The 47,213-nt window shown below is 64.2% G+C and carries 33 protein-coding genes and 7 pseudogenes; 24 read left to right on the top strand and 16 right to left on the bottom strand.

The window, feature by feature from the left end; translation table 11 throughout:
* Positions 1–112: 112 nt before the first annotated feature.
* Entirely contained in the window at positions 113–265 is a 153-nt protein-coding gene (locus HV744_RS38455) for a DUF1330 domain-containing protein (RefSeq protein WP_425497705.1), read from the top strand.
* Positions 266–766: 501 nt separating this feature from the next.
* Positions 767–2,032: a polyhydroxyalkanoate depolymerase gene (gene phaZ, locus HV744_RS13250; RefSeq protein WP_175149948.1), complete on the top strand. Its 1,266-nt coding sequence runs from the start codon at positions 767–769 to the stop codon at positions 2,030–2,032.
* A 116-nt stretch (positions 2,033–2,148) separates the two neighbouring features.
* Here the strand turns inward: phaZ and HV744_RS13245 are convergent, their stop codons facing one another.
* The 3 genes and pseudogenes from HV744_RS13245 to HV744_RS13235 form a co-directional block, all read right to left on the bottom strand.
* Positions 2,149–2,604 (bottom strand): YeeE/YedE family protein, encoded by a 456-nt coding sequence (locus tag HV744_RS13245; RefSeq protein ID WP_175149947.1) that lies wholly within the window; start codon positions 2,602–2,604, stop codon positions 2,149–2,151.
* A gap of 1 nt (position 2,605) precedes the next feature.
* Entirely contained in the window at positions 2,606–3,040 is a 435-nt protein-coding gene (locus tag HV744_RS13240; RefSeq protein ID WP_175149946.1) for a YeeE/YedE family protein, read from the bottom strand.
* A 351-nt stretch (positions 3,041–3,391) separates the two neighbouring features.
* A pseudogene (locus tag HV744_RS13235) lies at positions 3,392–3,829 on the bottom strand (LysR substrate-binding domain-containing protein); the annotation flags it as partial.
* 2 nt (positions 3,830–3,831) lie between these two features.
* On the opposite strand from HV744_RS13235, the gene HV744_RS13230 reads away from it, so the two are divergent.
* The 5 genes from HV744_RS13230 to HV744_RS13210 all read left to right on the top strand — a co-directional run bounded on the left by HV744_RS13230 (position 3,832) and on the right by HV744_RS13210 (position 13,327).
* Entirely contained in the window at positions 3,832–4,476 is a 645-nt protein-coding gene (locus tag HV744_RS13230) for an amino acid ABC transporter permease (RefSeq protein ID WP_175149945.1), read from the top strand.
* A 101-nt stretch (positions 4,477–4,577) separates the two neighbouring features.
* Entirely contained in the window at positions 4,578–7,073 is a 2,496-nt protein-coding gene (locus HV744_RS13225) for a penicillin acylase family protein (protein WP_484555893.1), read from the top strand.
* 444 nt (positions 7,074–7,517) lie between these two features.
* The gene (locus tag HV744_RS13220; protein ID WP_246279024.1) at positions 7,518–8,678 is read left to right on the top strand and encodes an efflux RND transporter periplasmic adaptor subunit; all 1,161 of its coding nucleotides are present in this window, start codon (positions 7,518–7,520) and stop codon (positions 8,676–8,678) included.
* Positions 8,679–8,688: 10 nt separating this feature from the next.
* Positions 8,689–11,886, top strand: a complete 3,198-nt coding sequence (locus HV744_RS13215) for a multidrug efflux RND transporter permease subunit (protein ID WP_175149942.1) — start codon at positions 8,689–8,691, stop codon at positions 11,884–11,886.
* Positions 11,879–13,327: an efflux transporter outer membrane subunit gene (locus HV744_RS13210; RefSeq protein ID WP_175149941.1), complete on the top strand. Its 1,449-nt coding sequence runs from the start codon at positions 11,879–11,881 to the stop codon at positions 13,325–13,327. The genes HV744_RS13215 and HV744_RS13210 overlap by 8 nt, the downstream gene beginning before the upstream one ends.
* 58 nt (positions 13,328–13,385) lie before the next feature.
* On the opposite strand, the gene HV744_RS13205 is transcribed toward HV744_RS13210, so the two are convergent.
* Complete coding sequence (locus HV744_RS13205; RefSeq protein WP_175149940.1) at positions 13,386–14,810, bottom strand: trypsin-like peptidase domain-containing protein; 1,425 nt, start codon at positions 14,808–14,810, stop codon at positions 13,386–13,388.
* A gap of 103 nt (positions 14,811–14,913) precedes the next feature.
* On the opposite strand from HV744_RS13205, the pseudogene HV744_RS13200 reads away from it, so the two are divergent.
* A pseudogene (locus tag HV744_RS13200) lies at positions 14,914–15,261 on the top strand (IclR family transcriptional regulator); the annotation flags it as partial.
* A gap of 301 nt (positions 15,262–15,562) precedes the next feature.
* On the opposite strand, the gene HV744_RS13195 reads toward HV744_RS13200, so the two are convergent.
* Positions 15,563–15,850, bottom strand: coding sequence for a DUF4148 domain-containing protein (locus HV744_RS13195; protein ID WP_175149939.1), 288 nt, complete (start codon positions 15,848–15,850; stop codon positions 15,563–15,565).
* Between the two features lie 343 nt (positions 15,851–16,193).
* On the opposite strand from HV744_RS13195, the gene HV744_RS13190 reads away from it, so the two are divergent.
* Genes HV744_RS13190 through HV744_RS13180 form a run of 3 tightly spaced genes read left to right on the top strand, consistent with a single transcriptional unit; the run spans position 16,194 to position 22,294 of the window.
* On the top strand, positions 16,194–19,445 hold the full coding sequence (locus HV744_RS13190; RefSeq protein ID WP_175149938.1) for an efflux RND transporter permease subunit: 3,252 nt from the start codon (positions 16,194–16,196) through the stop codon (positions 19,443–19,445).
* Between the two features lie 19 nt (positions 19,446–19,464).
* Entirely contained in the window at positions 19,465–20,790 is a 1,326-nt protein-coding gene (locus HV744_RS13185; RefSeq protein ID WP_175149937.1) for an efflux RND transporter periplasmic adaptor subunit, read from the top strand.
* A 25-nt stretch (positions 20,791–20,815) separates the two neighbouring features.
* Complete coding sequence (locus tag HV744_RS13180) at positions 20,816–22,294, top strand: efflux transporter outer membrane subunit (RefSeq protein ID WP_175149936.1); 1,479 nt, start codon at positions 20,816–20,818, stop codon at positions 22,292–22,294.
* Between the two features lie 39 nt (positions 22,295–22,333).
* Here the strand turns inward: HV744_RS13180 and HV744_RS13175 are convergent, their stop codons facing one another.
* Positions 22,334–23,806 carry a heavy metal sensor histidine kinase gene (locus HV744_RS13175; RefSeq protein WP_175149935.1) on the bottom strand — a complete coding sequence of 491 codons (1,473 nt, stop codon included), beginning with the start codon at positions 23,804–23,806 and terminating at the stop codon, positions 22,334–22,336.
* Complete coding sequence (locus tag HV744_RS13170; protein WP_175149934.1) at positions 23,806–24,483, bottom strand: heavy metal response regulator transcription factor; 678 nt, start codon at positions 24,481–24,483, stop codon at positions 23,806–23,808. Before HV744_RS13170 ends, HV744_RS13175 begins: the two co-directional genes overlap by 1 nt.
* A gap of 267 nt (positions 24,484–24,750) precedes the next feature.
* On the opposite strand from HV744_RS13170, the gene HV744_RS13165 reads away from it, so the two are divergent.
* The 4 genes and pseudogenes from HV744_RS13165 to HV744_RS13150 all read left to right on the top strand — a co-directional run bounded on the left by HV744_RS13165 (position 24,751) and on the right by HV744_RS13150 (position 28,424).
* Entirely contained in the window at positions 24,751–25,794 is a 1,044-nt protein-coding gene (locus tag HV744_RS13165; RefSeq protein ID WP_175149933.1) for a rod shape-determining protein, read from the top strand.
* 130 nt (positions 25,795–25,924) lie between these two features.
* Positions 25,925–26,146, top strand: a pseudogene (locus tag HV744_RS13160) (acyl-CoA dehydrogenase family protein); the annotation flags it as partial.
* Between the two features lie 81 nt (positions 26,147–26,227).
* Complete coding sequence (locus tag HV744_RS13155; protein WP_175149958.1) at positions 26,228–26,746, top strand: SLATT domain-containing protein; 519 nt, start codon at positions 26,228–26,230, stop codon at positions 26,744–26,746.
* 445 nt (positions 26,747–27,191) lie between these two features.
* Entirely contained in the window at positions 27,192–28,424 is a 1,233-nt protein-coding gene (locus tag HV744_RS13150) for an ABC transporter substrate-binding protein (protein ID WP_175149932.1), read from the top strand.
* 259 nt (positions 28,425–28,683) lie between these two features.
* Here the strand turns inward: HV744_RS13150 and HV744_RS13145 are convergent, their stop codons facing one another.
* Together HV744_RS13145 and HV744_RS13140 are read right to left on the bottom strand one after the other, a co-directional pair.
* A complete protein-coding gene (locus HV744_RS13145) occupies positions 28,684–31,929 on the bottom strand; it encodes an adenylate/guanylate cyclase domain-containing protein (protein WP_175149931.1) in 3,246 nt (1,081 codons plus the stop codon).
* A gap of 90 nt (positions 31,930–32,019) precedes the next feature.
* Positions 32,020–32,529, bottom strand: coding sequence for a DUF1269 domain-containing protein (locus HV744_RS13140; RefSeq protein ID WP_175149930.1), 510 nt, complete (start codon positions 32,527–32,529; stop codon positions 32,020–32,022).
* Between the two features lie 367 nt (positions 32,530–32,896).
* On the opposite strand from HV744_RS13140, the gene HV744_RS13135 reads away from it, so the two are divergent.
* Genes HV744_RS13135 through HV744_RS13115 form a run of 5 tightly spaced genes read left to right on the top strand, consistent with a single transcriptional unit; the run spans position 32,897 to position 37,481 of the window.
* Positions 32,897–34,045, top strand: a complete 1,149-nt coding sequence (locus tag HV744_RS13135; RefSeq protein ID WP_175149929.1) for a c-type cytochrome — start codon at positions 32,897–32,899, stop codon at positions 34,043–34,045.
* A 13-nt stretch (positions 34,046–34,058) separates the two neighbouring features.
* Positions 34,059–35,819: a cytochrome c oxidase subunit I gene (gene ctaD, locus HV744_RS13130; RefSeq protein ID WP_175149928.1), complete on the top strand. Its 1,761-nt coding sequence runs from the start codon at positions 34,059–34,061 to the stop codon at positions 35,817–35,819.
* A complete protein-coding gene (locus HV744_RS13125) occupies positions 35,816–36,427 on the top strand; it encodes a cytochrome c oxidase subunit 3 (protein ID WP_175149927.1) in 612 nt (203 codons plus the stop codon). The genes ctaD and HV744_RS13125 overlap by 4 nt, the downstream gene beginning before the upstream one ends.
* On the top strand, positions 36,424–37,131 hold the full coding sequence (locus HV744_RS13120; protein ID WP_175149926.1) for a heme-copper oxidase subunit III family protein: 708 nt from the start codon (positions 36,424–36,426) through the stop codon (positions 37,129–37,131). The genes HV744_RS13125 and HV744_RS13120 overlap by 4 nt, the downstream gene beginning before the upstream one ends.
* An 8-nt stretch (positions 37,132–37,139) precedes the next feature.
* Positions 37,140–37,481 carry a cytochrome C oxidase subunit IV family protein gene (locus HV744_RS13115; RefSeq protein ID WP_175149925.1) on the top strand — a complete coding sequence of 114 codons (342 nt, stop codon included), beginning with the start codon at positions 37,140–37,142 and terminating at the stop codon, positions 37,479–37,481.
* A gap of 186 nt (positions 37,482–37,667) precedes the next feature.
* On the opposite strand, the gene HV744_RS13110 is transcribed toward HV744_RS13115, so the two are convergent.
* The 3 genes and pseudogenes from HV744_RS13110 to HV744_RS37250 all read right to left on the bottom strand — a co-directional run.
* Positions 37,668–38,225 (bottom strand): hypothetical protein, encoded by a 558-nt coding sequence (locus tag HV744_RS13110; RefSeq protein WP_175149924.1) that lies wholly within the window; start codon positions 38,223–38,225, stop codon positions 37,668–37,670.
* A gap of 95 nt (positions 38,226–38,320) precedes the next feature.
* Positions 38,321–38,665 (bottom strand): annotated as a pseudogene (locus tag HV744_RS13105) (DUF1488 family protein).
* A pseudogene (locus HV744_RS37250) lies at positions 38,662–38,763 on the bottom strand (DUF4142 domain-containing protein); the annotation flags it as partial. The pseudogenes HV744_RS37250 and HV744_RS13105, both read right to left, overlap by 4 nt.
* Positions 38,764–39,257: 494 nt before the next feature.
* Between HV744_RS37250 and HV744_RS13100 the strand changes: the two are divergent.
* Positions 39,258–39,779 (top strand): hypothetical protein, encoded by a 522-nt coding sequence (locus HV744_RS13100; protein ID WP_217469112.1) that lies wholly within the window; start codon positions 39,258–39,260, stop codon positions 39,777–39,779.
* A gap of 79 nt (positions 39,780–39,858) precedes the next feature.
* Here the strand turns inward: HV744_RS13100 and HV744_RS38450 are convergent.
* Both HV744_RS38450 and HV744_RS13090 read right to left on the bottom strand, forming a co-directional pair.
* Positions 39,859–40,448 (bottom strand): annotated as a pseudogene (locus HV744_RS38450) (acyltransferase family protein); the annotation flags it as partial.
* A gap of 80 nt (positions 40,449–40,528) precedes the next feature.
* A pseudogene (locus tag HV744_RS13090) lies at positions 40,529–40,639 on the bottom strand (transposase); the annotation flags it as partial.
* Positions 40,640–41,158: 519 nt separating this feature from the next.
* Here HV744_RS13090 and HV744_RS13085 point away from each other — a divergent pair.
* A complete protein-coding gene (locus HV744_RS13085) occupies positions 41,159–42,484 on the top strand; it encodes a ferredoxin reductase family protein (RefSeq protein ID WP_175149922.1) in 1,326 nt (441 codons plus the stop codon).
* Between the two features lie 715 nt (positions 42,485–43,199).
* Here HV744_RS13085 and HV744_RS13080 read toward each other — a convergent pair.
* Positions 43,200–43,892: a YceH family protein gene (locus HV744_RS13080; RefSeq protein WP_175149921.1), complete on the bottom strand. Its 693-nt coding sequence runs from the start codon at positions 43,890–43,892 to the stop codon at positions 43,200–43,202.
* A gap of 438 nt (positions 43,893–44,330) precedes the next feature.
* Entirely contained in the window at positions 44,331–45,542 is a 1,212-nt protein-coding gene (gene hmpA, locus HV744_RS13075) for an NO-inducible flavohemoprotein (RefSeq protein WP_175149920.1), read from the bottom strand.
* A gap of 199 nt (positions 45,543–45,741) precedes the next feature.
* Between hmpA and HV744_RS13070 the strand changes: the two genes are divergently transcribed.
* The gene (locus tag HV744_RS13070; RefSeq protein ID WP_175149919.1) at positions 45,742–46,011 is read left to right on the top strand and encodes a MoaD/ThiS family protein; all 270 of its coding nucleotides are present in this window, start codon (positions 45,742–45,744) and stop codon (positions 46,009–46,011) included.
* Between the two features lie 34 nt (positions 46,012–46,045).
* Complete coding sequence (locus HV744_RS13065) at positions 46,046–47,191, top strand: WD40/YVTN/BNR-like repeat-containing protein (protein ID WP_175149918.1); 1,146 nt, start codon at positions 46,046–46,048, stop codon at positions 47,189–47,191.
* Positions 47,192–47,213 lie beyond the last annotated feature (22 nt).

The raw sequence follows: 47,213 nt of genomic DNA, 5'->3' as shown, positions 1-47,213 counted from the left end.
AGTGGGCCGCAGCGTATCAGGCTGCAACAAGCCCGGATATAGAGCTGCAACCCATCCTGTCGTCGTCTGAACACACGAAAAACCGTCGCAAACGGGAGGCGTTCATATAGACATGATGATGCTCGAATTTCCTTCGTTCGATGACGCGAAGACCTGGTATACCAATCCTTCGTATCAGGCTGCATGCGAACATCGCTTCAAAGGGGGGATTATCGCGCTTTCATTATTGAGGGTGTGGCACCTGCCATGTCGACTTGAAAATTGAGCGTCCCAATTCCCGTGTGCTAACTCGCAAAACAGCGGGTCTGCTCCGCGCACGTGTCTACTGCCGCTGAATCGCAGGATTATTCCGTTCGAGCATCGGCGATGTTGTGATACCGTTCGACCCGACCGCCTCCCCGCGCCGCTTCCTGGCGTGCGCCGCATTGGGAAATTCAGTCGGATGGTCTACGCTCACACTAAGGTTCGCCGTTCGCCCCCGCTCATACACGGGGACAGGAGGGGCGAAGTGCCCGCCGCCGCCACGCCGCCCAAGCCTGATCTGCCCGCAGGCGGCACGGGCAGCGACACTGAATTCGCTCCGGGACTGAAGCGGCGCGGTGGACGGCGCAGCGATTACCGGCTTGTCAGCCCTGCCCGCGCGTCGGACCGGTGACCACCGGAAGCGGCGGCCCGGCAGCCTGAGCTTCGTGCGCCGCACGTGCCGTGCCATCATCCGGCGACCGCGCGGCATCATTGGCAGCATGTCTGCTCCGAAGAGGCGCCCATGTGGTACGACCTACTCGATACGCAGCGGCGTCTCGCCAAGGCGTTCGCTGATACCGCGCTCATCGTCAGCGGATGGCATGGCGCGCAGTGGGCCGCCGCCGGCGCGCCCCGTGCCGCGCGCGACTGGCTGATCCGGTCCACGTGCGCCTTCGAGACCGCTCCGCCGTTTGCGATAGGCGCGGTGCAGAGCGGCGGCGAATGGATTCCCGTCGAAGAATGCATTGCCGATGAAATGCCGATCGGCACGCTGCGCAAATTCACACGGGCCAGCAGCATTGCCGCCCCACCTGGGAACCGGCCCGTTATTCTCTGTGCGCCACTCGCGGGGCATCACGCAGTCATGCTGCGGGAAACGGTCGAAACGCTGCTCGAAACCTGCGACGTCGTCTATATCACCGACTGGGCCGATGCCCGCGACGTGCCACTCGCGGCCGGCCCGCTCGCGCTGGCGGATTACGTCCGCGCGCTCGAACGCTACATCCGGAAGGTTCGCGCACAGGGGGCGCCGGCGCACCTCGTCGCCGTCTGCCAGGCGTGTGTGCCTGCCCTCGCCGCCGCCAGTCTGCTGGCAAGCAACGGCACACCGCCCTTCGCCAGTGTCGCGCTGCTGGGCGGACCGATCGATACGCGCCTGGATCCGACTTCCGTGGATCGCTTCGCCAGTTCCCGGTCGCTGCGCTGGTTTCGCGACAACCTGATCGACGAAGTGCCGCCGCCATACCTTGGGGCGGGACGCCGCGTCTATCCGGGCTTCATCCAGCAGGCTGCGATCGTGACCGCGCATCCCGCGCGTCAACTCGACCTGGAGGCGCGCTACTGGTCGAATTGGCTCAGCGGCAATCTGCACGATGCTCAAACGGCGCTCCGTTCATTGAATGAGTATGCCGCCGTCGTGGATATGAGCGAGTGTTACTTCCTGGATATGCTTGGCGTGGTTTTCCACGAGCAGCTGCTCGCGCGGGGAGCGTGGTCGATCGATGGGCGGTGCGTGGATACCGGCGCGCTTGCGCAAGTGCCACTTTGCACGATCGAAGGCGACTGCGACGACATCACGGGCGCGGGCCAGACGCATTGCGCGCACGCGCTATGCCATGCGCCGGACGCGCCGCGGCAGCGCCGCGTGACCGTCGGCCAGTGCGATCACTACGATCTTTTCACGGGCCCACGCTGGCACGACGAGGTTCATCCTCAGTTATGCGGATTCTGGCGCGCGATCGAATGCAGTTATGACGCGAAAGTCGAACCGGCCGCGCGCATCCGATGATCCATGTCAAAGGTGCGCCAGGCCGATGCGGTGCGACTGGATGGATCACCGCGCCCGGCGGGTTCCGTATTGACTGGCGTTCGATCACAACACTTCGATTCACGCCATCGCGCGACTTATGCTCCGCGTTGCCTCTGCTCGTTGACTTGCTTGCGGCGCAACTTGACGCCCTCAAGCAACTCGAACGCCGCCATGCCGGCAAGCATTGCCGCCACAAATCCCCATGCTTTGGGAAAGCCGCCGCCCAGTGCAACCAGCGCGGGCCCCGGACAGAACCCGGCGAGGCCCCAGCCCACGCCGAACAGCGCGCTTCCCAGCACCAGTCTCGACGTGACGGCGCTGGCGGGCGGAATCAGCATCGGTAAGCCCAGCAGGGAGCGGTTGCGGCGTTTTGCAAGCAGGAACGCGATCAGGCCGACGGCGATCGCGCCAGCCATGACGAATGCAAGCGACGGATCCCAATGTCCGGCGAGGTCGAGAAACCCCTGCACCTTCGCCGGGTTTGCCATGCCGGAGACCATCAGGCCGATGCCAAACAGAAGTCCCGAAACTAACGCTGTGAGCAATCCCATCTCAGCCTCCCAGCAGATGTCGGGTCACGAACACGGTCAGAAAACCGCTTGCCATGAATGTCGCCGTGGCCACGAGCGAACGGACCGACCCACGCGAGATCCCGCAGACGCCGTGGCCGCTGGTACAGCCGCTTGCATAGCGCGTGCCGGCGCCGACCAGCAAACCGGCGATGAGTATTTCGCCCCATCCGGCCTGAATGTCCGGCGCAATCGATTGTCCCAGCAGACTTGCCAGCACGGGGGCGCCGACCAGCCCCGCAAGAAAGGCGATCCGCCATCCCGCATCGTTGCGGGGCTTGCCCAGCAGGCCGCCGAGAATACCGCTGATGCCGGCGATCCGGCCGTTGAACAAGACGAGCACCGCGGCCGCGGCACCGATCACCAGACCGCCGGTCAGGGACCAGCCCGGCGTGAAACTCGCCATATCGATTGACATGCTTTCTCCTCTTTTTCATTGGGCGCGCAATGGGTCATTGGCGCGCCTGTCGCGTGCCGCGCGTTTGCGCGGCACCCGCAGACTCCCCATGTGTTGCCGGCGCTGCGCGAGTTTGCGCCGATGACACTGTTGGCGCGGCTCGCGCGCAGTATGCCTGGGCCCAGCCAGAATGTCATGTAGTTCGCCTCGAATCATTCGAGGCTGCGCTTTCCGGAGCAGTAGTGAGAGCGAGGGCATGGGGTTCGGCGGGTATTTGATTGCCCCTGCCCTTCGCCCGATCGCGCGTGCGCAAGTTGCTTGTGCGATGGAGATGCCTCGACGGCCCGCAGCGCAATCTGACCAGCCTTGCCGTCAGCGCCGCACTGAAGCGGGATCGCCCGCCGCTAAAGACGGCAGCAGTGTCCGGTCGGGCAACTCGCCGATGCCCTTCAGCCGCTCCGCCATGAACTCGCGCAGCACGCGCACCTTGGTCGAAAAGCGCCGGTTCGGCAGATAGGCCATATAAATCTGCCGGCCGGTCAGTGCGTTTTCGAGCCGGTAGCGCGGCAGCGCGACTTCCACTTCGCCGCTCACCAGCAGATCGCGGATCAGCCAGATTTCGAACCCGGCGATTCCGAGCCCCGCGCGCGTCGCCTCCAGCAACAGCTCCGAATGATCCGACTGCAGATTGCCCGATGGCATCACCCACTGCACGCTCGTCCCATCCGACAGATGCCAGCGCGGATCGCCCTCCGGATGCAGATAGCGCAGGCAGTTGTGCTGCGCGAGATCGGCGGGCGTGCGCGGCCGCGATGGCGTTTCCGCTCGCCCTCTGGCGGCTGTCGCAGCGGCCGTGGATCCGCCGGCTGGCCGGCGCGTATATCGGGTTTTTCCGCGCGATCCCGTTGCTGCTGCTGATCCTGTTCATGGTGATCGAGTTGCCCGCGCTCGGCTTCGACTGGCCGGCGCTCGGCTTCCTCGTATTCGCGATGGCGTTGCAGCACTCGGCGCTGACGGCCGAAGTCGGGCGCGCGGGCATTCTGTCCTTGCCGCGCGGACAGCGCGAGGCCGCGCTCGCGCTCGGCATGCGGCCGTCTCAGGCGATGTCGTATGTCGTGCTGCCGCAGGCGCTGCGCAGCATGTTGCCGGCGCTGATCAGTTCGGTCCTCGCGATTGTGCAGGATACGTCGCTGGGCTATGTGATCCCTTATGACGAGCTGCTGCACCGCTCGCAGGACGTGTCGAGCTATGCGCCGCAATCGCTGTTGCAGGCGGCGTTCATCGTCACGATGATGTATGGTGTGGTGAGCGCGGTGCTGCTGTATCTGAAGCGCCGGGTGACGCGCCGCCAGGGGCGAGCGGTCGCGAGAAGCGCGGGCGTGAGCGGGATATTGGCGTCAGCGGCTGTTCCGGGCGATGTCGAAGCTTCGATCGCTGGTGTGAGTCCGGGGGAGTAAGGCGCCGGTTGCCACCGGCACGTCGTGATCCGGTGCGATTGCGTTAAGTCCGTCACCGCCAACAGGACACTCGTCAATACGCTATGCCCGTGAATGCCTCCCTGCGCCGTTGCGGCCCCGTCGTCCGTCTGCTCGCCGCCCTGCCCTGCGCATTCGGCTTGCAAAGCTGCGCCGTCCCGAGTACCGACGTCGGCGCGCACGCGGGACCGTATGAGGTCGAGATCCGCCGCACCACCCTCGGCATTGCGCATGTGAAGGCCGGCGACTGGGGCAGCCTCGGCTACGGCTATGGCTACGTGCAGGCGCAGGACAATCTGTGCACGCTGGCCGACGGCTTCGTCACCTATCGCGGCGAACGTTCGCGCTACTTCGGTGCAGACGCGCGCCCTGCTGCCGAAGCGACCTTCGGACAGCCCGACAATCTCGATGCCGACTTCTTCTTCCGTTTCGTCGTCGACGATGCGGCCGTCTCGCGCTATCGGCACAGTCAGACCGCCGAGATGCGCGCGTTGATCGACGGCTTCGTGGCGGGCTACAACCGCTATGTCGGCGAGCTTGCGCACGGGGATTTTCCCGGCGAGCACGCTGCATGCCGCGCGGCGCCGTGGGCCGGCAAGATCGGCAGCGCCGACATTTACCGGCGGCTTTATGCGGCGAACCTGGCCGGCGGCGCAATGCGCTTCGTCAATGCGATCGCGAAAGCGAAGCCGCCGCTTGCGCTCGGGCAGTCGCCGGACGCGTCGCGCGAGCAGGAACGTGAAGATGCGCACGGGACCGGCAAGACCGAACGCGCCGCCAGCGCGCCGCTCGCCTACCTCGGCGGCGAGGCCGGGATCGGCAGCAACGGACTTGCGTTCGGCGCGGATGTAACGCACACCGGCAGCGCGTTGCTGCTCGGCAATCCGCACTGGTTCTGGACCGGCCCGGATCGCTTCTACCAGGCGCAACTGACGATCCCCGGCAAGCTCAATGTCAGCGGCGTGTCTTTCCTCGGTGTACCTTTGATCGTGATGGGCTTCAACGAGAACGTCGCGTGGGCGCATACGGTCTCCACCGCGAAGCGCTTCGGCCTGTTCAAGCTGACGCTCGTGCCGGGCTCGCCGACCCGCTACCAGATCGACGGCAAGACCGAGACGATGACGCCGACGCAGTTGAACGTCGACGCACGCGCGGCCGATGGTTCGATCCATACCGTTGCGCGCACGCTGTATCGTTCGCGCTTCGGCCCGCTCGTCAATCTCGGCGCGCTGTCGCCCGCGCTGGCCTGGAATGCGCAGCAGGCTTTCGCGCTGCGCGATATCAATGCCGACAACTTCCGCGTGTTCGAAAACTTCCTCGAATGGAACCAGGCGAACTCGCTCGACGACTTCATCCGCATCCAGAAGAAGAATGCGGCGCTGCCGTGGGTGAATACGCTGGCGATCGGCCGGGGCGATCCACGCGTGTGGTACGCGGACATCGGCGCGGTGCCGGACGTACCCGACGAGTTGGTCCTGCGCTGCACGCCGCCGGTCGGCAAGGCGCTCGGGCAGTCGATGCCGGGCGTGCCGGTCCTCGACGGTTCGCGCAGCGATTGCGACTGGCGCGATCAGCCCGGCTCGGTGCAGCATCGCGCGTTGCCGGTCGCGCAGATGCCGGGCCTGCTGCGGCGCGACTATGTCGGCAATTTCAACGGCAGCTACTGGCTCAGCAATCCGGCTGCGCCGCTGACCGGCTACGCGCAGATCATCGGCGCGACGAATGCGCCGCAATCGCTGCGCACGCGCCTCGGTCACAGCATCGCTACGCAATTGCAAAGCGATCCGGCAGGCGTGTCCGCCGACGCGCTCGGCCGTGCCGCGCTCGACAGCCGTTCGATGTCGGCGCTTCTGTTCAAGCGGCCGGTGCTCGATCGTCTGTGCGGCAGCGGCGCAACGGCGGGTGCGAACGCCGCTGCGTATACCGCTGCAAATATCGCCGCAAGCGCCAATGAGCTGCATCAAGCCTGCAAGGTGCTCGCGGCATGGGACGACACGGCCGCCGCCGGCGCCGTCGGCGCGACGCTTTGGGACGAGTTGTGGCGACGCCTGCTGACGATCCCGCCGGCGCAACTGTACGCGGTGCCGTTCGATCCCGCCCAACCGCTGACGACGCCCGCGGGCATCGCCGCCGATCCCGCCAAACTCGCCGCCGCGCTGCACGATGCGATCGCGGCGCTCGAGAAAGCCGGCATCGCAATCGATGCGCCGCGCAGCGCCGCGCTCTACGTGCAGCGCAACGCCGAGCGCATCCCGCTGTTCGGCGGTTGCGACGCGGGCGGCTACTTCACCGCCGCGTGCGCGGCCCATCCGTTCGATGCGCGCGGCGCTTCGATGAACGTCAACCCGGCCGGCGACAGCTACTTGCAGATCGTGTCGTTCGCCGGCGACGAAGTGCTCGCGCGGACCTTGCTCGCGTCGTCCGAATCCGACGACCCGGCGTCGCCTCATTACGCCGATGCGACGCGCGACTATGCGGCGCAGCGCTGGCTGCGCATGCCGTTTTCCGAAGCGTCGATCGCGCACGATCCGGCGTTGAGCGTGCGCACTTTGAGCTCCCCGGACGCGCCAGTGCGCTAGACATCGAACTGGTGTCGAGGATCTGGGCGCATGTCCATTCGACTAGCCGAACAGTCCGATGCGTCGATGCACGGCTCCCCGGTTTTACCGGGTAGTCATATATCCAACGGTCATTTATATCGATTGCGTCCGATTCAAGTCGCTCTCGCCATAAACCCGGTTTGAAAAGACTTAATTGACGAGCGGTTAACATGCCACGTTCTTTCGGATAACAACCACTTCCGACGCGCCGCACAGTGGCCACATGGATTAGACTTTATTCGCCCGCAGCCCGCATCGTATTGGCTTCAATCGCGGTGGCGCGCGGGAATTTGACAGGCGAAAAACTGCCGCGATAAAACAGCAAGACCGTAAGACTGCAACCGATCTGAAGCGCAAACGAAGAGTGCCTTCACTGAGGAGTTTCTCTTGCCCTGCTCCGCGTCCAGCCTGCGTAGTCGTGTCGTGTCCATTCTGATCGCCGGTCTGCCGCTGGTGCTTGCCGCATGCGGCGACAGGCAGGATGCGCCTGCGGTGATGCCGCCGGTTCCCGTGCTGGTCGAAACAGTCTCCTCGTCGTTGGTGCCGGAGGTTGTCGAATTGCCCGGCCGGATCGAGGCGGTCCGCACCGCGGAGATCCGCGCACGGGTCGACGGCATCGTCGAACGCACGCTCTATCAGGAAGGCAGGGACCTGCCGGCGAACGCGCCGCTATTCCAGATCGACGCGCGCGACTATCGCGCGCAGTTGCAGCAGGCGCAGGCCGCGCTGACGCGCGCCACCGCCGTGCGTGACAATGCGGCGTCGGTGGTGGAGCGCTTCAAGCCATTGGTCGCCCGTCACGCGGTCAGCGCACAGGAATATGACGACGCACTCGCCACGATGCAGCAGGGCCAGGCGAGCGTCGCCGATGCGCAGGCCGCCGTGACGCTCGCCAACTTGCGGCTCGAACGCTGCATCGTCCGCACGCCGATTGCCGGGCGCGTGGGCCGCGCGCTCGTCACCGAAGGCGCGCTCGTCAGCGCCGGCGCGGCAACGCTGCTCGCGCAGGTCAATCAGCTCACGCCGATCAATGCGGTGTTCGCGCAATCGAATGCCGCGCTGCTCGATGTCGAGCAGCAGATTCAGTCAGGCACACGTAAGGCGATCGATATGAAGCATGTCGAGGTCGAACTGCTGCTCGCCAACGGCCAGATCTATGGCGAGCGTGGCTTTCTGGACTTCACCGATCTGGTCGTCGAGCCATCCACGGGCACGCAAACGGTGCGCGCTCAATTCGCCAATCCGTCACGCACGCTGTTGCCCGGGCAGTTCGTACGCGGCCGCATCATCACGGCGGGCAACCAGCAAGGCATCCGGATTCCGGAACGGGCCGTGCAACTGGACAACGGCGTGGCCAGCGTGGCGCTCGTCGCGGACGACGGCACCGTGGTCCGCCGCAACATTGGTCTCGGCGAGCAAGGCGAAGGTCGCTGGACCGTCCGCGATGGCCTGAAGCCCGGCGAGCGCGTGATCGTCGACGGCTGGCAGAAGGTCCAGCCTGGCCAGCGTGTCGACGCCCGGCCTGCGCCGGGAACGGCAGCGTCAGCGGCAACGGCAGCGGCGCCCGCTTCGGCCACGCGCTGACGGGCGCCCGATGAATCGTTTCTTCGTCTCCCGCCCGGTATTCGCCTGGGTCATCGCACTCTTTGCGGTGCTGTTCGGCGCGTTGGCGGTGGCGCTTCTGCCGGTCGAACAGTATCCCGACGTCGCGCCGCCCTCGCTGAGCATTTCAGCCATCTTCAGCGGCGCCGACGCGCGCACGCTCGACCGGACCGTGACCTCGATCATCGAAGACGAGATGAACGGCATCGAGAATTTTCTCTACATGTCGTCGGTCAGCCGCTCCAACGGCACCGCGCAGATCACGGTGGTGCTCAAGCCGGGCACCAATCTCGACATTGCGCGCACGCAGGTGCAGGACCGCCTGAGCCGGGTCGAGCCGCGCCTGCCGCTCGAGGTCCGGCAGCGCGGCATCAGCGTGACCAAGGCGTCGTCGGGCTTTTTGATGCTGCTCGCGCTGCAGGCCACCGACGGCACCACCAACGCGACGGCGATGGGCAACTTCGCGTCCAACAATATCGTCAACGAGTTGCGCCGCATCGAAGGGGTCGGCGACGTGCAGCTGTTCGGCTCGTCGTACGCGATGCGGATCTGGCTGGACCCGACCAGGCTGGCGGGCTTCGGCCTGTCGGCGAGCGAGGTTTTCTCGGCCGTGCAGGAGCAGAACAGTCAGACGGCCGGCGGCGGACTCGGCGACCAGCCCAACGCTGGCGGCTCCGAGTTCACCGCGCAGATCGTCACGCAAAGCCGCTTCTCGACGCCGGAGCAGTTTCGCGAAATCATCGTCCATGCCAATCCGGACGGCTCGACCGTGCGGCTCGGCGACGTCGCCCGGGTCGAGCTCGGCAACGACAGCTATGGCAACCGCCTCACCGTCAACGGCAAGGAATCGGCCGGCATCGCGATCCAGCTCGCGAGCGGCGCGAATGCACTCGGGGTCGCCAACAACGTGCGCAAGCGCATGGCCGAATTACAGCCGACCTTCCCGCGCGGCGTGAGCTGGGCTGTGCCGTTCGATACCACGCCGTTCATCACCACGTCGGTCAATGGCGTGTTGCGCACGATGATCGAGGCGCTGCTGCTCGTCACCGTGGTGGTGTTCCTGTTTCTGCAGAACTGGCGGGCCACCCTCATTCCGACGCTGGTCGTGCCAGTCGCGCTGATCGGCACCTGCGCGGGACTGTACCTGTTCGGCCTGTCGATCAACATCCTGTCGCTGTTCGGGATGGTGGTGGCGATCGGTATCCTCAACGACGATGCGATCGTCGTCGTCGAGAACGTCGCGCGCATCATGCGCGAAGAGGGTCTCAGCGCGCCACGCGCGACTGTGAAGGCCGTAGGCCAGATTTCCGGCGCGGTGATCGCGAGTACTCTCGTGCTGGTCGCGGTGTTCATTCCGATGGCGTTCTTCCCCGGCTCGACCGGCGGCATCTACCGGCAATTCTCGGTCACGCTGGCGGTGTCGATCACGCTCTCCACGCTGCTTGCGCTCACGCTCGGCGCGGCGTTGTGCGCCGCGCTGCTGCGCAACGAAACCTATGCCGGAGTTGCGCCGAAAGGCGCGGCCGGCAAGCTGTTGCAGCGCGTGTTCGACGGCTTCAACCGCGGACTCGGCACGGGCACCGACCGGTATATTCGCGGCGTCGACGCGATGCTGCGCTCGCCATTGCGCTGGCTGCTGGTGTTCGTGGTCGCCTGCGCGATCACCGCTTATCTTTTCGTGCGCCTGCCTGGCGGCTTTCTGCCGACCGAAGACCAGGGGCATCTCTTCATCACCTATACCGGTGCGCCGGGCTCCACCGAGCAACGCACCCAGCGGGCGATCGCTCAGGTCGAAGCATTTCTGCGTCAGCAGCCGCAAGTTCGAAACGTTACGTCGGTCACCGGCTTCAGCTTCTTCGGCCAGGGACAATCGGCAGCGCTGTCCTTCGTCGATCTGAAACCGTGGGGCGAGCGCCCCGGCGACGAGAACTCCGCGAGCACGCTGGTGCGCCGCGCCAATCGCGCGTTCCGGCAGATTCCCGAAGCGACGATCTTCGCGCTTGATCCACCGGCTATTCCGTCGTTGGGGAACGCGACGGGCTTCACGATGAAGATCCAGGATCGCAGCGGCGTGGGCGGCGACGCGCTGCAACAGGCCGCGCGGCGAATCATGATCGAGGCGTCGCAGAGCCCTGTGCTCGCCGGCGTGCGCTCCGAAGGCATGCCCGAGGCGCCGCAACTGTACGTGGAGATCGACCGCGTGAAGGCGCGTGCGCTGGGCCTGCAGATCGGCCAGGTCAATCAGGCGCTGGCGCTGTCGTTCGGCGCGAACTATGTGAACGACTTCGTGTTTGAAGGCAATGTGCTACGGGTGTTCCTGCAGGCGGACGCCGAGCATCGGATGCGAGCGGAAGACGTGAGTGCGCTGAGACTTCGCAACAACAGGAACGAGATGGTGCCGTTTTCGGCGTTCAGCCGTGTTCGCTGGATTTCCGGTCCGCAGCAGCTCGAACGCTACAACGGCTTTCCGTCGGCGACCGTGTCGGGTCAGGCTGCCGCGGGCCGCTCGAGCGGCGCGGCGCTTGCCGAGATGGAACGCATCGCTGCGCGCGTGTTGACCGGCAACCTCAGGTACGAATGGACCGGCACGGCCTTCGAAGAGAAACAGGCCGGCGGCCAGATCGGCCTGCTGCTCGGACTGTCGCTGGTGGTCGTGTTCCTGCTGCTGGCCGCGCTGTACGAAAGCTGGGCGATTCCGGCGGCGGTGCTGCTGATCATCCCGTTCGGCGTGATCGGCGCCGTCGTTCTGACGATGCTGCGCGGCCTGTCGGCGGACGTCTACTTCAACATCGGGCTCGTGACCATCATCGGGCTCGCCGCGAAGAACGCGATCCTGATCGTCGAATTCGCGATCAAGGAAGAGTCCGAAGGCAGCGACGCCGTCGCCGCCGCGAAAAACGGTGCGCAGCAACGCTTGCGCCCGATCCTGATGACCAGCGTCACCTTCGTGCTCGGCATGATGCCGCTCGTGCTCGCGACCGGCGCCGGCGCGGCGAGCCGGCGCGCGGTCGGCACCGGCGTGATGGGCAGCATGCTGACGGCGACGCTGTTCGGGGTGTTTTTCACGCCGCTGTTCTATGTGGCTGCGCGCCGATGGCTGAGCCGCAAGAAGCGCAAAAGCGATCTGGACGACCTGTCGATGTCGGCGCCCGGCAACGACGCACCCGGCGGAGGCAAGCAAGATGCGTAAGCGCCTGCTGATGCCGCTCGTCTGCTGTTGCGCGCTGGCCGCGTGCAATTTCGCGCCGACGTATCGCCAGCCCGAGTTGCCGATTGCCGAACGCTTCGACACGTCGGCGACGTCCAGCGAGGCAGGCACGCGCCTCGCGGGCGAGGTCGACTGGGAAACGTTTTTCGCCGATCCGCAATTGAAGCTGCTGATCGCCACGGCCCTCGAACACAACCGCGATCTCGCGGCATCGGTCGCGCGCATCGAACAGGCGCGCGCGTTCTATCGCATCCAGAACGCGGCGCGCTTTCCGCAAGTGAACGTGAACGCTGGCGCGACGCGCACCAAGGCCCCGCTCGGCTCGATCGATCCGGAGTTCGCCGACACCGACACGACGATCAAATTCAATCAGTACAACGTTCAGGCGGCGGTGACGTCGTTCGAACTGGACTTCTGGGGTCGCGTGCGCAACCTGAGCGAAGCCTCGCGCCTCAGATATCTGGCCAGCGTCGAGGCGCAGCACGCATTCCGCTTGTCGCTGATCGGCAATGTCGCGGCGAACTATTACGCGATCCTCTCGGGCGAGGAAGGCATCGAGCTTGCCGAGCGGACCCTGGCGAGCCGCCGCTATGCACTGGAAGTCGCGCAGCTGCGGCTGGACGCCGGCGTGACGTCGACGGTCGATTACGAACAGGCCGCGATTCTCGTGACACAGGCGCAGACCCAACTGGCGGAGCTGCAAAGGACGACCGCGCAGCAGCGTAATCAGCTAGAGGTGCTGGTCGGCGGTCCGCTTAAGGATGCGGTGCCACAGGCGCCGCCGATTGCCGACGCCAAACAGTTCGGCGATCTGGATCCGGGGCTGCCGTCCGCGTTGCTCGTCAATCGCCCTGACATCCTGCAGGCCGAGCAGCAGCTTCGCGCGGCGGATGCGGATATCGGCGCGGCGCGCGCGGACTTCTTCCCGCGCATCGCGCTGACGGGCAGTTTCGGTTATGTGTCGGCGGAATTGAACGACCTGTTCGTGCCTGGCAGCCAGGCGTGGTCGATGGGTGCGTTGCTCGCCATGCCGATTTTCGATGCGGGTCAGCGTCAGGCTCAACTCGCGCAGGCGCGCGCGCGGCGCGACGAACTGGTCGCCGATTATCAGCGCACCGTGCAGACGGCTTTTCGTGAGGTGTCCGATGCGTTGATCGGACGGCAACGCTATAAAGAACAGATTGCCGCGCAGGAGCAGGCGGTCGAGGCGCAGCGGCAGCTCGCTGAAACGGCCGAGCTTCGCTATGAGAATGGGATTTCGATCTATCTCGAGGTGGTGGATGCGCGGCGCAACCTCTTCGCCGCCGAGCAGCAGCTGATTCAGCTTCGCGCCACCGCGCTGCAGAACGGTGTGTCGCTTTACGTCGCGCTGGGTGGCGGACCCGACGCGCCGCAAACGGACGCGAGCCACCAGCCCAACTAAAAGGCACTGGCGCAGCCACCCTGCGCGCAGTGCCGTTCGTCGATGTGCCGCCGGCAGGTCAGCCGAGCGTCACGGTCACCGACGCTTCTTCACCGTCACGCACCACGGTGACGGAAACGCTGTCGTCCGCCTGCGAGATGATCTGCTTGAGCTGTTGGGGACCGCGAATCACCTTGCCGTCCACCGCCACGATGATGTCGCCGGCCTGAATCCCCGCAGCGGCGGCCGGGCCGGTGGCCTGTTGCACGACCACGCCGCCAGGCAACGAGGCTTCCTGCTGCTCGTCCGCCGTCAGCGGCCGGACTGCAACGCCGAGGCGCGGACGCGCCTGATCCGGCTGCTGCTGTTGCTGCGGCTCGCGCTGCATGCGCGGCGACGCGGACGCAACCTGGGGCGACTGCGCACCGACCGTAACCGACAGCTTGCGTTCACCGCCGTTACGCCAGACGTTGACGGTCGCCGTGGAGCCCGGGGTGAGTTGCGATACCTGCGCCATCAGCTCCGTCGTGTTGGCGATCCGCGCGCCGTTCACGCCGACGATCACATCGCCCTGACGCAAGCCGGCCGCCTGGGCGGGGCCGCTCGGATCGACCGAGCCGACCAGTGCGCCACGCGTCGAATCAAGACCGAGCGACTTCGCCTGTTCCGCGCTGACCGGCTGCACGCCCACGCCGATGCGGCCGCGGCTCACATGGCCGGTTTGCACGAGCTGGTCTTTCACATGCATCGCCGCGTCGATCGGAATCGCGAACGACAGACCCTGGAAGCCGCCCGTGCGCGAATAGATCATCGAGTTGATGCCGATGACTTCACCGTTCAGATTGAACAGCGGGCCGCCCGAGTTGCCCGGATTGACCGGCACGTCGGTTTGAATGAACGGGATCGGGCTGTCGTCGGACATTTGACGCGCCTTCGCGCTGATGATCCCGGACGTCACCGTGTTGTCGAAGCCATACGGCGAGCCGATCGCCACCACCCACTCGCCGACCTTGCTGTTGGCGGGGTCGCCGATCTTCACGGTCGGCAGATTCGACGCTTCGATCTTCAGCACCGCGACGTCGGACGTTTTGTCCGTGCCGACCACCCGGGCGTGGAATTCGCGACCGTCCGTCAGCTTCACGGTAACCCGGTCGGCGCCTTCGACGACGTGGTTGTTGGTCAGCACGTAGCCGTCCTGGCTGATGATGAAACCCGAGCCGAGCGCTTCTCCGCCACGCCCGCCTTCACCGTTTTCGTCGCGGGAAGCGGCCTGTTTGGCGCCGATATGCACGACCGCCGCGCCATAGCGCGAAACGATGCTGGAGAAGTCCGGCGCTGACGAGCGCGTGCCGGTGATACCTGACAGAGCGTTCGTGGCGGCGACCTCGCCATGAGCCTCGCTGACGGATGCGTCGGCGTTGCGATGGCTGATCGCATAGGTACCGGCGATCGCGAGCACAACGCAAGCGGCAGCGCTGCCGCGCCAATATTTCCTGGTGGTCATAGTTTGGAGGTGTAGCGGTGGGTTACGTGAAGGATGCGTAATGTAGTGGCCTCCACTTAAAGGAGGCTTAAAGATGATGAGCGATCACGAGGTCGTGCGGGCAGCCGTACTGCAACTGGTCGCCGATGCGGAGACGCCGCCCAACGTCGCGAAGCTGAGCGCGGCGAGCGGCTATCCGCGCCCCACTGTCCACCGCATCGTTGCCGCGTTGCAGGCCGAAGGGCTGATCGTCGGTACGGGGACGGGCAACACGTTCGGTCTCGGCCCGCGCCTCGTCAATCTGGCGAGCCGCAGTTGGGAGCGTTCAGACTTACGCCTCGCGGCGGTCGATGCGCTGATGGAATTGCGCAACACCACGTCGGAGACGATCCACCTGGCCGTGCCGAGCCAGGGCGAGATGGTGTACATCGAAAAGCTCGAAAGTCCGCACGCGGTGCGCATGGACTTCCGGGCGTTAACACTTGATATAGAACGCGCACGCGGTGGAACGCGGCACGCCGGTCGTCGATACGCTGTGGCTGATCCATCAATTGGAATGGCCCGTGTTCACCTGCGCGGCTCGCGCGATCGGCCATCTTCGTGAGCGCTCCGCGAAACCCGACGCCGCGGATCGAGAGCGTGCCGCGCTCGCAAGCCGGCGCGCTCCTAGCTATATAAATTAGGTCTCCCTTCAATCTGTCGCCGGCGGGCACCAGCCTGTTCGCTGCGGCGTTGGATCGGGCCGCCGGCCTCTCCAGCGATCCGGCCTGAACTCAATTCGAAGCCGACTCCGCTTGCGCGGCGGGCGTCGCCGCCGCACTCATCGCGCCGGAGCGATCCGTACCGTGCTGGATCGCGTAGATCTCACGGTTTCGGGCAATCGTGGCCGCCGACGGCGGATAGTCGTCGTTCCGCGTGGGCACCAGCCCTTCGGCCTGGGCCTGCTGCAACTGTGCCATCACATCGGCCCGCGTCAATCCTGACGACGTGGTCTGAGCAAAGGCATTCGCGCCGAACGGCAGGCTGAGGGCGGCAACGGCAATAGCGGCAAGCAGTTTCATGATGTCTCTCCGGGTATCAGCAAGAAGTGAGTGGCCTGAACCACGCTTCCCATTCTTGTCATTCGAGCTGTCGGAGCACTGACCCGCGGATTACCGTTTGGTTATCCAGGCATCAACTGATTTCCCAGGCGTCGCCACGCATGGCCCCTCTTCTCCCGCAGCGCTGCTGCCATGAAACCGCCAGATAACCGAACCGTAATCTAGCCGACCGCAGCCCGTAAGCGCCGCTCCTCCACACTCCTGACTCACGAAGCCCGCGTCACGCGTCCTCGCGCGCCCTCGAGCGCCACCGGATGCATCGGCACGACGCGCGCCGTCCTTCGCTTCTTTTCAGGAACCCGTCATGTGGATCGTCAGGCTCGCGCTGCGCCGGCCCTATACCTTCGTGGTCCTCGCCGTGCTGACCTTTATCGTCGGCCCGCTCACGATACTGCGTACGCCGACCGATATCTTCCCGAATATCGACATCCCCGTGGTCAGCATCGTCTGGACGTATAACGGTTTTTCCGCGCAGGACATGGCCAATCGCATCACGTCGAACTACGAGCGCGCCTTGACCTCGGATGTCGACGATATCGAGCATATCGAGTCGCAATCGCTGAACGGCGTTTCGGTGGTGAAGATCTTTTTCCATCAGGGCGCGGACATCAATCGCGCGATCGCCGAGGCGGCGTCGAACTCCGCGTCGATCCTGCGTGTGCTGCCGCCGGGCACGCTGCCGCCGAACATCATCACTTACAACGCGTCGACGGTGCCGATCCTGCAACTCGGGCTCTCCAGCGACACCTTGTCCGAGCAGCAACTGTACGACCTCGGCAACAGCGCGATCCGCACGCAACTGGCGACTGTGCAAGGCGCGTCGGTGCCGCTGCCGTTCGGCGGCAAGGTGCGCCAGATCATGGTCGACATCGACCCGCGCGCGTTGCAGGCCAAAGGGCTTGCGCCGCTCGACGTGGTCAACGCAGTCAACGCGCAGAACCTGATCCTGCCCGGCGGCACCGCGAAGATCGGCACGAAGGAATACAACGTGCAGATGAACGGCAGCACCGACACCGTCGCCGCGCTCAACGATCTGCCGGTCAAAACGGTGGCCGGCGGCGTGGTGTACGTGCGCGACGTCGCCCATGTGCGCGACGGCTATGCACCGCAGACCAACATCGTGCGCAGCGACGGCAAGCGCGCCGCGCTGCTGACCATCGAAAAATCCGGCAGCACGTCGACGCTGACGATCATCCAGCAGGTCAAGGCGATGCTGCCGCATATCGCGGCCGGCCTGCCGAGCGCATTGCACATTACCGCGCTGGCGGATCAGTCGGTGTTCGTGAAGTCGGCGGTGGTCGGCGTCGCGCGCGAAGCGCTGATCGCCGCCGCGCTGACCGCACTGATGATCCTGCTGTTTCTCGGCAGCTGGCGCGCCACGCTGATCATCGCGGTATCGATTCCGCTCGCGGTGCTGACCTCGCTGATCGCGCTGTCCGCGCTCGGCCAGACCATCAACATCATGACGCTCGGCGGCCTCGCGCTCGCGGTGGGGATTCTCGTCGACGACGCCACCGTCGCGATCGAAAACATCACGCATCATCTGGAGAACGGCGAGCCGCTCTACGACGCGATCCTGAACGGCTCCGGCGAGATCGCGGTGCCGACCTTCGTGTCGACGCTGTCGATCTGCATCGTGTTCGTGCCGATGTTCCTGCTGTCCGGCGTCGCGCGCTATCTGTTCGTGCCGCTCGCCGAAGCGGTCGTGTTCGCGATGATCGCGTCGTACTTCTTCTCGCGCACGCTGGTGCCGACCCTCGCGATGTATCTGATGCGCGCGCGCAGCAGAACGCCGGTCAGCGGCAACGGACCGGTTGCGTGGCTGGTGCGCTTCCAGGCCGGCTTCGAACAGCGCTTCGAGACGCTGCGCGCACGCTATCGCGGCGTGCTCGGCACGGCGCTGGCGAGCCCGCGGCGCTTCATCGCGATCTTCCTCGTGCTGTGCCTCGGCTCGCTCGCGCTGCTGCCGTTTGCCGGGCGCGACTTCTTCCCCGCGGTCGATACCGGCGAGATCCGTCTGCATCTGCGTGCGCCGACCGGCACGCGGATCGAGGACACCGCGAGTCTGACCGACGAAGTCGAAGCGCGCGTGCGTCAGGTGATTCCGAAGCAGGAACTGGCGGCGCTGCTGGACAACATCGGCGTGCCGGTCAGCGGCATCAACCTGACCTACGATTCATCCGATCCGATCGGCCCGGAAGACGCCGACGTGATGATCTCGCTCGCGGCAAAGCACCAATCCACCGCGCAGTACGTGGCGACGCTGCGCACGACGCTCGCGAAGGACTTCCCCGGCGTCACGTTCGCGTTCCTGCCCGCCGACATCGTCAGCCAGATTCTCAACTTCGGCTTGCCTGCGCCGATCGATATCCAGATCGTCGGCAACAAGCTCGACGCGAACCGCGTCGTCGCGAACAAGCTGCTCGCGCAACTGCGCGGCGTGCGCGGGCTGGTCGACGCGCGCATCCAGCAGCCCGGCGACGCGCCCGCGATCAACGTCAACGTCGACCGCACGCGGGCGATCCAGGCCGGCCTGCTGCAACGCGACGTGTCGCAGAACCTGCTGATCGCGCTGTCCGGCAGTTCGCAGACCACGCCGAATTTCTGGCTCGATCCCCACAACGGCGTCAGCTATCCGCTGATGGCGATGATGCCTCAGTACGATATCAATTCGCTGCAGGCGCTTGCCAACATTCCGGTCGCGCAGAGCGGCGCGTCGGCGGCCAGCTCGGCAACGAAGACTGCTACGACAGCCGCCGACTCCGGAGCGCCCGCGCCGCAAAACCTGCTCGGCGCGTTGAGCACGCTGACGCGCGGCACCCAGCAAGCGGTGGTCTCGCACTACAACGTGCAGCCGGTGCTCGACATTTTCGCGTCGACGCAAGGGCGCGATCTCGGCGGCGTCGCGGCCGACGTGACCCGGCTCGTCGACCAGATCAGGCCGCAGTTGCCGCCGGGCGCGTCGATCGTCGTGCGCGGCCAGGTGCAGGCAATGCACGACTCGTTCAGCGGCCTCGCGAGCGGTCTCGTGTTCGCGATCGCGCTGGTCTACCTGCTGATGGTCGTGAACTTCCAGTCGTGGCTCGACCCGCTGATCATCGTCAGCGGCTTGCCGGGGTCGCTCGCGGGCATCGCGTGGATGCTGTTCAGCACCGGCACCCGCGTGAGCGTGCCGGCCCTGACCGGCACTATTCTGTGCATCGGCATCGCGACGGCCAACAGCATTCTCGTCATCAACACCGCGCGTGAATTCCACCACGGCGGCCAGCCGCCGCTGCAAGCCGCGCTCGATGCCGGCTTCAGCCGCTTCCGCCCGGTGCTGATGACCGCGCTCGCGATGCTGATCGGCATGCTGCCGATGGCGCTCGGCCTCGGCGACGGCGGCGAGCAGAACGCGCCGCTCGGACGCGCGGTGATCGGCGGCCTTGCGCTCGGCACGGTGTCGACCTTGCTGCTCGTTCCGGTCGTCTACGGGATGGTGCACGCGTGGCGCGACAAACGGCGCGCGGCGCACACCCAAACCCAGGAAGCCGGCATTGCCGCCCGCACCCATTGACTTCGACGAGACCTCGCTCATGACCGATTCATCTCTTCCGCCCGGGCTTGCCAAGCGGACCGACCAGGCCGCGGACGGCGACGAACGCGCGCAAGCCGGCACCGCTGATGCCGCTGCGCACGCCGAACCGTCGCGCGACAAGGCAAGCAAACACGCCGCTCCCGACGGCGATACCAACACAACCGCTGGCACCACCACCGCCAAACCGCGCCGCCGCCTCTGGCCGCTTGCGCTGACCGGACTCGCCGCGGCCCTGCTGCTCGCCGGCATCGTGCCGCGGCTCCATGCGAGCGCCGCGCTCACGCGACAGACGCAGGCGCAGAACATGCTCAGCGTGGCGGTCGTCACGCCGCGTGCCGCGCCGGCCGTCCACGAACTGTTGCTGCCCGCCGCGGTCACGCCGTTCGCGGAAGCGTCGATCTACGCGCGCACGAGCGGCTATCTGGCGCACTGGAACACCGACATCGGCGCCCGGGTCACGAGCGGCCAGACGCTCGCGACGATCGAAGCGCCGGAACTGGACGCGCAACTGCGCCAGGCCCGCGCCGACGAAGCCACCGCGCAGGCCAACTTCGACCTCGCGAAGACCACCGCCGAGCGCTGGCAGGCGATGCTGAAAACCCAGTCGGTCGCGCAGCAGGACGCCGACACCAAGGTCGGCGACATGGAAGCGCGCCGCGCGATGCTCGCGTCGGCGCAGGCCAACGTCGCGCATCTCGCCGAGCTGGTGTCGTACGAAAAGATCACCGCGCCGTTCGACGGCGTGATCACCGCGCGCAATGTCGACGTCGGCGCGCTGGTGACGGCGGGCGGCACGCCGGGCACCGCGGGGATGTCGGGCGAGCTGTTCCACATCCAGCAGACCGGCGTGCTGCGCGTATTCGTCGACGTGCCGCAAAGCGATGCGCCGTACGTCACGCCCGCCACCGGCGTGTATTTGAGCGCACCGCAGTATCCGGGCCGCCACATCGCCGCGAAGGTGGCGCGCAGCACCGGCTCGATCAATCCGACGAGCCGCACGCTGCGCGTCGAGGTGGACGTCGACAACAAGGACGGCGCGCTGATGCCCGGCGCGTACGCACAGGTGCATCTGCAGGTGCAGGCGAGTTCGCCTGCGCTCGATCTCCCGGTCAGCGCGCTGCTGTTCCGGCCGGACGGCGTAACGGTCGCCGTGGTCGACGGCGAGGGCCGCGCGGTGCTGAAGACCGTGCAGGTCGGCCGCGATTTCGGCACGCACGTGGAGATCACGACGGGCCTCGTGGCCACCGACCGCGTGATCAACAACCCCGGCGATTCGCTGAGCACCGGCCAGATCGTTCAGATCGCACCGGCCGCGCATGGCTGAGCCCTGTCATCGAAAGGATTTGCGGATGTTTTCCATGTCTCCTTCAAGGCCGCTGCTGCGCCGCTCGCTTGTCGCCACGCTGATCAGCGCGCTGGCTGGCGGGTGCTCGACCTTGCCGCCTTATCAGCGGCCGAGCGCCGAGGTCCCGGCGCAATACGCGGGCGCGGCGCCCGGCTGGGCGCAGGCCGCGCCGGCCGATGCGGCGCCGCGCGGCCCGTGGTGGACCGTGTTCGACGATCCGGTGCTGAACCAGCTCGAAGCACGCATCGACGTCTCGAATCAGACCGTGCGCAAGGCCGTCGCACAGGTTCAGCAAGCGCGGTCGCTGGTCGACTATCAGCGCGCCGGCTTTTTCCCGACCATCACCGCTGGCGTCACGCAGGACCGTACGCGGACCTCGCAGAACGTCGAATTTAGAGCGCTCGCCGGCAAGACGATACCCGACTATGCCGCGGGCGTGTCGGCGAGCTGGGAGCCGGACCTGTTCGGCCGGGTGCGCGACAGCGTGACCGGTGCGCAAGCCGACGCCCAGGCGAGCGAGGCGGACCTCGAAGGCGTGCGCCTGTCAATGAGCGCCGATCTGGCCGCCGACTATTTCGCGCTGCGCTCGCTCGACACGCAGAAGAAGCTGCTCGACGACAGCGTGACCGCATACGCCGCCGCGCTGAAGCTGTTGCAGCAGCAACTGGCCAATGGCGCGATCGACGCTTCCGCGGTCGCGCAGGCCACCACGCAACTCGAAGCGACGCGCACGCAGGACACCGACATCGACGTGACGCGCGCGCAGATGCAGCACGCGATCGCCACGCTGGTCGGCGAACCGGCGTCGACCTTCACGCTGCCGCCGAACGGCTCGAACGCGACGCCGCCGGCGATTCCGATCGGCCTGCCGTCGCAATTGCTGGAGCGGCGCCCCGATATCGCCGCTGCCGAACGGCGCGTGGCGTCGGCCAATGCGCAGATCGGCGTGGCGCACGCGGCGTTCTTCCCTGATCTCGTGCTGTCGGCGAGCGCGGGCCTCGAAAGCACGTTCTTTGCGCCGTGGTTGACGGCGCCGAGTCTCTTCTGGTCGCTCGGGTCACAACTCGCCGGCACGCTGTTCGATGGCGGCCGGCGCACCGCCACACTGCATGGCGCCACGGCCCAGTACGACGGCACGGTCGCCGACTACCGGCAAACGGTGCTGGTGGCGTTCCAGCAGGTCGAAGACAATCTGTCGGCGTTGCATTCGCTTGCGGACGAGGCCGACAGCCAGCAACGCGCGACAACGGCCGCCGATCTGTCGTTGCGGCTCACGACGAACCGCTTCAACGCGGGCGCGGTCAGCTATCTCGACGTGGTGACCGCGCAGACGATCGCGTTGACGAACCAGCGCATCGCCGATCAGATCGCCGCGCGTCAGCTGGAGTCGAGCGTGTTGTTGCTGAAGGCGTTGGGCGGCACGTGGGGTGACCGGCCGGCGGACACGGCGGCGACGGCGACGGCGGCTGGAGCGCCTGCCTAGTGTGCCGATGGAGGCACGCTTGCGGCTACCGGCGAGCGCTCATCCGCGCCGTCTGAACGTCAGCACGAAGCGCGTGCTGCGCGCATCGCTTTCGGCATGCACGGAGCCGCCATGCAGCTCCATGATCGTGCGCACGATGGCGAGGCCGAGCCCCGTCGAACCGGTGGCCCCTTGCGATAGCCCCGACGACGGCAACGAACTGCGCGACGGATCGACCCGGTAGAAGCGATCGAAGATCCGTTCGAGATGTTCGGCGGCAATCGGCTGGCCCTCGTTCGACACGGTGATTTGCACCGCGTCGGCCGAGGCGTTCGCGTTCAGCCCGATCTCGCCGCCCGGCGGCGTATAGCGGATCGCATTGGCGAGCAGATTGCTGACGGCGCGGCGGAACAGTTCGAGATCGCCCGTCAGCCTGGCCGCGCCGCTCACACGCACGCGCACGTTCGCGTCGTCGGCAAGGCCTTCGAAGTAGTCGGCGATGTGGGTCAATTCCCGCGCGGCGTCGAACTCGCGCATGTGCTTGACGAACTGAGGATGTTCGGCGCGCGCGAGAAACAGCACGTTTTCGATCATCCTCGACAGACGGTCGCACTCTTCCAGATTCGACGCGAGCAGCGACTCGTATTCGTCGACCGAACGCGGGCGGGCCAGCGCGACTTCGGCGGCGCCGCGCATGTTGCCGAGCGGCGTGCGCATGTCGTGCGCGAGATCGGCGGTGAAACGCGACAGACGTTGAAAGCCCTGCTCGACACGTTCGAGCATGGCATTGAGTGACGCCACCAGCGCCTCCAGTTCACTCGGCACGCGCGCGACCGTGATCCGCGTATTGAGGCGATTGACCGTGACGAGGCTCGCGCTCGCGGTGATATCGCGCAGCGGCCGCAGCGCGGCGCGAATCAGCAGATAGCCCAGCAGCATCGCCAGCAGCACGCCGGCCACGCCCGCCATGTGGAGCTTGTCGCGGTAGCGGTCCAGCAGCAGCCAGTGGTCGCTCATGTTGCGCGCCACCAGCACGCTCGCCGTGTCGCCGTTGCGCAGCCGCGCGTCGGTAAGGATGCCGCGAATCGGCGCGCCGTCGCGGCCGCGCCAGTCGCCGATGTCGGCTTCGGTAATGCGCGCGGTGGCGGCCACGCGTGTGAGCGGCGGCAACGCGGTGAGGCTCGCCGCGCCGCTGGTTGCGCTGCTCGCCACATCCGGCGCCGCGAGGGCCTCCTCGATGTTGTGTTCGAGCGCCCGGGTGCCGTCGGGGCCGAACACTTCCATCGACATCGCTTCGTTGCCCAGCACGATGCTCGTCAGTCGTTCGCCATGCTCGCGAATCCCCTGCGCCGACTGCAGCTCCTGCGCGAGCCGCCGCGCGTGACGCGCGGCGAGCACGATGTCGAGATTGTCCTGCGCGTTGATCTGCTTCTCGAGCGCGAGGTACAAAAAACTGCCGACCAGCACGAACACCGCCAGCGTGGTGACACCGAATGCCAGCGCGAGCGTCGCGGCGAGCGAACGGCCGCGCATCAGGCGGTGTCCTTCAGTTCGAGCACATAGCCGACGCCGCGCACGGTGTGAATCAGTTTGACGGGAAAGTTGTCGTCGATCTTGGTGCGCAGCCGGCGGATCGCGACTTCGACGACGTTGGTGTCGCTGTCGAAATTCATATCCCACACATACGACGCGATCTGCGTGCGGCTCAGCACTTCGCCCTGACGGCGCGCGAGCAGTTGCAGCAGCGAGAACTCGCGCGGCGTGAGATCGATGCGCGTGCCGCCCCGTTTGACGCGCCGGCGATTCACGTCCATTTCGAGGTCGCCCACCTTGATCAGCTCGCTTTCGCGCGGCGGCCCACGGCGCGCGAGCGTGCGCACGCGCGCCAGCATTTCGACGAACGCAAACGGCTTGACCAGGTAGTCGTCGGCGCCGAGTTCGAGGCCGCGCACGCGGTCGTCGACGTCGTCGCGCGCGGTGAGGAACAGCACGGGTGTGGTGCGCGTGCTGCGCAAGGTCTTGACGACGGTCCAGCCGTCCATGCCGGGCAGCATCACGTCGAGCACGATCACGTCGTACTCTTCTTCCTGCGCGAGCAGCAGCCCTTGCGGGCCGTCGTTCGCCACGTCGACCGCGTAGCCGGATTCTTCAAGACCTTTCTTCAGATAGGCCGCTGTTTTCAGCTCGTCCTCGATCACCAGGATTCGCATCGGGTGCTCCGCTTTGCGTTGACAACGAAATCATACCGTCAAGCGCAAGGGCCGATGATTACGATCCGGTAATGTGCGTACGCATGGCGACGGAGCAATCGGGCAATCGGGCAACGCGGCCCGCCGCCAGCGCAACCGCCAAAATCGCCGCTGCACCCGAAACTGTTATTCTTCCCTCTCTTGCGACCGTCAACCGGTCGCCTGCCGCCATCGGGCGGCGCTCCCAAGCGGCGCTCGCGCGCCCGACTCCGAGAGACAGGAACTTGCATGTTCGGCTTTCTGCGTGGCTATTTTTCCAACGACCTGGCGATCGACCTCGGCACGTCGAACACGCTGATCTACATGCGTGGCAAGGGCATCGTGCTGGACGAACCCTCGGTGGTTTCGATTCGTCAGGAAGGTGGCCCGAACGGCAAGAAGATCATTCTGGCCGTCGGCAAGGAAGCAAAACAGATGCTCGGCAAGGTGCCGGGCAATATCGAGGCGATCCGCCCGATGAAAGACGGCGTGATCGCCGATTTCAACATCACCCAGCAGATGATCAAGCGCTTCATCCAGATGGCGCACGAGTCGCGGATGTTCGCGCCGTCGCCGCGCATCATCATCTGCGTGCCGTGCGGCTCGACCCAGGTCGAGCGGCGCGCGATCAAGGAAGCCGCGCATAGCGCGGGCGCGTCGCAGGTGTACCTGATCGAGGAGCCGATGGCCGCCGCGACCGGCGCGGGCTTGCCGGTATCGGAGGCGACCGGCTCGATGGTGGTCGACGTCGGCGGCGGCACCACGGAAGTGGGCGTGATCTCGCTCGGCGGCATCGTCTACAAAGGGTCGGTGCGGGTGGGCGGCGACAAGTTCGACGACGCGATCGTCAATTACATTCGCCGCAACTACGGCATGCTGATCGGCGAGCAAACCGCCGAAGCGATCAAGAAGGAAATCGGTTCGGCGTTTCCGGGCTCCGAAGTCAAGGAGATGGAAGTCAAGGGCCGCAACATGTCCGAAGGGATTCCGCGCAGCTTCACGGTGTCCAGCAACGAGATTCTCGAAGCGCTGACCGATCCGCTGAACCAGATCGTCTCGTCGGTGAAGATCGCGCTGGAACAGACGCCGCCGGAACTCGGCGCCGACATCGCCGAGCGCGGCATCATGCTGGCGGGCGGCGGGGCGTTGCTGCGCGATCTCGACCGGCTGCTCGCGGAAGAAACCGGGCTGCCGGTATTCGTCGCCGAAGCGCCGTTGACTTGCGTGGTGCGTGGCTCGGGCATGGCGCTCGAACGGATCGAGAAGTTCGGCGGGTTTTTCTCGTACGAGTGAGCGGGCTTGGAATAACCAGTAGTCTGGCCGCGCGGCGAGCATCGAGATGCCATTGCACCGCCACTGCCAAGAATCAACAAAATACTTCGTTGCTAGCGCTGCGCCTCCTCCCGTACCGTTCTCCGATTGCGCGAACCTCGCGGGTCTCAGCCGTGCGGCGCTGCGCGACGCGGTGAGGTTCACGCAGGCCAAAACCCGAACCTTCGGTATCCCAGGCGAGTCGAGTCCGCACGACAATCCGCTCGTGCAGCGCGTGGTCGGCCGCCTCGCGAGCCTTGCTCACTCGACGCAGAGCATCAGCGCGGCGCTCGCCCGTGCGATCGACGAAGTCTGCGTCGCGCGTCTCGAAGGCGCCAGCGGCTTGAATCGTATGGCACAGTATCGCCAGGCGCACGCGCAACGCTTGCGCAACCGAACCGCCCTGACAAGCGACATGACGACATTGCCTGCCTACGAGCCTCCGGTCGACGAAAACCAGCTTCTGCTGAAGTGGATCCGCCGCGCGCGCGAATCCCAGATGAGCCACTACGACATGGCCGACCTGCTGTCGGCGCGCGACCGCCAGCTCGGCTGGCTGGTGACCGCATTGACCGCCTTCGTGGGCACGGCGGTGTTTGCGTCGTTGATTTTGACGGCGGTCTCGGTGGAACAGCGGGTCTTCGTCGGGCTCGTGAGCGTCGCGGCCGTGGTCTCGGCCGCGTTGCAACTCTTTCTGCGCTATGCAGAGCGTGCGGAGAAGCACCGCGCGGCCGGCGCGCGCTATGGCGCCGTGCGTCGCAAACTCGAAGCCGTCTTTGCCGGCGACGCCGACGCGCGCGACGGCCACTACCTCACCGCGATTCGCGACGAACTCGACCGGCTCGCCCAGGATTCGCCGAACGTGCCGCCGCGCATCTTTTACCGCACGCAACGCATGCTGTCGACGGACACGCCGCGTAGCCGCGATGCCTGAGCGATCGGCCGTGAAAATTCATCGCACACGCGGTGTGAAACAGGAGGCTTATTTTTGCAGGAGGTGCAGAGATATGCTTTACCAACAACGTGCGATCATATGCTTGACAACAAAGCCGGCGTTGAGTCGGCTTTGTTGCATATGAACGCTACACGAAGGGGTCGCGGTTTGTCCGAATCGAGGCTAACGGCGACCGTCCCCGACCCACTGCGGTCCTACGGCGGCTCATCATTCGGATGGCAGCTTCCGGAGGCGGAACTGTCATTGACGCGAAGATTGCCACTGCGAGCTCGTCGGCCGTTCCGGTCACTCGCCGAACGCTACAGCAGGTCGATTTTGAGCAGCCGGTTCCGGGAAAATCGAATGAGTCTTGCCGACCCTCTTCGGCCGTTCCTGCTCGCGAGAGGCGAATGGCGGCTTCCGAAGGACCCGTAGGAGATCGAGGATGTCATTGCAAGTACGTGTGTCTGTCGCTTTGGGCAAGATTGCCGTAGCGCTTGCGTTTGCAGGTATGGCAGTAACGTCACACGCCGACACGGTCCGGATCACCGTCTCGCACTACAGTGACGCGACTGGCCCATACTTCAACAAGATGGCTCAGGAGTTCGAGAAAGCTAACCCTGGTACGACGATCAAGATCGAAGAAGTAAACTGGGACACGCTGCAACAGAAGCTCCAGACGGACATCATGGGTGGCGCGAACTCGGACCTGGCGCTTGTCGGTACCCGCTGGTTGCTGGACTTCGTTAAAGACGACGTCGCCGAGCCCCTTGATGGCTACATGGACGCGAGCTTCAAGGACCGCTTCATTGGCCAGATGCTGGCGCCGGGTAAGATCAAAGGCAAGGTGTATGGCTTGCCGATCGCTGCTTCAACGCGCGCGCTGTACTACAACAAGGACCTGCTTGCGAAAGCTGGTTATCCGAATGGTCCGAAGACCTGGAACGACGTAATCGATGCGTCGAAGAAGCTGAAAGCGATGGGAATCGCTGGCTTTGGTCTTCAAGGCAAAGAGATCGAGACAGATGTCTATTTCTATTATGGACTCTGGAGTTACGGCGGAGATGTGATCGGCAAGGACGGCAAGGCTGCTTTCAATTCGCAGGCTGGTGTGAAGGCGGCAACGCTGTACAAAACGATGATCGACGAAGGTCTGACCGAACCAGGGGTCACAGGGTATAACCGTGAAGGCGTACAGAACCTGTTCAAGCAGGGGCGTGTGGCGATGGTTATCTCCTTGCCTTTCCTGTCGAAGCAGATCGCGAAGGAGGCGCCGAAGCTGAAATACGGTATCGATCCCATTCCGACCGGAACGACGCAGGCCAGCTATGCGGTGACCGATTCAATCATGATGTTCAAGAACTCCAGGGTCAAGAAGATCGCCTGGAAGTTTCTCGACTTCCTCTTCACGAAGGGCCCGCGCGTCGAATTCTCGAAGACGGAAGGCTTCCTGCCCACGACGAAGACCGAAGCCAGCGATCCGGCGCTCAATAGCCCAGACACCAGGGTGTTCATGGCATTGTTGCCGAACGCGCGCTTCGCACCGACTGTCACTGGGTGGGAAGACACCGGGAAGGCCGTGTCGGATGCGATGCAATCCGTCTACCTAGGAAAGGCTCAACCCGCCGCGGCACTGAACGCGGCAGCCGAAAAGGCAAACCAGTCGCTAGGTAAGTAAGGCGACTGTGATAATCGGGATTTGATGTTATCGGTCAGCGATGGTCGTGTTCACCTCTGGCGCGCAGCCTTGGGATCACATGGATCCCTCCGACCAGAAACATCCGCATGATCCGCCGTTCTGATCTTCAATCCTTTCGACGGAACGGTTCGCGGCGAACGGTGCAAGGTGAAATGAGGTTCTACAAGGCTATGGGGTTTTTGTGTCCATTTCCCGGCAAAGCGAGGTCGCGTCTGCTGCATGTTGCTCGGCCAATGCTTCATTTCCGACCATCTTTTTGCAGCCGGGAAAGTCCATCCAGGCATTTTGCTTGCAATGGACGCATTCCAAGCTCCTGGGCGATCGTCAACGCCGTGCGATAGTGATTGTGAGCCTCCTCAATCCGAGGTGCGGTAGCGTTGCGATCCGACACAAGATCGCCCAACAGGCACCAGGCCCAGGCTTCGTTACCTCGTTCGCCGGAGGCTCGAGCAAGATCAATGGCGTCATGTGTATGAATGAGGGCTTCATCTTGTCGACCAGCGAGCTGGCACACTCGACCGAAAATTGAGAGCACTAGCGAATGTCCGAACGTTAAATTACTCGCCGCCGCTTGGCGAACTGCCTCTTCCAGAAGAACCAGTGCCTCGTCGGTCCGGCCCAGTGAGGCATACGCCGCCCCAAGACAGGAGGTTATCCGGGGAACGTAGATTGGAAACTCAGCGCTCCTGCACAAGGCCAGTGCTGGCTCAAGTGCCTCAACAGCAACGTCGGGATTGCCTTGAATAAGGTGCATCCGCCCGATACCGTGGCCAGCAAAGATCAGTTCCTCTGGCTCATTCATCGCTCGTGCCATGTCGGTCGCCTCCTGTCCTATGTCGGCAGCCTCGTCGAATCGGCCGAGTTCGGCAAGGCACAGCACCTGCCAGATACGACCGTTGACGCGCGTGAATTTTACGTAAGCCTCATGGGGTCCGATGCCGTGGTCTTCATGGAGAAGTTCTAGCGCCTGTCGAGCATGCCCCATCGCGCGTTCATAGTCTCCGCGGCCATACCGTGACCTTGCCAGCATCATGGCGGCCCAAGCCTTCGCATCGGGGTCGCTTCGCCGCTCCGCCAACGCCAGGGCGCGTTCGCCTGCCTCAACGGCGCCGACCAAATCGCCTAACGAACCGAGCGTAAAAGCCAACCTTGACAGAATGCGCGATAGGCGTACCTCGTCGCCAAGTCCTTCGGCAAGATGTTTCGCACTCTCCAGATTCGCCCGGTCCCGTGCCAATTCTCCGAGCGGATAAAGCGAGTGGTTAAGTTCCCATCGGATGTCGATGACTTCACCAAGTATCTCTGCTGAGGACGGCACGGCCGCATAGGCTGTGAGGGCTTTCTCAAGCAAGACCGACGCCTCGCGATGAGCGGCGCGGTTTGAAGTATTGTGACCGGCACGCCGCCACAGCCGGGCCGCCTTCTCCGTCAATCCGGCTTGGGCGCAGTGCTCGGCCAGGATTTCCGGTTGTTGCTCCGCGACGTCAGAAAAATGATTCTCGAGCTCCGTTGCGATGCGGGCATGCAGTTGCTGTCGCCTGTCCCGCAGCAGGGAGCTGTACGCGGCATCTTGCACCAGGGCGTGCTTGAAGGTGTATTCCGCATCCGGTGGTGCCCCGTGCCGGAAAACCAGCTCGGCACTGACGAGATGATCCAATGCGTCGTCCAGGCGCTCTTTGGGCATCGACGCGACCGCGCTGATCAGCTCATAAGAAAATCGCCGGCCGATTGCAGCGGCGATTTGTGCTACATCCCGCGCCGGTGCCAGACGATCGAGGCGCGCCATCAGTGAAGCGTGCAGCGTCATCGGGATCGCCAGTGGCGGCAGCGGACCATCGACGACGTAGCGCCCGTTCTGCTCGCGCAGTACGCCGCTCTCCAGCACTGTCCTGGTCAGTTCTTCGACAAATAGCGGTATTCCATCCGTATGCTCGATGATCCGGTCAGTAACCTCTTTCGGCAGTGTCTTGCCAAAGGTTATCCGCTCGATCATCTCGGCGCGTTGCCGAGGGTGCAGACGATTGAGAGTAAGGAGCGTCACCTCTGGGCGGCCGATCCACGGAGATGTGAACTCGGGCCGGAAAGTGACGATCAGCAGGACAGGCAACGTTGCAATACGATCGACAAGCTGGTCCAGCGCCTCAAGCGAGCTGGGGTCGACCCAATGCACATCTTCGAACAATATCAGCAGCGGCTGGCGCATTGCCAGACCCTCGATCTGCGCGAGCATCACGCCAAGCGTCTTCTCCTTGTACTGCTGCGGCGTGAGGTTGAGTGCCGGGTATCGATTTTCTGTCGAGATCGATAGCAACGCCGCCATCAGCGGAGCAGCTTCGCCCAGATTGTCGGCGGCGAACGCGAGCAACGCCTCAAGTTTGTCGAGGCGTTGTTCAGTAGTATCGTCGCGCCGCAAACCGGCCGCACGTTCGAGCTGGGAAATGAACGGATAGAAGGCGCTGTCTTGATGGCGGCGCGAGCAGAAATACCGCAAGCGGGCGTGCGGCTCGGATTGAAGCCGCTCTTCAAGGGCGGTGCTCAGCCGCGATTTGCCGATACCCGGCTCGCCCGACAGCAGCACAACCTGCCCCTTTCCGTTCTTCGCCCGCTGCCATCGGCTGAGCAACAGTTCGATTTCTTCGTCGCGCCCGACAAGTGGCGTCAACGTGGCCGCGTGCAGCGCCTCGAAGCGGCTTTCGACCCCGCTGGGGCCGAGCACTTGCCAAACCAGCACTGCTTCGTCAAAACCCTTCACTGTCGCCAGGCCCATGTCGCGGTAGTCAAACAGCCCGGCCGTAAGCCGCTGCGTGCTCGTAGAAATCACCACCGTTCCGGCCTCGGCCAATGTCTGCAGCCGGGCAGCGAGATTGGGCGTCTCACCGACGACGCCACGCTCCTGGGCTTCGCCCTCACCCGTCAGATCACCGACTATCACTACGCCGGTAGCAATCCCGATCCGCACTCGCAGACTTTCGTCGGTCCCGGAATCGAGTTTGCCGATGGCTCGCACCAGCGTCAGCCCGGCACGTACAGCCCGCTCGGCATCATCCTCATGCGCCTGAGGATAACCAAAATAGGCCAGCACACCATCACCCAGGTACTGCGCAATGAAGCCACCGGCCTTGGTAATGACATCCGCGCAACCCCGGTAATAGACGGCGAGGATCTTCCGCATGTCTTCCGGATCGAGCCGCTTCGAGAGCGCAGTCGAGCCGACGAGATCGCAAAACATGACGGTGAGCTGGCGTCGGTCCGCGTCATCACGTGGCACGGGCGTGGCCGAGATTGGAGATATCGCAACGGCGCTGTCGCCAAGTTGGGCGATCGCGCGCAGCATTTTGCGGCGATGCCCAAGCAAGACGCCAAGATCCTTGAGATCCTGGTCCGTGAGATCGCGAAGGACCGAGCGATCGATACCATTGTCGGCAAAGAGCTGGGCATACTCGGACAGGCCGAGTGATGCCAACCACTCTGCAATGCTTCCCACCGCTTATCTCCTGAAGGCGGCTGCCTCATGCAATGGTAGGAAAAATATTTAGCGTGAAGGGGGCGCCGATGGCCTCGTCTCGACTGCTTCTCAGGGGAAGATCGGTGTCGTGGGCTCCGCGCCTTCGAGATCGGCCGTCGGAAAATGCTGTGCGACCATCTGCTCGATCTCATGTTCGCGCGATCCAGGCACGTCGGCCATGATCAGGAGCTGGCCGTCACGTATGGCGCCACGAAAGCGCTCGAGTCGTGCATTCGGTTCGTCGACGCCGATCATCGTGGCCGTCCAGGCCCCGAAGCCGGCACCTGCCAACGTCAATGCGACGACGGCTCCGCCCGCAATTGCAAGCTCCGCGGGAGGATACACCAGTGCCACGAGGCCGAGAAGCGCGCCGGTCGCACCGCCGAGCGCCACGCCGCGTTCGAGCGAGTGCACGACGTCGCTGCTTTGCAGCAAGGATGCCTCGGGTAACTGTTCGAGTGCGACACTGTGATTCGCGAGGACATGGATATGCCGCCATGTGATCCGCGCCCGCAGCAAGTCGTCTACGATCGCCTTCGCCGTCGTCGTGTCAGGTACGAGGAAATAAAGACGTCTCATGTCGGCTCTCCATCAATCAAGCATCCCGCCAACGGGTCGATGCTGTTTATCGTACGCCTGCCGCAGGCAATCAGGGGGCGTAGGTGACCTGCCCAGGAATTTTCGGGCCAGCTGAAACTTGAGAGAATGGCTTCCAACGGAGAATGGAAGTTTTGCATTGCATCGCAGCAAGTGACTCCTCCATTCGCGCGATCCATATATGGGGCGCGCCTCCCCCTTGCGCTGGCTTGCACGATGCAGAGGAGAGGACTACCTTTGCTCTAGAGACGTACCGGCGCACACAGTACCGAAGTACGGCAAGGCGGCACGACGACGCCAGGAGCGTTTTGTTAGCGGCTCCAGCGAGTGACGCGCAGCGAGGTGACCTATGTCGCTTGCGATTGCCCTGATCCTGATCATCGTATTGGCGGTGGGGTTTCACTTTGCCAGTCCCTGGTGGATCACGCCGATCGCCTCGAACTGGGTGCGCATGGACGACATGCTGACGATCACGATCGTCATTACCGGCGCGCTCTTCATCGCGATCAACCTGTTCATCGTGATCGCACTGGTGCGCTACCGCCACCGCAGGGGTCATCGCGCTGCTTACGAGCCGCACAACAGGCGGCTGGAGTGGTGGCTGATCGGCCTGACCGCTGTCGGCGTGTCAGCGTTGCTGGCACCGGGGCTCTTCGTCTACGCGGACTTCGTACGGCCGCCGCCCAACGTGCTGCAGATGGAAGTGCTCGGCCAGCAATGGCAATGGCGCTTCCGCTTTGCCGGCCCCGGAGGCAAGCTGGGCACGACGGACGTGCGCTACATCAGCAACGACAACCCCTTCGGCCTGAACCCCGGCGACCCCAACGGCCGTGACAACTACCTGATCGAGACGCCCGAGGTGCACCTGCCGCTCAACCGGCCGATCCAGGTCTTGACACGGTCGCGCGACGTGCTGCATGACTTCTACGTACCGCCGTTCCGTGCGCGCATGAACATGGTGCCCGGCATGGTGACGACCTTCTGGTTCACGCCGACCAAGGCAGGGCGTTACGACATCCTGTGCGCGCAGCTTTGCGGTATCGGACACTCCAACATGCGCGGCGTGGTCGTGGTGGAAGACGAAGCAACGTTCTCGCGCTGGCTGGCGCAGCAGAGCACCTTCGCGCAGCGGCAGCAGGCCAAGGTGCAGGCCGCACCCGCCGCTGCAGGCGGCAGCGCCCAGGCGCTCGCTGACCAGGGCAAGACGCTCGCAGAGGCCAAGGGCTGCGTCGCCTGCCATACCGTGGACGGCAGTCCGCGGGTGGGCCCCACCTGGAAGAGCCTGTACGGCAAGACGGAAACGATGGCCGACGGCAGCACCGCAAAGGTGGACGAAGCCTATCTGCGCGCCTTCATCCGCGACCCGAAGGCCCGCGTCGTGAAGGGCTTCGCACCGATCATGCCGAACTTCGACCTGAGCGAACAGGAGCTGACAGCCCTGGTGACCTACATCGAATCGCTAGGCGGCCCGGCCGCCAGCAGCGCAGCCCAACCCTAGCGGAGCAGACGCAATGTCCTACGCGCACACCGACCACGTCCCGCAAAGCTTCTGGACCCGCTATGTCTGGAGCCAGGACCACAAGGTCATCGCCGTGCAGTATTCGCTGACAGCCATCGCCATCGGCCTGGTCGGCCTTGTGTTGTCGAACCTGATGCGGTTGCAGCTCGGCTTTCCGGGCAAGTTCAGTTTCATCGACGCCAACCACTACTACCAGTTCGTCACCATGCACGGGATGATCATGGTGATCTACCTGCTGACGGCGCTGTTTCTGGGCGGCTTCGGCAACTACCTGATCCCGCTGATGCTGGGCGCGCGCGACATGGTGTTCCCGTTTCTCAACATGCTGAGCTACTGGGTCTACCTGCTGGCCGTGCTGGTGCTGGTGTCGAGCTTCTTCGTGCCAGGCGGGCCGACCGGCGCCGGCTGGACGCTGTATCCACCCCAGGCCATCCTGCCGGGCACGCCGGGCGTGGAATGGGGCATCATATTGATGCTGGTGTCGCTGGCGATCTTCATCGTCGCGGCAACGATGGGCGGCTTGAATTACGTCACCACCACGCTGCAGGCGCGCGCGCGCGGCATGACGCTCATGCGCATGCCGCTTACGGTGTGGGGCATCTTCGCGGCGACCATCCTGGCGCTGCTGGCGTTTCCGGCGCTGTTCGTCTCGGCGGTGATGATGCTGCTCGACAGAACACTCGGCACCAGCTTCTTCATGCCGGCCGTAGTGTCGATGGGGCAGACGCTCAAGCATGCCGGCGGCAGCCCGCTGCTGTTCCAGCACCTGTTCTGGTTCTTCGGGCATCCGGAGGTCTACATCGTCGCGCTGCCGGCCTTTGGAATCGTGTCGGACCTCATCAGCACGCACGCGCGCAAGAACATCTTCGGCTACAAGATGATGGTGTGGGCCATCATCATCATCGGTGTGCTGAGCTTCGTGGTCTGGGCGCACCACATGTTCATCGCCGGCATGAATCCGTACTTCGGCTTCTTCTTTGCCACCACCACGCTCATCATCGCCGTCCCGACCGCCCTCAAAGTCTACAACTGGGTGCTGACGCTGTGGCGCGGCGATATCCACCTGACCGTGCCGATGCTGTTTGCCATCGGCTTCATCAGCACCTTCGTCCTGGGTGGGCTGACCGGGCTCTACCTCGGCAACGTGAGCGTGGACATTCCGCTGTCGAACACGTACTTCGTGGTGGCGCACTTCCATATGGTGATGGGCGTGTCGCCGATCCTGGTGGTGTTTGGCGGCATCTACCACTGGTATCCGAAGGTGACGGGCCGCATGCTCAACGACACGCTCGGGCGCGTGCACTTCTGGGTCACCTTCATCGGCACCTATGCGATCTACTTCCCGATGCACTATCTCGGCATCCTGGGCATGCCGCGGCGGTATTACGAGTATCGGGGCTACAGCTTCATTCCACATTCGGCGCAGACGCTCAACACGTTCATCACCGTCATTGCGCTGATCGTTGCGGTCGCGCAGTTGCTGTTCTTGTACAACCTGGCGTGGAGCCTGGTGCGCGGCAAGCGTGCCGACAGCAACCCGTGGCGGGCCACCACGCTGGAATGGCAGACGCCGCAAACGCCGCCAGTGCACGGCAACTGGGGCGCCGCGCCGCCCGTCGTCTACCGCTGGGCGTACGAATACAGCCCGCCGGGGCACGAGGAAGACTTCGTCCCGCAAAACCAGCCGCCTGAGACAGCGCCTGAACCGGCCCACCCGACGCCGACGCTTCAACCCGGCGAGGCACGCGAATGACCACACTGCGCCGCTCCTTCGTTCCTGACGCGCCACCTGTCTTGCCGAATGCGAGCCGCATCGGCCTGATCGTCTTCATGGCGGTGGCAACGACATTGTTTTCACTGCTGCTGCTCGCCTATGCAATGCGCATGCGCGAGCCCGACTGGCAGCCGATCCCGCATCCGGCGCTGCTGTGGTGGAACACCGGCGCGCTGGTGCTGGCAAGCATTGCCATGCAGCGTGCCCGGCAGTTGACCTTACACCGCGCGGCGTGGCTGGTGTTCGGCGGTGTGCTGGCGGCCGTGTTCGTGATCGGACAACTGACCGCCTGGCGCATGCTGTCGGCGGCCGGGCAGACCGTCGCCGTCAATCCTTCCAATAGCTTCCTCTACCTGCTCACCGGCCTGCACGGGTTGCATGTGCTGGGCGGGCTGGCGGCCTGGGCAGTGACGATCGCGCGTCTCCAGCGCGGGGACCCCTTCCGAACCCAGCGCGCCATTGCGCTGTGCGCCATCTACTGGCATTTCCTGCTGGCTGTCTGGCTCGTGCTGCTGGCGGCGATGTGGTGGATCACACCTGGGATCGTCGCCGCCATCTGCGGGCCGCTGTATGGAGCCGCGCCATGACCACGCCCACGCTCCCGACCGAATCCGCCGCCACCACGCCCACCGACGCCGGGCCTGACGGCTGGCGCGGCATCGTCACGGACTGGTCGGCCGACCGCCAGGCCTTCAAGGTGCCGTGGGGCAAGGCGATGATGTGGATCTTCCTGCTCTCGGACACCTTCATCTTCAGCAGCTTCCTGATCGGCTACATGACGGTGCGCATGTCGACCACGGTGCCGTGGCCCGACCCTTCCAAGGTGTTCGCGCTCACTGTGGGCGGCGTGGATGTGCCCTTGCTGCTGATCGCCATCATGACGTTCATCCTGATCAGCAGCAGCGGCACCATGGCGATGGCTGTCAACTTTGGCTACCGGCGCAACGCAAAGCGCGCCGCCGCACTGTTGCTGGCGACCGCGCTGCTGGGCGCGACCTTCGTGTCGATGCAGGCCTTCGAATGGACCAAGCTGATCGTCCATGAAGGTATCCGCCCCTGGGGCAACCCGCTGGGCGCGGCGCAGTTTGGCGCGTGCTTCTTCATGATCACCGGGTTCCACGGCTTTCACGTGAGCTGCGGTGTGATCTACCTGCTGCTGGTCGCACGCAAGATCCTGCAGCCGGGGTTCACCGAGCACGGCAACTTCCAGATCGTGGAGATCGCCGGCTTGTACTGGCACTTCGTCGACCTGGTGTGGGTGTTCATCTTTGCGCTGTTCTACTTGTGGTGAGGCAGACCATGGACCACACCGATCTCGCCCATCGACCCGACGCCGCGCACGGCCAGCAGCATCCGATCGGCATCTACCTGAAGATCTGGGGCCTGCTGTTCGTACTGAGCACGATGTCGTACATGGTGGATTACTTCCACGTGCAGGGCCTGCTGCGCTGGACGCTGATCGTCGTGCTCATGATCGCCAAGGCCGGGCTGATCGTGTCGATTTTCATGCACATGATGTGGGAGCGGCTGGCGCTGGTGTACGCCATCCTGATACCGCCCCTGTGCCTGCTGGTGCTGCTGGTGCTGATGGCTGCCGAAGCGCATCACACCTTCGGCATGCGGGAATTCTTCTTCCATTGACCCCTTCGCCGACCGTTCCTCAGGCGACGGGCGTTGCGTCCAGCGCCTGGGTGAAATCAGTCAGCAGGATCTATCCACATGGGGCGTGCCTGGAACGCACCGCTCCGAATCCAAAACGACCCGACAAATGCCGGGCCGTTTTTATTTCCTGGCTTGCTGAATATCCCAGCGAAAAACACCTTCAAATCAGGCGTGCTTCTCACTGAATTCGTTGAGCGGCACAGGCTGCCTGAGCGGATCGAAGTCGGCCCACCGCCCTTGTTGCCAGCGGCCGGTCGCGCGTTCGATCGCCGCGCCTCCCGCATCGCGCAGCACCCGTGCGGCGTCCAATTGGCTGTCCTGCGACACGTGTACGGCCACCAGCACGCCGGAATCACGGGTTTCTTCGTCGCTGGCTTCGCGCGTGCGCGCCATCGCGCCGACCAATGAACCGACATACGCACACAGCCCGGCCGCGATCAGCGACACGATAAGCGGCGCCGAAAACGCTGCGAAGATCCCGACGCCGACCACGGCGCCAACCGCTGCGCCAATCGAGATGCCTATCTCGGCACCCTTCGGCGCCTCCCTCGCGTTTGCGTCGGCGCTGGTATCACCGCCGGGCCGAAAACGTGCGTGCTGGCCGAGCGGATTGACGAAAAACAGTGTGACGTCCTCCTCGACGAAACCGGCATTGAAGAGCCGTTGCGCCGCGTCTTCAGCGGCGGGGAATGTCGTGAAGCGTGCTGCGACGATGAGTGACATGTGGCCTCCTTCCATCGTTGACTAGCGGTTGCAGACTATGCCGCCCCACCTCACCCGCGCCGAGGCACAGGTGCATGCGGTGGCACGCGCCGGGACTATGCCGTGGTGCCGCGATCGGGTTCCATGCCGTCCACTCTGAACAGTCCGCTATGTAACATTACGCCTTTGCCGCCGTTCTGGGCGATCACTTCCGCGTAAACCGAACGGATACGATTGCGGCCGTTGCCGAAAGCAGCCATTCAGGCGGATTCCAGCGCGGAAGGGGCGCCGAAATGATCTTCCAGCGCCTCGGCGGTAACTGCGCATTCAACCGGCTCGCCGTCGACGCGCGCCGTAAAGCGCACTGTCAGATGCGCGCCGTCGAAGACCGGCTGGTCGTCGGGAAAAGTGATGTGCATAAGGGAATCCTCATAGGCTGGCCGCAGCGGAATCGAACTCATGGCGAATTCTTCATTGCGCCAGCGAGTTGCTGCGCCGTCGCGAGGTGACGCTTGATGGTCGGCAACGCGTGCGTGGCTGCAGCCTTCAATTGCGCATCGTCGATGCAGGGAGCGGGCGCCTGACACCGCATGTTTCCTTCGTCTCCCTACTTGGTCTGCAAAAAATATGCCCACACAGAAGCGCGCGGAAAGCGACGCGCCGTTTGCCGGGCGGCCAGGGTCTTTAGTGACCCGTCGGGTCCGTGGCAGCCATCGTTGCAGGTGGAAGTTTCAGGCGGGAGGGGAATCGACAGCGCCATCCCTGCAGCCATCTGTTGTGCTGTCGATTTCGCAGGCATTTGATCCTCCACTGCGAGCTAAAGGATTAATTAGCGATCCGCTGACAGGTCTGCCGCGGACAACCCTCCTGCCTCTCGGCAACTGACGTGCCTCAAGGGTCTCTTGCACGCACAGTTCATCACGCGACGTCGTCGCCAGAACGAGGACCATCCGTCGGGGTGGCGATAGCCATGCGGCGCTATCAGTCTCGCGAGCTGGAGGACTAGAATGGATTATCCGAATCTCAATCGGGAGAGAAATTGTGCAACTTCACATGGATTCCCATCATTTCACACACGGCCAGCCCGACTGGCGGGCAGCCGTGCTGGCAGGCATCATTGCGGGCGCTGTGTTCCTGGCGTTAGGGGTTATCCTGATGGCACTGATGACGGAAGGCAGTCTGCTGGAGCCCCCACGCATGGTCGCCGCGATCATTCTGGGACGAGGCGCATTGCAATCGCCGCAAGCATTCTCAATTGGCATCGTGCTCGCGGCCTTTGGGGTGCATTTTGCCCTTGCCATCGCATTGGCGCTTATCCTCGGTCTGATCATGACGTCATTCAACCTTGACTCGAGCATGGGGATGGCCTCACTGGCGGGTGGCGCTTTCGCTGCAGCCGTTTACCTGATTAATTTCTACGGCATGACACAGTTTTTTCCGTGGTTCGCAGAAGCGCGCAACTGGGCCAGCCTGTTCGTTCACATCGTCTTCGGCATCGTGACCGCGAACCTGTACATGAGACTGGAGCGCAACACACCCCGCAGGGTCAAGGCGGACGCGGGCGGCCCGTCGTAGTCCGGTGCCGTGCTGATCGACCGGTCTCCAGAGCAGATAAGGCTCGCCGCGCAACAACATGAGCACCTCGTCGAGATCGTCATGCTCGGCCACTCCGGTGAAAGCGCCGGTCGACATGTGCGAGGATGCCACGCGATAGACGCGTCGCGCGTCCATGAATCATCCGGTCGGAGACGCGTGAGAGCACATACGACGCGGCGAGCACCGCCAGCACCGGCGCGACGAAGAGCACGAGCGACGTCTCCCGGCCGCTCTGCCCGAACACCCCTCGAAAAAGTGCAACGTCGCGTAGACGCAGATGAAGTGCCACAGGTAGATACCGTAGCTTTCGCGGCCCAGCGCGTCGGCACAGCGACGGATGTACGCCCCGCGAGCATCGTCGCCCGACGCGGGGCGGCTGCGCGAGCAGACGAATAACAGAAACGCGACTGCGCTGCACGCGGCGAAGACCGGCGCGAGTTCATGTGCATTCGCGAGCCACACACCAAGCGCCGCCGTCGCGAGCGCGAAACCTGGGGCGAGCGAAAAAATCAGCCACGCTGTGCACCGCGTCACGCTGGATGCGCCCGTTAGATGCGAGCGGAACGCGTACCACACCCACATTCCAACGATGAAGCATGGCCCTTGTACTGGCGGCCAGAAATAGCTGAACGAGTTGTTCGTCACATGACCCGAAGCTGCCCTTCAGTGAGTTGCTCCGAACGTCTCAACCTTACAGAAACGCGGCCTGCCCTTCTCCCGATTACGTACCGCGGAGCCATCGAGACCGCTTTGCCCGGCTCGAAACTCTCTCGCACCATCGCCAGTTTGTCTTCCGCTGACCATCGCCGCCGGCGCTCCGGCCCCGTCAACACTTCCATCACTTCTTGCTTGTTGTTAGTCAAAAACACAGTCGTATGCCTACCCGCTATTTTAAGTGGGAGACCGTGTCCGGCGATTCAAGGGCCGCTCCAACTACATGTCAGCAGCCAGGAAGGGCACACGAGGGACAATGATGTCGAATGAGCGGTCCGGCCGGCCTCTGCCTGACGCGAGCGGCCGTGCCCGTTAAGGGTTATTCGACCCACTTCTGCCGTTCGATCCGGCGACAGACGAATGACAGCTTTCGAGGGACCAGCGGACCAGAAGCATCATCGCGTGCGATGGGCTTTCCTGCATTACGCAGCTTTGCCGGGCAGCAGCCCTCGGCAAACACCCGCGACCCTGGCCCTTACACTCTTCAGTGTCCGGTTCGTGCTAGGATTTCAGCGTTCCGAACGCTGGCGTCCGAATGCTTGAGGTGACGCGCCTAACCAGCCCGCGCTTCAGAAGAGCCACCCCCGGTTTTCAGTCTGCCGGTGGGACTAGCGGAACGACCCCCATCGGTACAGCGAATCGACATGACGAAGAACATCAAGCTGGCTTATCTGGTGTTGCTAACCGGCTTGGCCTTGCTCTGGCTATTTGCCGATGATGTATTGAGCAGACCATACGAATTCCGTGCCTTCCAGCTCTCGATGATCAATTTCACCGGCATTCTCACGCTCGGATGCATGAGTGCCGGCATGTTTCTGGCGATCCGACCGATCAGTGTGGAGCCGTTTCTCGGCGGCCTCGACAAGTCGTACCGCCTTCATAAATGGCTGGGCATCAGCACGTTGGCGCTTTCTACGATCCACTGGCTGTGGGTCAAGGCACCGAACTGGTTGATCGGCCTGGGCTGGATGCAGAGGCCATCGCGCAGGCTGGATCTGTCATCGGGCGAAACGCTGCCGGCCATCGTCCGTATTCTGAGCAGTCAGCGCGGCCTCGCTGAAAGCATCGGCGAATGGGCGTTCTACGCGGCAGTGGCGCTCATCATCGTTGCCTTGCTGAAGCGCTTCCCCTATCGCTACTTCTTCAAGACCCATCGACTGCTGGCAGTCGCGTATCTGGCGCTGGCGTTTCATTCCGTTGTATTAACGAAACCTGCTTACTGGAACGCTGCGATCGCCCCGGTGATGGGACTGCTGATGCTCGTGGCCGCGATGGCCGCCGCCATCTCGCTGCTGCGCCGCGTGGGACATACGCGGCGAGCGGTCGGGGTCATCGAGAACCTCATACATCATCGGAACAACCGGGTGCTGGGTATCGTCATCAAACTGAAGGACCGCTGGTTGGGTCATGCTGCCGGGCAGTTTGCCTTTGTCACTTTCGATCCCGCAGAAGGTCCGCATCCGTTCACGATTTCTTCCGCATGGCACGATGACGGCAAGCTACGCTTTCATATCAAAGGTATCGGCGATTACACGGAGAGATTGCCGGAAACCCTAAAGCCCGGCGACCTGGTCACGGTTGAGGGACCCTACGGCACCTTTGACTTTCGTAGCGGCAAGCCGAGACAGGTCTGGATTGCCGGCGGTATTGGCATCACACCTTTCCTTGCGCGGATGCAGGCGCGCGTGCGCGATCAGGATGAGCGCGCCGTCGATCTTTTCTATAGCACCAATGCGCCAGACCAAGCGTTCATCGACGCGGTGGAGCAACTTGCAACGCGTGGAAATGTGCGCCTTCACGTCCTGGTGAGCGGCAAGGACGAACGGCTCACTGCCAAGCGCCTCTGTGAGATCGTGCCCGAATGGATGTCCGCGGATGTCTGGTTCTGCGGAGCCGCGGGTTTCGGTCGTACGCTACGGCGCGACCTGGCTGCGCGCGGACTCCACCAGGAACTGTTCGACATGCGCTGATGCACTCCACCGCCATGCAGCCTTTTCGTGCCTCGATGACCAGTGATGCGACGGCACGCTCGGGATGCGAAGGTCCGTTGCGAGGGGCCGAGCCGACGCCCGAAGGTCTGTGTGAAGATGCGGATCAGTGTCCATATGTGGCCGTTTCCTGCCCGACGCTGAGCGGCGGCACGCGACCCGATCGGCGTTTCAGTGGCGACTCATGCCCCCTCAGAAAGGCAAATCGTCGTCATCGGTGGCTTGGGGCAGCGCGCCTGCTGGCAAAGGAAGGTTGGTTACGACAAGCAGATTCAGGCGTGGGGCGTGACCGCAACGCGGCCAGGCCGGGTATGTCAGTTGTGCGTGAAACGAACCATGAGGGCCGTCAAGGCTGTACTACCGACAACGCCATTATCGGCGAAGAATCGATGGGCTCCCTCCCGTGGGCTGCCGGACCGCGACGAGGCGCCCCCCACATGCGCGCACACGAAATGCAACGAATACCGGGCGTTTCGACAAAGTGCGGAATCATGCTTGTCGACGGATGCAACGCTACGCCAAATCACCGACGGGACGGTTCTCAGGTGCAAAATCATGCGTGCCTGTCGCTGCAAAGATATGGTTTAAGTCTCAGGTGCGGGCCTTCAAACTGCGCGAGAGATGGCTTCGTTCGAACCGCCCTGCCGATGGTAGCTTTCGCAAAAGGCCAGGACGTGACCCACATTCGACGTCATGTTCAAAGATCGTCGACGCCGATCCCCAACTCCGCCGCCATGCGCCGCACGACGGCCTGAAGCCGGCTCACTTCGTCGGCAAGCCGCTTCTGCTCGGCCTTCACCGCCTCGAACGCGGACAATGGCACCGCGTCGTCCTCGACACCAGGCTGCGCCAGCTCGCTCGCGCTCACTTCGCCGCACAGCAGATGCGTCCAGCGATTCTCACGCTCGCCCGGCGTGCGGGCCAGCTTCACGACCCGTGGCGGATCGTTGGCGGCCAGTTCATCGAGAAACGCCTCGACCGACGAGATGTCGGCAAAGCCGTGCAGACGCGCGCTGTTCAGGCGCAATTCGGCGGCGGTCTGCGGGCCGCGCAGCAGCAAGGTGGTCAGCAACGCCGCCGACTGGCTCGGCAAGCCGAGCACGCGATTCAGGTTGTGCTCGAAGCGCGGCACGCGGCTGCTGCTGCCTTCCATCACGAGGCTCAGTCGCTTCAAGCCATCGACGGCGGTCAGCACCTCGGCCTCGGTCGCGTTCATCACCGGCGCGCGACCGGTTTTCTGATTGCAGCCCAGCGTCAGCGCGTTCAGCGAAAGCGGATAACTGTCCGGCACGGTGTGCTGCTTTTCGACGAGCACGCCGAGCACGCGCCCTTCAAGCAAGGTCAACGCGCGGATCGAAGGACGGGAGGAAGCGTCGGGAGTGGAGTTCATAAATGATGTTGCGGCATGAGTCGCCGGGTCTCGTGGATGATGTGCGTTACCGTTGCACAACCGGGCGGCGCGTTCTGGTTTGTGGCCACTATGATAAACGGCCCGGGCCGTCGCGGTGGAATTCTCACGCGTGACGCGAAGCCCGCTGCGAGCGAAGCGTTCCGGCGTGGCACGGTGCTGCCCTCGTTGCGCGCGGGTGGACTCGGGCTGTTCGTCGCGCGCCAGGGCGCTGCGATCGCCGGCACTGTGCAACTGGACTACGACACGTGCTTATTCATTTTGCGGCGACGAACGGCGTGCGCCGATCCGTCCTGCTAACGAGCCAAGCGCCGCTCGAGGCAATTCTTCGACCGAAAGCGCCCACAGCGAATACGCAACGCTGCGCTGGAACAACGAACTGACAGCAGCGCGAAGCTCGCCCCTCTATTGCCCTTTCCTTTACTCAGCGAAAAGGTCCGGACCGAATACCTCGTAGTGAATGCGGGCTTCGTGGATGTCGAGATTCCTTAGCGCGTCGTGCTGCATGCGCATAAAGGGAATCGGCCCGCAGATGTAGTAATCGGCGTCGGGCAGCAGGATCGAGTCCTTGATCCGATCGACGTCGACAAGCCCCGCGTGATCGTAGTCACGGCCCTGAACATCCGCGGGCAGCGGCTCGTTATAAAACACCACGAGATGGAGATTGGCACGCGCGGCGCCAATCGCGCGCAGCCGGTCGCGCATCGCATGCACCGCACTATTGCGCGCGCCGTGCACGAATACCACCTGCCTCTGCGGGTCCTGTACCGCCCTCTTGAGCATGCTGACCATCGGTGTCAGCCCCACGCCGCCGCTGATCAGCACGATCGGCGTCCGGGCGTTCACATCAATATGGAAGTTGCCGTATGGCGCGGTCAGCTTGACCTCGTCGCCGACATTGACTTGATCGTGCAGCAGGCAGGAAACGAATCCCGGCGGGTGCGAACCGCCGCTTTCGCGTTTGACTGAAATGCGGTAGCTGCGTCCGTTCGGCATGTCCGACAGGCTGTATTGCCGGATTTGCTGCAGACCCAAAGCGGGCACGTTCATCGCAACACTGATGTATTGCCCGGGTTCGAAGTTTGCGACGGGGCCGCCGTCGGCAGGTTCGAGGATGAACGAGGTGATGACGCTGCTTTCCGGACGCTTCTCGCGAACGACAAACGTGCGCCAGCCGGTCCAGCCACCCAGCTTCTCGGCAGAAACTTCATACAACGCGCTTTCCATGCCCATCAGGGCATCGGCCAGATTGCCGTAGGCCTGTGCCCAGGCCGAAATGATGTCGTCGGTGGCCGCGCTTCCGAGCACCTCCCGGATCGCGCCGAGCAGGTGCTCGCCGACGATTGGATAGTGCTCCGGCAGCACGCCGAGGCTCGCATGCTTGCTGGCGATGTTCTTCAGCACCGCCGTCAGGCTCGAAGGATCCTCGATATTTTCTGCGTACGCGTAGACGGCACGCGCGAGAGCCTGCTGCTGCTGCCCTTGCTCCTGATGCGCCATGTTGAAGACGTTCTTCAGTTCAGGGTGGGCTTCGAACAGGCGCTCGTAAAAGCGCAGGATGATGGGGTAACCGCGTTCGGCCAGAACGGGCGCGGTGGCCTTCACAATATCCTTCGTTCTCTGGGTCAACATAGCCGCCTCCTTTTCACACTGGGGTAAGCACGTCCACTCGCCTCAAGTCTATACAACGGCATGCCTGATGACATCGGGCCGGAACAGCCTGAGCGCGTGCGCGGTCATTGCGCGTGGGACGCCTTTGTGGCCTCGCACGGCGGATCGTTCTAAACTGCGTAATCGACGTGCAAGGCCACTCCCGCTCGGCTACCTCATCATGGCGCACATCTTCTTCGCTGCTTCGATTCAACGGCATGTCGCAACGCCCGAGCGCGAGATCGACGCGCGCACGCTCGCAGAAGCGCTCGACGCCGTCTTTGTCGAGCAACCTCGGCTGCGCGGCTACATCCTTGACGATCAGGGCTCACTGCGAAGGCATCTCGCCGTGTTTGTCGACGGCCGGCGGGTGCGCGACCGGCAACATCTGTCCGATGCGCTCGGCGAGGCAAGCCGGGTTTACGTCATACAGTCGCTGTCGGGCGGATAAGCAGGTTCCACTCGTACTCCAGGAGACACTCCACATGAGCGATCGATTGCTGGTTGCAACCCGCAAGGGATTGTTCGTTCTACAAGCCGGTGGCGAGGGTGGCTGGACCCTCGGTGAGCCGCATTTCGTCGGCGAGCCGGTGAGCATGGTGCTGCCTGATCCGCGCGACGGATCGCTGTATGCGGCACTCAATCTCGGCCACTTCGGCGTGAAGCTGCATCGCCGGCGCGCGGGCATGACGGATTGGCAAGAGTGCGCGGTCCCCGTCTACCCGCCGCAGCCTGCCGGCGAGACGTGTACCGGCGACGGCGCGAATCCGAGCGCGGACAATGCGAGCGCGGCCGCGCCCAGCCCGCCGACGCCCTGGACGCTTCAGCAAATCTGGTCGCTCGAAACCGGCGGCCCGGACGAGCCGGGCGTACTGTGGGCCGGCACGATTCCCGGTGGGCTGTTCCGTTCTGACGATGGTGGCGACACATGGGTGCTCAACCGCGCGCTGTGGGATCGCCCGGAGCGCGGCGAATGGCTCGGAGGCGGCTACGATGCGCCGGGCGTCCATTCCGTGATGGTCGATCCGCGCGACAGCCGGCACGTGACGATCGGCGTGTCGTGCGGCGGCGTCTGGCAAACCGCTGACGGCGGCGCGAGCTGGCGCGTGAGTGCCGAGGGCATGGAGGCCGACTACATGCCGCCGGAGCGGCGCGGCGACCCGAACGTGCAAGACCCGCACCGCGTCGTGCAATGCGCGGCAAACCCGGATGTGCTGTGGACGCAGCATCACTGCGCGATCTTCCGCTCGACCGACGGCGCTGCCCACTGGCAACGGATCGAAGCGCAGCCATCCAGTTTCGGCTTTGCGGTTGCCGTGCACCCGCGCGAGCCGGACACCGCGTGGTTCGTGCCCGCTGCGAAAGACCAGTACCGCATCCCGGTAGACGGCCAGTTCGTCGTCACGCGCACACGCGACGGCGGCCGCACGTTCGAGCGTTTCTCGAACGGGTTGCCGCCCACACCGGCGTATGACCTCGTGTATCGGCACGGGCTCGCTGTAGATGACTCGGGCACGCGCCTCGCGATGGGGTCGACCACTGGCGCGCTATGGACGTCCGACGATGGCGGCGAAAGCTGGCATCTGGTTTCAGCGCATTTGCCGCCGGTATATTGCGTTCGGTTCGGATGAGGGCGCGGCGCCCTTCCACTGA

The organism is Paraburkholderia ultramafica, from assembly GCF_902859915.1.
Taxonomy (GTDB): Bacteria; Pseudomonadota; Gammaproteobacteria; order Burkholderiales; family Burkholderiaceae; genus Paraburkholderia; species Paraburkholderia ultramafica.
This window is presented reverse-complemented; position numbering and strand designations above follow the sequence as displayed.

Bases quoted from the DNA above. Each gene is read 5' to 3' on its own strand.
- HV744_RS13185 (WP_175149937.1), top strand. From the start codon at position 19,465: ATGACCGATTCATCTCTTCCGCCCGGGCTTGCCAAGCGGACCGACCAG.
- HV744_RS13100 (WP_217469112.1), top strand. From the start codon at position 39,258: ATGGATTCCCATCATTTCACACACGGCCAGCCCGACTGGCGGGCAGCC.
- HV744_RS13120 (WP_175149926.1), top strand. From the start codon at position 36,424: ATGACCACGCCCACGCTCCCGACCGAATCCGCCGCCACCACGCCCACC.
- HV744_RS13210 (WP_175149941.1), top strand. From the start codon at position 11,879: ATGCGTAAGCGCCTGCTGATGCCGCTCGTCTGCTGTTGCGCGCTGGCC.
- HV744_RS13155 (WP_175149958.1), top strand. From the start codon at position 26,228: ATGACGACATTGCCTGCCTACGAGCCTCCGGTCGACGAAAACCAGCTT.
- HV744_RS13175 (WP_175149935.1), bottom strand. From the start codon at position 23,806: ATGCGCGGCCGTTCGCTCGCCGCGACGCTCGCGCTGGCATTCGGTGTC.
- HV744_RS13230 (WP_175149945.1), top strand. From the start codon at position 3,832: ATGGCGTTTCCGCTCGCCCTCTGGCGGCTGTCGCAGCGGCCGTGGATC.
- ctaD (WP_175149928.1), top strand. From the start codon at position 34,059: ATGTCCTACGCGCACACCGACCACGTCCCGCAAAGCTTCTGGACCCGC.
- HV744_RS13190 (WP_175149938.1), top strand. From the start codon at position 16,194: ATGTGGATCGTCAGGCTCGCGCTGCGCCGGCCCTATACCTTCGTGGTC.
- HV744_RS13195 (WP_175149939.1), bottom strand. From the start codon at position 15,850: ATGAAACTGCTTGCCGCTATTGCCGTTGCCGCCCTCAGCCTGCCGTTC.
- HV744_RS13070 (WP_175149919.1), top strand. From the start codon at position 45,742: ATGGCGCACATCTTCTTCGCTGCTTCGATTCAACGGCATGTCGCAACG.
- HV744_RS13140 (WP_175149930.1), bottom strand. From the start codon at position 32,529: ATGAGACGTCTTTATTTCCTCGTACCTGACACGACGACGGCGAAGGCG.
- HV744_RS13180 (WP_175149936.1), top strand. From the start codon at position 20,816: ATGTTTTCCATGTCTCCTTCAAGGCCGCTGCTGCGCCGCTCGCTTGTC.
- HV744_RS13215 (WP_175149942.1), top strand. From the start codon at position 8,689: ATGAATCGTTTCTTCGTCTCCCGCCCGGTATTCGCCTGGGTCATCGCA.
- phaZ (WP_175149948.1), top strand. From the start codon at position 767: ATGTGGTACGACCTACTCGATACGCAGCGGCGTCTCGCCAAGGCGTTC.
- HV744_RS13125 (WP_175149927.1), top strand. From the start codon at position 35,816: ATGACCACACTGCGCCGCTCCTTCGTTCCTGACGCGCCACCTGTCTTG.
- HV744_RS38455 (WP_425497705.1), top strand. From the start codon at position 113: ATGATGATGCTCGAATTTCCTTCGTTCGATGACGCGAAGACCTGGTAT.
- HV744_RS13110 (WP_175149924.1), bottom strand. From the start codon at position 38,225: ATGTCACTCATCGTCGCAGCACGCTTCACGACATTCCCCGCCGCTGAA.
- HV744_RS13205 (WP_175149940.1), bottom strand. From the start codon at position 14,810: ATGACCACCAGGAAATATTGGCGCGGCAGCGCTGCCGCTTGCGTTGTG.
- HV744_RS13065 (WP_175149918.1), top strand. From the start codon at position 46,046: ATGAGCGATCGATTGCTGGTTGCAACCCGCAAGGGATTGTTCGTTCTA.
- HV744_RS13085 (WP_175149922.1), top strand. From the start codon at position 41,159: ATGACGAAGAACATCAAGCTGGCTTATCTGGTGTTGCTAACCGGCTTG.
- HV744_RS13150 (WP_175149932.1), top strand. From the start codon at position 27,192: ATGTCATTGCAAGTACGTGTGTCTGTCGCTTTGGGCAAGATTGCCGTA.
- HV744_RS13170 (WP_175149934.1), bottom strand. From the start codon at position 24,483: ATGCGAATCCTGGTGATCGAGGACGAGCTGAAAACAGCGGCCTATCTG.
- HV744_RS13135 (WP_175149929.1), top strand. From the start codon at position 32,897: ATGTCGCTTGCGATTGCCCTGATCCTGATCATCGTATTGGCGGTGGGG.
- HV744_RS13115 (WP_175149925.1), top strand. From the start codon at position 37,140: ATGGACCACACCGATCTCGCCCATCGACCCGACGCCGCGCACGGCCAG.
- HV744_RS13165 (WP_175149933.1), top strand. From the start codon at position 24,751: ATGTTCGGCTTTCTGCGTGGCTATTTTTCCAACGACCTGGCGATCGAC.
- hmpA (WP_175149920.1), bottom strand. From the start codon at position 45,542: ATGTTGACCCAGAGAACGAAGGATATTGTGAAGGCCACCGCGCCCGTT.
- HV744_RS13240 (WP_175149946.1), bottom strand. From the start codon at position 3,040: ATGTCAATCGATATGGCGAGTTTCACGCCGGGCTGGTCCCTGACCGGC.
- HV744_RS13245 (WP_175149947.1), bottom strand. From the start codon at position 2,604: ATGGGATTGCTCACAGCGTTAGTTTCGGGACTTCTGTTTGGCATCGGC.
- HV744_RS13080 (WP_175149921.1), bottom strand. From the start codon at position 43,892: ATGAACTCCACTCCCGACGCTTCCTCCCGTCCTTCGATCCGCGCGTTG.